Genomic DNA, 40,924 nt, shown 5'->3' on the forward strand with positions numbered 1-40,924 from the left:
AGCGGAAGAGGCAATGCAACAGATAGAGAGCAAGGACTATGCGCTGCCTTTCGAATGTGACGGAAGGAAGCTGGTGAAAGTGGGTGTGAACTTCAGCTATGAGAAGAGGAATGTGGAGAGGTGGATTGTTAAATAAGAGTTGTCAGTTTTTAGTTGTTTGGACAGGGTGACCAGTTACAATTTGACTAATTTTCCTTCATTGTGCGACGAATTTGGTTAGATTGCAAAATAACATTATATTTGCAGGTACAGCATCAAATAGAAATGTATTAGAATATGAGTTACAGGAACATCGGTTTGGGACATTTTGTGAATCCTTTTACGGATCTGGGATTCAAAATCATTTTTGGGCAACCGGCCAGCAAGGAACTTCTCATCACATTGCTGAACGAACTGCTAAAGGGAGAACATCATATAGAAAATCTGACTTTCCTGGACAAGGAAAACAATTCGGACAATATCGATGATGCCGGTATAATCTATGACCTATATTGCCTGACATCGACAGGAGAATATATCATAGTGGAAATGCAAAACAGATCGCACAGTAATTTCATAGACCGTACGCTGTTCTATATGTGCAGGGCTATAGGAAGGCAGGTGGAGAATGTCAGGGAAAAAAGGAAAAAGGAACGGGAACTGAAACCGGTAACAGGAGATGAAGGCATTGGAGTGAAGAATGATGACGAACTGTTCCTAGGTGAACCTAACGCAGAGAGTTATGGGGCCAGGTATAAATTATCGACTGTGTATGGCATTTTCCTGATGAATTTCAAAGAGCCGGGACTTGATGAAAAATTCCGCACGGATACTGTAATTGCTGACCGTGAAAACGGGAAGGTTATCAATACACACTTCAGACAGATTTATCTGCAGTTCCCGTATTTCACTAAGGAACTCGGAGAATGTGAAACTTTATATGACAAACTTATTTATACTCTTAAAAATATGCAACATTGGAACAGAATGCCTGACGCGCTGAAAGAACAGGTGTTTAACAGACTGAATGAACTTGCGGCAGTGGCAAATCTTTCGCTGGAAGACCGTATAGCGTATGACAAAGCTCTGGACAGATATAGAGTGAGCCGGATTGTGGAAGAAGATGCAAGGGAGGCCGGATGGAAAAAAGGAATTGAGGAAGGTAGAGCGAAAGGCATAGCCGAAGGTAGAGCGGAAGGCATAGCTGAAGGTAGAGCTGAAGGTAGAGCGGAAGGTAGAGCGGAAGGTAGAGCGGAAGGTAGAGCTGAAGGCATAACAGAAGGCATAACTAGAGGTATAACTGAAGAAAGAATAAGAAATGCCCGCACTATGAAAGAAATAGGAATTCCTATGGAACAAATAGTAAAGGTGACCGGACTGACTGAAACTGAAATTGAAGAATTATAGATTTCAGTTTAACTTTATCAATCATTGTTCGGTAATATTATATCTTTCAGCGCTTTTCTGACATACCCCATCTGCATATCACGGGGCTTGAGTATTTCTCCATCGTACTGGAGCAAATCTATATCTAAAGGTACAATGCCTGTGGACTTGGAATCTGATCCGCGTCCGCAGGCTTTTTCTATTTCCTTGAAGCGGTGTTTCAACTCGGATATGCCCATGCTGGTGGTGAAGACGGCGGCGCGGTTGTGATAGTCGGGGACAGGGACGGAAACGCCTTCGGCAGGGGTGACAACGGTTTCGCCCCAGAGGATGCCGGGGAAAAGGGTTGAGAGGGTTTCAACGGCCTTTGTGATATTGGAGGAGGGGTTGTGATTTGACCCGATACATATGATACAAGTTTTCATTTTTGACAGCGGTTTTGGAAAGGTATTGTATTCTTTTGCATTATTTTGCATACAAATTTATGAATTTCTTCGTAATTTTGCATATCAATGAATCAATTATAAATTTCGAAAGTGGACAGAAGAACTATGCCGGCTATAGACTGTATAGCCGATTTCAATATAAAAAGACCGGTAAAGAAAATCATGCCTAACGGCGTGGCTCTCAACATCATAGATACCGGAATGGAGGACGTGATAAGACTGGATCTGGTGATTGGCAGCGGACAGCTGGACCAGAGTTTCCCGCTACAGGCCATGATGACAAACAGGATGCTCAGGGAGGGTACAAGGAAGATGACTTCGGCTGAAATAGCCGAGAAACTGGACTTCTACGGGGCATGGCTGGACTTGTCGTCGTCGGTGAACAGCGGATTCATCACTCTTTACTCGCTGGGAAAATTCTTTGAGAAGACTATCGGGGTGCTGGCGCAGATGGTGAAGGAGCCTGTGTTTCCTGAAAGGGAACTGAGGATTGTGACGGAAGCCAACAAGCAGATGTATCTGGTGAACGCTCAGAGGGTGGAGGTGATGGCGAGAAAAAGGCTTAACAAGGAGCTGTTCGGTCCGGAACATCCGCTGGGTAGATTTGCAGAAACCGAGGACTACGAGAGGCTGTCGGCGGAGATGCTGAAGGATTTCTACAGGGAGAACTACTACTCGGACAACTGTACGATGTTCGTGGCCGGAAGGGTTACGGACAGGGTGCTGAAGTGCATTGAGAAGCATTTCGGGGATACTCCATGGGGCGAGAACAGAAAGAAGACCAATCCTGTGATGCCGGAACCGAGGGGGGCCGTGCAGAAGAGGGTGACTGTGGAGAAAAAGGACGGAATGCAGAGCTCGGTGAAGATTGGCTGTTTCCTGCCGGACAGGATGCATGAGGATTTCCTAGACCTGAAGGTGCTGAACACTATTATGGGCGGATACTTCGGAAGCAGGCTGATGAAGAACATCAGGGAGGACAAGGGTTATACCTACGGCATAGGTTCGGGAATAGTGTCGTATCCGGGACTGAGCATGCTGGTGATAAGCACGGAAACGGGCAACGAGTATGTGGAGAGCGTTATAAAAGAGGTGAAGGCGGAGACGGACAGGCTGAAGAGTACGCTTGCCGACAGGGATGAACTGAACATGGTGAAGAACTATATGATGGGGGACATCTGCAGGGCTTACGAGAACGCGCTGTCGATAACGGAGGCGTGGATTTATGTGCATACTGCCGGTACGGACGAGAATTTCTTCGACAGATCAGTGGAGTCGATAAAGAATATAACGGAGAAAAGGATTATGGAGCTGGCGGAAAAGTATCTGGACTGGAACGGAATGGTCGAGATAGTGGCGGGCAATGTTTAATTTTCAAAAGAAAGGAAGGATTATGAATTTGAGAATATACGGGTTGGCTGTGTGTGTGATGATGGCGTGCGGAATGGCGGAAGCACAACTGGCCGTGGGATACTATAAGTTTAAGAACGGGGCGGAATATTCCGGACAGCTGAAAAGGGGAAAACCGAACGGCATGGGAAGGACGGTGTATCCGAACGGCGACATGTACGAGGGTAAATATACCAAAGGCAAAAGGAATGGTGAGGGCACGATGATGCTGAACATCGGCGAAAGGTATATAGGAGAATGGAGCGAGGACATGAAGCAGGGACAGGGCACTTACTACTTTGCGAACAACAACATGTACAAGGGTACGTGGATGGAGGACATGCAGGAGGGTGAAGGTGTGATGGACTACTTCAACGGAGACATATATACGGGAACGTGGAGCAGAAGCAAAAGAAACGGACACGGGAAATATGTATGGGCCGGAGGCGCTGTGTATGAAGGGGAATGGAAAGATGACCTGAAGGACGGAAAAGGAAACATGACATGGGAAGACGGATCGAAATACGAAGGGGAATGGAGAGACGGATTCAGACATGGAAAGGGTACGTTTACTTATACGAACGGCGACAAATATACCGGAGAATGGAAGGATGACATGCAGGACGGAAAAGGTGTGTATTACTTCCACAACGGGGAGAGATATGAGGGTGAATATGCCAACGGAGAGAGAACGGGAAGGGGCGTTTATACGTACCCGAACGGGGATACTTACGAGGGTGAGTTCAGAAACGGGAAGCAGGACGGCAAGGGGACGTTCAAATGGGCGAACGGGGCTGTCTATACCGGAGAATGGAAGAACAACGAAAGGAACGGACACGGAAGGTACGTCTGGGCGAACGGCGACATATACGAAGGCAGCTGGAAGAACAATATGGCCGAAGGAAAAGGCAAGCTGAAGATGACTGACGGCTCGGTATATACGGGTGACTTCGTGAGAGGAAAGGAACACGGAAAGGGCGTGCTGACTGAAAAGGACGGAACGGTGTTCGAAGGTCAATTCAAGAACGGCAAAAAAGACGGGGAATTCATAGAAAAGGATGCCGGAGGAAAAGTCATCAGAAAAGGAACTTTTAAGAATGGAAGGCTCCTGGATGACAAAAAAATGTAAAATCATAACAAAAAGGAGGGCTTTCGGGCTTTTTTTTTAGTTTTTTTTTCTTTCCTTGAAAAATTAATGTATTTTTGTAGGTAGGGAGGTCAGATTTCAACGGACTGACCTAAAAACTCACGAACTTAAAAACTTAAATAATTATGGACAAAGTCTTGAACATTATTAAAAATGACCCGTGGTTGGAACCATATGCAGACGCCATTAACGGAAGACACGAAATGGTGATAAGAAAAGAAAAGGAACTGACTAAAAGATGCTCTCTGGAAGAATTCGCATCAGGACATTTATATTTCGGCTTACATAAGATCAAAGAGGGGAAAGAGACTAAATGGGTACTGAGGGAATGGGCCCCGAATGCCACTGCCATATATCTGGTGGGTGACTTCAACGGATGGAAGGAGACACCGGAATATAAACTGAACAAAATCAAGAAAACCGAAAACTGGGAAATAGAACTGCCGGGAAAGGCCATGAAACATGGCGACCTGTTCAAACTGAAGGTGTATTGGAGCAACGGATGCGGAGAACGTATCCCTGCATGGGCCACAAGAGTGGTGCAGGACGAAAATACAAAGATTTTCAGCGCTCAGGTGTGGGATCCGGCAAAACCATATAAATTCAAGAAGAAAGTATTCATCCCTAATGTGGGACCGCTGATGATTTACGAATGCCATATAGGTATGGCTCAGGATGCGGAAAAGGTGGGTACGTACAACGAATTCAGAGAAAACATATTGCCTAGAATTGCGAAGGACGGATATAACTGCATACAGATTATGGCGATACAGGAACATCCGTACTACGGCAGCTTCGGATATCATGTGTCGAGCTTCTTCGCTCCGTCGTCAAGATTCGGTACGCCGGACGAACTGAAACAGCTTATCGACACTGCTCACCAGATGGGCATTGCGGTGATTATGGATATTGTGCACTCGCATGCGGTGAAGAATGAGGTGGAAGGTCTGGGCAACTTTGCAGGCGATCCGAACCAGTATTTCTATCAGGGGGACAGAAGGGAACACCCGGCGTGGGACTCGCTGTGCTTCGACTACGGAAAGAACCAGGTGATGCACTTCCTGCTTTCAAACTGCAAGTACTGGATGGAGGAATTCAAGTTCGACGGCTTCAGATTCGACGGCGTGACTTCGATGCTGTACTACAGCCACGGACTGGGAGAGGCGTTCTGCAACTATGGTGACTACTACAACGGTCATCAGGATGACAATGCCATCTGCTATCTGACTCTGGCTAACAAGCTTATACATTCCATAAATCCCAGGGCTATCACTATAGCCGAGGAGGTTTCGGGTATGCCGGGACTGGCTGCTCCGTTTGAGGACGGCGGTTACGGATTCGACTACAGAATGGCGATGAACATTCCTGACTACTGGATAAAGATTATCAAGGAGAGAAGGGATGAGGACTGGAAACCGTCGAGCCTGTTCTGGGAGGTGACAAACAGAAGAAAGGACGAGAAGACTATTTCGTACTGCGAAAGTCACGACCAGGCGCTGGTGGGCGACAAGACTATCATCTTCAGACTGTGTGACGCGGATATGTACTGGCACTTCAAGAAGGGTGACGAGAACGGAGTGATACAGAGGGGTATGGCTCTGCACAAGATGATAAGACTGCTGACGGCTTCGACTATCAACGGCGGTTACCTGAACTTCATGGGTAATGAATTCGGTCATCCGGAATGGATTGACTTCCCGAGAGACGGCAACGGATGGTCGTACAAATATGCAAGAAGACAGTGGAACCTGGTGGATAACAAGGAGTTGTGCTATCACTATCTGGGTGATTTCGACCAGAAGATGGTGGAAACTATCAGAAGCGTGAAGAACATACAGAAGACTGACGTGGTGGAAATATGGCACAACGACGGCGATCAGGTACTGGCGTACAGAAGAAAGGATCTGATTTTCGTATTCAACTTCAGCCCGACAAGATCGTTCACCGACTACGGATTCCTGGTGCCTAAGGGCTCGTACAAGGTGGTGCTGAACACTGACAGCAAAGATTTCGGAGGATTCGGTTTCAACGACGACAGCATAACTCACTTTACATGCGCCGATCCGATGTATGCAAAGGAAAAGAAGGAATGGCTGAAACTTTATCTGCCTGCAAGAACTGCAGTGGTGCTGAAAAGAGTTAAGAATTGATTATGGGATACAACAGTAATTACGGTTACAGGAAATATAACAGAACTGCCGCACGCCTGACTAATCTGGTGTGCGGCGGGCTGTTCATTATATTTGCAACTGTTTATCTGGGGTATTTCCAAAAGGACTTGCTGGAGGCTATACATTATTCGATGTCGCACGGCTACAAGGAATTCAATATAGTGCCGGCAACAATAATCATCATTACCATCCTGCTGATAATGAGGTGGGGACTGAACCTGCTAATGAGGCTCAGGGGAAGAGTGAGCGCACTGGCTTATCTGCCGTCGTTTCTGGGACTGGTGACGATGACGGGATTCGGAAGAAATCTGTATATGGAAGGGTTCTCATATGCCTGGTGGTGGGTGATGCCTGTGGCTACGGTTCTGTTCGTGGTGGCGGTGGTGATGATAAGGAAGGTGCTGAGAATACCGAACAGCCAGAATACTGACCTGCAGCAGTCGATGATATGGAACATCGCGCTGATGCTGCTGATGTCGGTGGGAACATTGTGTCTGGGAAACACGGACAGGTTTCTGCACAACGAACTGAGAATGGAGAACCTGATGGCGAAGGACATGAACGAAAAGGCGCTGAAATGTGCCGCAAAGTCGCTGAGGACCACTAGGACGCTCACAGCTCTGAGGATGCTAGCCATGACTAAAGAGGGGAAAACGGGGGAACTGCTGTTCGAATATCCGCAATACTATAAATCTGACGGGATGTTCTTCGACAACGACTCGAGCAAGACCCTGAGATATACGAACGACTCGGTGTATGCTCTGATAGGCGAAAGGCCTGCTCCGGGGGAAAGGAGAATGGAGTATCTGAAAAGGATGGCATACAAGGGGGACAGCTGCTACAATGCGAGGCTGTATTATCTGGCTGGGCTTATGCTGCAGAAGGATATGGACGGATTTGCAAAGGCTGTGGCGGACTTCAGGATTAAGGGGGACTCGCTGACAAGATATTTCAAGGAGGCTGCCATAATGTATAAGGAGAAAAATCCGCAGTGGAGCTTCGAAATTGAAGACAAGGACAGCACCTGCCACAAACTGATGGAGAGATACAGGTACAGGCAGATGGATACCTACAAATCGAAGGACGAGGAAAGAAACAGGATGAGAATGGAATTCGGAAATACATTCAGATGGTATTATGACTATCAGGAATAACTTTTTTGGCGTACTGTGGGATACTGTACGCTTTTTTTATTAATTTTGCACACTCATAAAACAAATTATAAAAATAGCTATGGCTAAAGAACTGAAAGAACTGACCAAAAGAAGTGAAAACTATTCACAATGGTATAATGACCTGGTGGTCAAGGCGGACCTGGCTGAACAGTCGCCTGTGAGAGGATGTATGGTGATAAAACCTTACGGATATGCCATCTGGGAAAAAATGCAGAGACAGCTGGATGACATGTTCAAGGCAACAGGACATGTGAACGCATATTTCCCGCTGCTCATCCCTAAATCATACCTGAGCAGGGAGGCTGAACACGTAGAAGGTTTTGCTAAGGAATGTGCTGTAGTGACACATTACAGACTGAAAAATGCCGAAGACGGATCGGGAGTGATTGTTGACCCGAACGCAAAACTGGAAGAGGAACTTATCATCAGACCGACTTCGGAAACTATCATATGGAGTACTTACAAGAATTGGATCAACTCGTACAGAGACCTGCCTATCCTGTGTAACCAGTGGGCGAACGTAATGAGATGGGAAATGCGTACACGTCTGTTCCTGCGTACTGCGGAATTCCTGTGGCAGGAAGGTCACACTGCTCACGCTACTAGAGAAGAGGCTGAAGCTGAAGCTCAGAAGATGCTGCACGTGTATGGCGACTTTGCCGAGAAATTCATGGCTGTGCCTGTTATCAAGGGTGTGAAATCGGCCAACGAACGTTTTGCGGGTGCGCTTGACACTTACACTATTGAAGGTCTGATGCAGGACGGTAAGGCACTGCAGTGCGGTACTTCTCACTTCCTGGGACAGAACTTCGCGAAGGCATTCAACGTGCAGTTTGTGGATAAGAACAACAAGCTGGATTATGTTTGGGCTACTTCATGGGGTGTATCTACACGTCTGATGGGTGCGCTTATCATGACTCACTCTGATGACAACGGTCTGGTACTTCCTCCGCATCTGGCTCCTATACAGGTGGTTATCGTTCCTATCTACAAGAACGAGGAACAGCTGAACCAGATTAACGAGAAAGTTGACGGCATCGTGAACAAGCTGAGAAGCATGGGTATCTCTGTGAAATATGACAACGCCGACAACAAGCGTCCGGGATTCAAATTCGCTGACTACGAGCTGAAGGGTGTGCCTGTGAGACTGGTAATGGGCGGTCGCGACCTGGAAAACAACACTATGGAGGTTATGCGTCGTGATACTCTGGAGAAAGAAACCCGTTCATGCGACGGCATAGAGGAATATGTAAAGAACCTGCTTGAGGATATCCAGAACAATATCTACCAGAAGGCTCTGAAATTCAGAAACGAACATATCGTGAAGGTGGATACTTACGATGAGTTCAAGGAACAGATTGAAAAGGGTGGATTCATCCTGGCTCACTGGGACGGTACTACAGAAACTGAGGAACGCATCAAGGAAGAGACTAAGGCTACTATCAGATGTCTGCCTTTCGAAGCTGACGAGGAAAGCCTGACTCCGGGTGTGGATATGGTGACAGGAAAGCCTTCGGCAAGAAGAGTGTTGTTCGCGAGAGCGTATTGATTGGAGAAAAATACTACAAATAACGGCGTGTGCACAAAAAGGTGTTCACGCCGTTATTATATATTACATATCATCCATTGACAGTCCCTTGTAAGATATGTCATATCCTTTGAGCTCGCCAGTGGCACGCAAGAAAGCTGATGCCTTCTGTTTCAGCACTTCAATGTCAATGTTTCCAGCCTTACGTTTTACTTCGAAGAAGGTAGCTTGATTGTCCAACTCGTTCTCTGCCACAATATCTATTTCATTCTCACCTTTGCGGTCCCACCATCCGCCGATTCGCGTATAGGCTTGACGGTTGATAAGCACGCGCCTGAAATAACGTTCCAGCATCAGACCGCTGAATGTTTCGTAGTCACGATTTATAATTGTCTTCAAACTCTCGTAGTTCTCTATTTCCAACATATAGCTATATTTATATATAAAACGGAACCAGAATGTGAAGAAATTGTCTTCTATAGTATATCGGACATTCTTCGTGGAGCTCTTTTCAAACAGGGGTTGCTTCTTGGCGATAATTTCGTACTCGTTTTCCAATTTTGTCAGATAGCCACCTATTTCCCTACCAACTACACTTTCTATTTCCGAACGGGAGGTTTTACCTCTTGCTATAGCTGAAAGAATAGAAAAATAAATCCCGTAGTCTTTGCCAAACTCCTCAATAAGTATGGATTTACCTTCTCCAAGAAAAATGGAATCGGCCTTTACGATTTGTTCCAACATTCTTTCCTTGCTCGTTGCTCCGGCATCGACAAGCAACTGTACATACTTTGCTACACCTCCGGTAAAAGAATATAGAGCCAAAAGATCTTCTGACGTGTGTCCAGGATGATATTCAGACAGAATTTCCTTTAAAACAGATGGCGTAAACGGACGTACAGTCATAAAACGTGTCTGTCTGTTATATAACGGTTCTTTTTTGTCCTTGAATATTTTCGTCATCATGGAATAAATTGAACCACAAACAATCAGGTTCATATGAGCTTTCGGACTGTATATGTCCCAAATGCGCTGCATGTCGCTGTACACAGACTTGTTCACACGAAAAAAATCCTGAAATTCATCAATAAACAGCGTGACCGGACGTTCTATTGAAAGTTTCATCAGAAACTCGAACATATCGGCAAAATGTTCGGCACGTCCTATAGTAGGGATTCCCAACTTGTTTTCAATTTCAAGCCGATAGTCTTCGCACAAATCACTTTCCGCTTTGCGAGCGACAAAGAAATATAGAATGGGAGCATCATCATATGCTTTCCATATCAGTGATGTTTTGCCGATACGTCGCCGTCCGGTAACTACCGTAAACTGTGCGTTATTTTTTGCCATCTCTCGAATTTCACGAAGAGACGCAATTTCTTCTGTTCTGTCAAAAAATTTCATAGACTTATTCCTTTTTATTCTGATTTCCGAAACAGCTGTTTCGGAAACAGCCGTTTCGCTACTGCAAATATAGTGTATTTTTCTGTGAAGAGAAATATTCTGCAAAAAAATCTTAATTTTTCTCGTCCCGTAATTTATTCAACGCACTTTGTTTGTATTTTTGCAGTGAATTTATTCGCAAATATGAAAATTAAGGAAATTATTGACGCCCTTGAGATATTCGCGCCTCTGCCCCTGCAAGACGGATTTGACAATGCCGGACTGCAAGTGGGATTGACAGACGTGGAAGCTACAGGGGCTTTATTGTGTCTGGACGTTACTGAAGAGGTGGTGGAAGAAGCTATAAATCAGGGAATTAACCTGATTATATCGCATCATCCGCTGATGTTCAGAGGATATAAGTCGATCACCGGAAAGGACTATACGGAAAGGTGCATCATGACGGCTATAAAAAACGAGATAGCAATCTACTCGATGCACACAAACCTGGACAATGCGCCTAACGGGGTGAACTATAAGATAGCTGAGAAAATAGGACTGAAGAACGTTACGGTGCTGGACCCTAAAGAGTATATGCAGCAGGAAGACGGCTGCAAGAACGATACGGGCGACAGGAAGATGCCGGAATGGCTGACTGCCGGAGCGGGTGCCATTGGCGAGCTGGAGGAACCGATGACGGAAACGGAATTCCTGAAACACGTGAAGAAGACGTTTGAAACGGGATGCGTGAAGCACACGAAACTGACGGGAAGACTGATTACGAAAGTGGCAATCTGCGGAGGTGCAGGTGCGTTCCTGATGGAAAAGGCAGTGAAACAGCATGCCGACGCGTTCGTGACTGGAGAAATAAAGTATCATGACTATTTCTACTACGAAGACAAGATTCTGGCAGCGGAAATAGGACACTACGAAAGCGAACAATATACGAAGGAAATAATTCAGGACTTGCTGAACAGAAAATTCCCGTCGCTGAGAACTGAACTGACAAGAATTAATACGAACCCAATTAAATATTTATAAGACTATGGCTAAAGAAGCAAAAAAAGACCTTTCGGAAGTAAGCGTGGAACAGAAACTTAAAGCTCTGTACAAACTGCAGACTATCCTTTCTGAAATGGATAAAATCAAGACACTGAGAGGAGAATTACCACTTGAGGTAAGAGACCTGGAAGACGAAATAACAGGCTTGAACACACGTATCGAAAAAATCAAGACTGAAATAGAGGAACTGAAGCAGAATGTGGCTACAAGAAAAATTGACATCGAATCTGCAAAGGCTTCTATTGAAAAATACAAGACTCAGCAGGACAACGTGAGAAACAACCGCGAATATGACGTGCTGACTAAGGAAATTGAATTCCAGTCGCTGGAAGTGGAACTGAACGAAAAGAGAATAAAAGAGGCTAACGCTTCGATCAAGGCTAAAGAAGAAGAGATAGTGAAAAGCCAGAACACTCTTGAAGAAAGAACAAAGGATCTGGAAGACAAGAAAAACGAACTGGACGAAATCATAGCCGAAACAAAACAGGAAGAGGAAAAACTGAGAGAAAACGCAAAGGCTATCGAAGCTGGTATCGAACCCAGACTTCTGCAGGCTTTCAAACGCATCAGAGGTAACTCAAGAAACGGACTTGGTATCACTTACGTGCAGAGAGGTGCTTGCGGCGGTTGCTTCAACAAGATTCCGGCTCAGAGACAGCTTGACATCAGAATGAGAAAGAAAATCATTGTATGCGAGTACTGCGGTAGAATCATGGTTGACCAGGAACTTGCAGGTGTGGCTCCGGTGGAAACTGAAGTGAAGGAAACAAAACCGACAAGAAGAACCAGAACTTCGGCAAGCCAGGACGAATAAGAAAACAGGTGAATTTCTAATATAATAAAGGACAGGACCGGAAACGTGGAGGAACAATTTCCATGTGCGGTCCTGTCCGTTTTTTTTACAAATCGGTGTAAAGGGGAACGGATGGAAGGAATGTGCAACGGCCGCTGTTGTAATCGACCTTGCAGCAGTAATGGGTGATGCCATTGGTGAGAATCAGATAATCGACCTTGAGAACTATGTTGTAGCGGGTAATCTGATTGAAAACTTGTTGAGAAATATTTACATCGGGGGCCTTGTACTCGACTATCATGCGGGGAGAAAGCGAAGGGGAATAAAGCACGGTGTCGCAACGGCGCGATGTGGAGTTGAGCTTTATGCTGACTTCGTTGGCAAGGAGTCCGGACGGATAGCCGCGGTGAGTGATGAGGTAGTGGACAAAATGCTGGCGTACCCATTCTTCGGGAGTAAGGGCTACGTATTTCTTCCTTAAAATATCAAACACTTGTTTCTTGCCGCTGACGTCGGCAATTTTAAGAGGCGCGGATGGCAGGTTTAATGATAACATTTCGTATATTTGCATTAATTGTTTTGTCCGATACAATTTTTGTAACGGAAATTTATCAACTACAAAGTTAATAAAACGGGATGAAACCCTAAAACCAACACGGAATAATTTAAATAAATCATGACTTACGAAGATATAGCCAAGGACATAAAGAACGGAAAGTTCGCACCGGTCTATCTGCTGATGGGTGAAGAGGACTACTACATAGACAGAATTTCGGACTACATAGTGGAAAAAGCGCTGGACGAAAACGAGAAGGAATTCAACCTGACGATTATGTATGGTCTGGATACTGACATGGCGAGCGTGGTGAACAACGCGAAACGGTATCCGATGATGTCGGAACATCAGGTGGTGGTGGTGAAGGAAGCGCAGAACCTGAGATCGTGGGAGGAGCTGTCGTTCTACATGCAGAAACCGCTTACATCGACTATCCTCGTGTTCTGCTACAAGCACGGCACTCTGGACAGAAGGAAGAAGATTGTGGCGGAGATAGAAAAGAACGGCGTGGTGTTCGAATCGAAGAAGCTGAAGGAAAATCTGCTGCCGGGGTTCATCACGACGTACATGAAAAGGCGGAAGATGGAGATTGACGACACTGCGGCACAACTGATGGCGGAATTCGTGGGAAACGACCTGAACAGACTGGCGGGGGAACTGGACAAGCTTATCATCACGATGCCTAAGGACAGGAACAGGATTACTCCGGTGGAGATAGAAAGGAATATCGGTATAAGCAAGGACTATAACAACTTCGAGCTGAAAAACGCGCTTATAACGAAGGATACGCTGAAGGCGAACAAGATTGTGAAGTACTTCAGCGATAATCCGAAGAGTAATCCGCTGCAGCCTACACTGGCGCTGCTGTTCAACTACTTCTCGAACCTGATGGTGGCGTATTACGCGCCGGAACGCACTGAAAACGGTGTGGCGGCTTACCTGGGACTGAAGTCGCCATGGCTGGCAAAAGAGTATATCGCGGGCATGAAAGCTTATACGGGTGTGAAGGTGATGAACATCATAACGCAAATAAGGCTCTGTGACGCACGATCGAAAGGAATAGGTAATGTATCACTGTCGCCGGGAGAACTGCTCAGAGAACTCGTCTATTTCATTCTACACTGATGTTTACGGTCAGGCGACGGTAGAATATTACGGAATATAGCAAAAACAGCATAACAGAAGCTCTATCCTTACAGGGATGGGGCTTTTTTTGTGCCTATACACTTACAAATGGCAAATGGCACGAGATTTTAAAATTTACGGGCAATTATACATCTGTACGGAAATTTTCAATTCTCAGCGATTTTGTAAATAAACGGTAGTGAGGTTTACATCTGTAATGAGTAAAGACGCTTATTATTGTAAAATTACATATGTAAATAGGTAACATTTGTATATACAAAAGTAAATTTCATGACAATTATAAGCGGATATACAATTGTAATAGGGTAGGGAATACAACTGTAACTAATTGACTACTAAACACTTCACATGTGTAAATGTATAAGTTTACATAGGATATACACAGATATAATACGCTATATTTCAGATATTTAGACGAAATATGCAAGAATTGGCTTTAAGTGATATACAGAAAAAGGCCATATATGGGCAAAAACGGTCTGAATGTACATTTATACATATATGTAACTGATATATAATCAAGATATTAGCTATAATATACAAAGTTAAGATTAAAGGAATATACACTTGTAAAGTTTTACTCTTGTATATGATTTACATTTGTATTTACATTTGTAATATTTACATTTATTGTTGTAAATTTTGTTTTGTAAAATCTTATGTTTACCTTTGTAACGAAATAAAAAATTATAATTCCATTTGTAAATGAAGGACAGGATCATCCAAATCATGCGTTCGGCAGGTTTAAGCAACGCCGACTTCGCAGATAAAATAGGAATTTCGACATCGTCGCTATCGCATATATTCAGCGGAAGGAACAATCCGAGTCTGGATGTGGTGAAGCGAATCCACAAATCATTCCCTTCGATAAGCCTTAACTGGATTTTGTACGGTGAAGGCAACATGTACACTTCGGACACGGAAAAAGACATGTCCGACAGGAACGACCATGCAACGGCAGACGATAGCCCGGAAAGAACAGGCGGCATGCCTCTGTTTGAAAACGCCGAGAATCCGGAAAACACGGGCAGCGGGCAGTTTTATTTCGATTTTCGCAAGGAGAAGACATCGGAAACACCTGCTTATGCACCTAAAGAATCTGAAAAAGAGGTGGTTAGATATATAGAAAAGCCTACTCCGAAAATCACTGAAATAAGAATTTTCTATGATAACGGCACTTTTGAGGTGTTCAAACCGGAAAACAAGTAAATACGGGACTGAACTTTAACAGATCTGCAGAGGAGTTACACCTTATATATAATAAGACAGGCGGCACCTTGGAATTAAAAGTTGAAAACGGAGTTTTCACTTTGTACTTCACTCGGTTTGCACTATCTTTGTATCCAAAATGATTTTATCCGGTTTTTTATGAAAAAATACATTTTAGATTTGACTGTAACAGAGAACATACGTCTGCACAACAACTATGTTCTCATAAAGCTGACACAGGACAAACCGCTTCCTGAAATGCTTCCCGGACAATTTGCGGAAATACGTATCGACGGTTCGAACACGACTTTCCTGCGACGTCCGATTTCAATAAACTATGTTGACCGCGCGAATAACGAAGTGTGGTTCCTTGTACAACTGGTAGGCGACGGAACAAGAAAACTTGCCACTGTGGAAAAGGGTGATACGGTGAACGTGGTTCTTCCGCTGGGCAACGGATTTACAATGCCTGAAAGTACAGAAAAGAAGCTTCTGCTTGTGGGCGGAGGTGTTGGTACCGCTCCTATGCTGTACATGGGCGAGGCTCTGAAGAAGATGGGTTGCAAGCCTGTATTCCTGTTGGGAGCACGTTCGGCAAACGACCTTCTGCAACTTGACGAGTTCAAGGCTTTGGGTGAGGTTTATACCACTACCGAAGACGGTTCGGCCGGCGAAAAGGGTTATGTGACTATGCACAGTGTATTGAAGAATGTGAAGTTCGACATGATTTATACATGCGGTCCGAAACCTATGATGATGGCTGTGGCTAAATATGCGAAGGAGAACGACATTGAATGTGAGGTGTCATTGGAGAATACAATGGCGTGCGGCGTAGGTGCATGTCTGTGCTGCGTGGAGAACACTCAGGAAGGTCACGTGTGTGTATGTAAAGAGGGTCCGGTATTTAATTATAAGAAATTATTATGGCAGATTTAAGCGTAAACATAGGAAAGCTGAACATGGCTAACCCGGTGATGACTGCATCGGGAACTTTCGGCTACGGTCTGGAATTCGAAGATTTCGTGGACCTGGAAAAGATTGGCGGTATCATAGTGAAAGGTACTACACTGCATCACCGCGAAGGTAACCCTTATCCGCGTATGGCAGAGACTCCGATGGGTATGCTGAACGCTGTGGGACTGCAGAACAAGGGTGTACATTATTTCGTGGAAAACATCTATCCGAAGATCAAGGATATCAAGACTAACATGATAGTGAACGTGTCGGGTTCGCAGATTGAAGACTATGCGGAAACTGCACGTATCATCAACGAACTGGAGAACATTCCGGCTATCGAACTGAACATCTCTTGCCCTAACGTGAAACAGGGAGGTATGGCTTTCGGTGTGACTGCAAAGGGTGCCGAAGAGGTGGTAAAAGCAGTAAGAGATGTTTACAAGAAAACTCTTATCGTGAAGCTCTCGCCTAACGTGACTGACATCACTGAAATAGCTCGTGCGGCTGAAGGTGCAGGTGCGGACAGCGTGTCGCTTATCAATACTCTGCTGGGTATGGCTATCAATGCCGAAAAGCGCAAACCGGTGCTTTCGACTATCACCGGAGGTATGAGCGGTGCTGCAGTGAAACCTATCGCTCTGAGAATGGTCTGGCAGGTGGCTAAGGCTGTGAAGATTCCTGTAATCGGACTGGGAGGTATCATGAACTGGAGAGACGCTGTAGAGTTCATGCTGGCAGGTGCAACTGCCATCCAGATTGGTACGGCGAACTTTATCGATCCTGCCATTACAGTGAAAGTGGCTGAAGGTATCAACGACTATCTGGAACGCCACGGATATTCATCGGTACGCGATATTATCGGGGCACTGGAAGTGTAATAATATATAAAGAAATAAAGAGAAATCCCGTGAAGCAATCACTGAATGTTTCACGGGATTTCTGTTTTTACACCTTATAATATTATTATATCACTCTAATACTATAATACTTTTTCTCAATCCTGAAGCAGGTCCGGACGAAGACGTTTGGTACGTTCGAGCGACTGCTGGAATTCCCATTCGCGTATCTTTGCCTCATGACCTGAAAGAAGGATATCAGGCACTTTCCAGCCTTTGTATTCGGCAGGACGGGTATATACGGGAGGAGCCAGAAGATTGTCCTGGAAAGAATCGGACAAGGCTGACTGTTCGTCGGAAATCACTCCCGGGATGATACGTACGATGGCGTCGGTGATGACAGCAGCGGCAAGCTCGCCACCGGTGAGGACATAGTCGCCTATGCTTATTTCCTTGGTGATGAAATGTTCACGGATACGGTAGTCGATTCCCTTGAAATGTCCGCAAAGAATCATGAGATTTTCCTTCATGGAAAGAGTGTTGGCCATAGGCTGGTCGAACTTCTCGCCGTCGGGACTTGTAAAGATTATTTCATCGTAATGACGCTGTTCCTTAAGGGCTGTGATGCAACGGTCGATAGGCTCTATCTTCATCACCATACCGGCACAACCGCCGAAAGGATAATCGTCAACACGACGGTATTTGTCGAGAGTATAGTCGCGAAGATTGTGGATGTGAATCTCTGCAATACCTTTTTTCTGCGCACGGCTCATTATCGAGCAGTTGAAAAAGCCCTCAATCATCTCAGGCAATACTGTTATAATGTCTATTCTCATATATAGTTTGGGAGTTTTTTGTTTTTAGTTGTTAGTAGTTGCAAAAATACACATTATCCTCCGTACTTATGGCGGCAGGATGAGTTTTTTTGCTAAATTTGCATTGCTAACATCGTAAATATTATGACAAATCCTGAAATTGAAAGAATATATCAGCTGCGTGAAGAGCTTCACACACATAATTATAATTACTATGTACTGAATTCGCCTGTGATAAGCGACATCGAGTTTGACCATATGATGCGCGAACTGCAGGATCTGGAAGCCAAATATCCGGAAACATATGACGAGAACTCACCTACAATGAGGGTGGGAAGCGATATCAACAAGGATTTCGTGCAGGTGGAACACAGGTATCCTATGCTTTCGCTGGGTAACACATACTCTGAGGAGGAGGTTACGGACTTCTATGAGAGGGTGAGAAAATCGCTTAACGAGGACTTCGAAATTTGCTGCGAAATGAAATTCGACGGCACTTCGATATCACTTACTTACGAGAACGGCAAGCTGGTGCGTGCAGTTACACGTGGAGACGGAGTGAAAGGTGACGATGTGACAAACAACGTAAAGACAATACGCACCATTCCTCTGGTTCTGAAAGGTGACAACTATCCGAAGGAATTCGAAATACGAGGTGAGATACTTATGCCGTGGGAGGTGTTCGAGAAGCTGAACAAGGAACGTGAGGCACGTGAGGAGCCTCTGTTTGCCAACCCGAGAAACGCGGCTTCGGGTACGCTGAAACTGCAAAACTCGTCTGTAGTGGCATCGAGAAAGCTTGACGCATATCTTTATTATCTTCTGGGTGACAACCTGCCATGTGACGGACATTACGAAAATCTGCAGGAAGCACGCAAATGGGGATTCAAGATTTCGGACACTACACGCAAGGTGAAGACTCTACAGGAGGTGTTCGACTTCATAAAATACTGGGATACGGAAAGAAAGAACCTGCCTGTGGCTACCGACGGAATTGTACTGAAAGTGAACTCCATCAGACAGCAGAAGAACCTGGGATATACGGCGAAATCGCCTCGATGGGCCATAGCGTATAAGTTTCAGGCGGAAAAGGCTCTGACGAAGCTGCAGAAGGTGACATACCAGGTGGGACGTACGGGAGCCATAACACCGGTGGCAAACCTTGATCCGGTACAGCTGTCGGGTACGATAGTGAAAAGGGCATCGCTGCACAATGCGGACATTATAGAGAGTCTGGATCTGCACGAGGGTGACATGGTTTATGTGGAAAAGGGAGGCGAAATCATCCCGAAAATAACGGGGGTGGATATTGCTTCGAGGACTCCTGACAGCATGCCTGTGAAATTCATCACACACTGTCCGGAATGTGGAGAACCGCTGACCAGATTTGATGACGAAGCGGCACATTATTGCACGAACGAGGATTCATGTCCTCCGCAAATCAAGGGCAAGATAGAGCATTTCATAAGCCGTAAGGCCATGAACATAGAAGGACTGGGACCTGAAACGGTTGACCTGTTCTATCAGGAAGGAATGATAGGCAATGCAGCCGACCTGTATAATCTGCGCGAGCAGGATATTGCACGTCTGGAACGATTCGGAGAGAAATCGGCACAGAACATCATGGCGGGTCTGGAAGCTTCGAGACAGGTAAGTTTCGAAAGAGTATTGTTTGCTCTGGGTATAAGATTCGTGGGTGAAACAGTGGCGAAAAAGCTTGCACGTTCAATAAAAAATATTGACACTCTGATGTCGGCCAGCAAGGAAGAACTTATGGCCATAGACGAAATAGGAGAGAAAATTGCGGAGAGTATAATACATTTCTTCAGCAGCGAAAAGAACCGTGAACTGGTGGCCAGACTGAAAGCTGCGGGACTGAAAATGGAAATGGAAGCCGAAGAAACAGCAGCTGTATCGAACATCCTTGAGGGGCAGTCGATAGTGATAAGCGGAGTATTTGCCGTTCATTCAAGGGACGAATACAAGGACATCATAGAGAAGCACGGCGGAAAGAATGTGGGAAGTATCTCGAAGAAGACAAGTTTCATTCTGGCAGGTGAGAATATGGGGCCAAGCAAACTGGAAAAGGCACAGAAACTGGGAATAAAGATTATGGACGAAAAAGAATTCCTGGAGCTGATAGAAAATGCAGAAAAGACTACTGTGAAGGAAGACAAGCCTGCAGCAACTGTGGTTCCTGAAACGGTGGAAGAAAAGCCGAAAAAAGCAAAAGGGAACATACAGTTGGAATTGTTTTAGTTCAAAATTTTATCAACTTAACCAAAAAAAGTGATAGAAATATAGTTTTAAATGAAAATATTAGTACTTTTGTAATTCACAAACGAGGAATTCATTAATTTATGATACGAAAAAGATTGAAAGGAATGGGAGTGGCACTAATCACACCATTCAAAGAAGACGGAAGCGTTGATTACGATTCACTGCTCAGACTGGTGGAATATCAGGTACAGAACGGTATAGATTTTCTCTGTGTACTGGGTACAACAGCAGAGACTCCTACATTGACTGCTGAAGAAAAAAGAAAGATAAAATCACTTGTAATAGAGAGAGTTAACGGACGTGTTCCTATACTTCTCGGTGTGGGCAGCAACTGCACCCAGACTGTAATCGACACTATCAAGAATGACGACATGACTGGTGTTGACGCATTGCTGATAGCTGTACCATATTACAACAAACCTTCGCAGGAAGGTATATACCAGCACTATAAGGCCATTGCACAGTCAACTAAGCTTCCTATAGTACTTTACAACGTTCCTGGACGTACGGGAGTAAACATGACAGCAGCCACAACATTAAGGCTTGCACATGATTTCGACAATATAGTAGCAATAAAAGAGGCGTCGGGCGATATCTCGCAGATGGATGAAATAATCAAGAAGAAACCTGAAAACTTTGATGTAATATCCGGAGACGACGGAATAACATTCCCGCTGATAACTCTGGGGGCCGTGGGTGTAATCTCTGTAATAGGTAATGCGTTCCCAAGAGAATTCAGCCGTATGACAAGACTTGCATTGGCCGGTGACTACAACAGCGCACTGACAATACATCATCAGTTTACGGAACTCTTCAAACTTCTGTTTGTGGACGGAAATCCTGCAGGAGTGAAAGCTATGCTCAGCATGATGGGCATGATAGAAAACAAACTGAGACTTCCATTGGTTCCTACAAGAATCACTACTTACGAGGAAATGCGTAAAGTGCTGGAAGGATTGAAAGTGAAATGCTAGAACAACAGATAAATTAAGTTATAACGAAAAATGCTTTATCGTATCTTCATAACCGAACGATAAAGCATTTTTCGTTTTCTATAAATTCAAAATTTGCGGATTGGTTATCATTTTCTCCAGAAAATCGAATTCTCAGCGATTTGAAGGAAAACAAATAAATTAAGATGTTGCTTGCAAAATAAAGGGAAAAGGGAATACCCTTTATAATTTCAGAATTTCTAATTAAACATAATACAGATTATATAAAAATCGGAGAAGGAAAAACAAAACCTTAAAGATAGTGATTTCTGATGATGTTTGCAATAAAAGCGATGAATGAATTTTGGGTGTAGAAACATACGTGAAAAAAGAAAAACCATTCCTTGAGTTTGTGGGCTCAAGGAATGGTTTACATTTCAAACAAACAATAAACAAGAAAAGTCCGGAATTACCGGACTTTTTCATTTATATAATCCTATGAACTGTAATTTCAGGAAAATCATGGAGCAGCATCAGCAATACGCCTTCCTCATTCATGTTTTTGGCTTTTACGACCATAGTAACATAATGTATGGGGGTACCACTACCGTCTGTCCGGTCTTCCATCTCATACGAACTGATAATGAAATTACGGGAGCTGAACAATGCGGAAATCTTTTTCAGAGAATCCTGATTGTGTGTAGAGAATTCCACAATCATGCTCCTCAGGCTTATACCTTTGAAGAAATAATTCAGAACTTCCACACCAATAAGGAAAAGTACAGTGGCGGTTATTCCTATAGTGTACATACCGGCACCGATGGCAAGCCCGATTCCAGATGTAGCCCATATTCCTGCGGCAGTAGTCAGACCACGTACAATCTGCTTCTGTAGCAGTATTATAGTACCTGCACCTATAAAACCTATTCCACTCACTACCTGAGCAGCAAGACGGCTCGGGTCGAGTCTCACAAGATCAGCCTCAAGCACATCAGAAAAACCATATTGAGAGACAATCATCAGCAGCGCACTTCCTAAGGCTACAAGAAAATGAGTTCTATATCCAGCCTCCTTTGAACGGTATTCCCTTTCCAGACCTATTATAACTCCCATAAGGCTGGCTACAACCAGCCTTATAATAAATTCTGTGTACATTTCCATAATCCAAAATGCTTATACACAAATATAAACATTGTTTATGAAAAAAACAAGGAACAGATCAGTCAACTCTTCATTTCACCCTATCCATTCTGGCTATCAGTTCATCTCCAAGCTCGCTCTTTATCTTTATATGCTCCAATACAGCTTTTACGAAAGGATTGCTTTCAAAATCGCCTCTCACCTGTTCGAAATCAAGCCTTTGTTCCTCTCTGGTTCCGTCGGCACCGAAGCCTGTCATGGCTGAAAGAGAGAACTCCTTCTTGGCATCTTCATAGACCATTCTGTCAAGACCTATTACTGCCTCTTTCCACTTTTCTACGATGCTTATAATATCTTCTTTTGTTATTTTATCGGCATCCAGACCAAAGAATTCAAGCATCTTTCCATATGCCCAAGTCCACTCGTATGTATAGTAGTTATTATGCATCTCTGTAAGGCGGGCATCAATCTTTTCTACAGAATCAAGCACTCCGTTTTCGATATCAGCCATCAGACGGTCTATTTCGCTACGAGGGGCGATAAGTCCGGAAACGTCAACCCATTCTCCTGTACCTATGGCAGTGTCCGGCTTGAGTCTTTCGCGGATTTCCTCGTCTGTCTTGAATTCGGTTATCTCAAGACGTTTTATCACAGAGTTTCCGAGGAACTTGGTTATACCTGTCTCATAGAACTTTATACCTTTATTAAGAGATGAATTTTTGATCTTGGCACTCTGATATGAATATGTCTCTGATGTCTCTCCCGATACCCTTGCAAGGTCTTTCAGAATCTCACGTCCCTTGAACATCTTCTGTATGGTATATGGACTAAGAAGGTTATAGTTCACCTTATCCATGCGGCAAGGATCTTTTCGATTATCACGCTTAGGCCATTTCTGGGCATCGCGGATAGTACCCACACTGCGGAGGTTTACACCAGGCATGAGGTATGTGGTATTCTTCTCTTCTATAAGATATGAGAAAGGCAGGTTGGTAGTGTCAGGATGAGCCACGTGACGTCCCATAACGAGAGAGAAGGCTCCGATACGTGCAGGCCATAGGATATATGAGTCGGAAGCAGTCTTGGCGCCTCTCTCCATAATGCCCTGGTGGATAGGTCCCAACTTATACATGTGGTTGCTCTGGTTTGAACCGGAACCGGCATTCATGAACGAGAACATTCCGGCTATAAGAAGTGTTGACTTATGATGGGTAACAGTAAAAGGACCAGCAAAGATGGCACAAGCCTCGCCGTTTTCTTCCTGACAGTTGCAGAAGAACAGAGAATCGGACGCAGAATAGTTATGTCCCATATGGCATGACTGACCTACAAAACATCTTGTCAGCATGGTACCGTCTTCAATATGCGAACCGCTGGAAATGATGAAATCATCACAGATTACTCCGAAACCGATATGGATAGGAGCACTCTCGTTACTGTTAAGGCTACCGTTCTTCAATCTTCCCGCACTCTCTATCTTGCAGAAACTTCCGATACGCACATTCTTGATATATCCGGTATCTACAATCATTGCGTCATTGCCTACATAGCCGTATTCCGAAGCTATCTCGTCAGCATATTTCATGACCAGTGACTTCATCTTTGCAGCCAGGTCAGGACGATGTCTGTACATGGCCGCTATATAAGCCTCGTGAGCTGATAATTTGTCATGGATTATAACCTCACGACCACCGGTTTCACTCAGCACGGATACTTCGGTACCGTTTCCGAAAGTGGAACGTTTGTCCACAATCATGCAATCAACATTCTCGATGAAAACTCTGTCCGAAATGACATAATTCGCGATATAGTTCTTTACATTCTCTATACAACAGCCGTTGCCTATGGTTACATTATGCAGAGTAGCATTTCTTATTCCAGATGACTTCTTTACTCCACCGGCAAGGGTAAACTCGCCGTTCAACTCCCCTATCCTTATCTTGCCGGACATCCTTACATGCCAGACTTTTGAAGCGTCAAAGCCTTCGGCTACAGTTACATCCGACCAGTTCTCAGCACAACACCCTTGTGCAATGAGTGTATCAATCTCAGCCTCCGTGAGATTTCTAAAAGTATGTTCCATAATAATCATTTCACTTGTTTTTTTATCATTCTAACGACAAAGATAGTAACATTTTGATATATATCTTGCTTTTATCATAAATTTCATCTATCTTAGAAGAGATAAAATCCGTTACCAGATGAAAACTACAACCACATTACTCTTTGCTCTCATAATGCTACTGACAGGTTGCAACAATGCAGGGAAAAGACAAACAGAATCCTGCCATGCAGATTCCGTCACACTGCAAGCGGATACCGTTATGCCGCAGAAAGAAACTGCAGCGGACACTGTCCTTGCCGATACCATGAGACATGACAGTGCGGAAGTTTTCATACCCGTCATCGTGCCTTACTGCAACAGCATACCCACAGGAAAGGAAATCAGCCCTGCCCTTTTAAGTTTGCGCACAGAATTCGACTACTACCCTCTCCCGACAAATGAAATAACAGTGTTCATAACCAACAAATCAGGCAGGAAGTACACCTGCGGAGACGAGTACAGCATAGCCTATTATAACGAGAAAGACAAAACATGGGAGCCACTACCTGTAAATCCTATAAGTGAGGATATGCTCTGGATAATATCGCCGCACCATAACGTCAGAATGCAGACCATACACATCTATACCGACATCACTCCCAACCGTCCCGGAAAATATCGCATATACAAGCCGTTCAACGACGATACGGAAGTCGCATTTGCGGAGTTTGAAATGGTTGACAACAAGGGTGTCCGCAAGCTGATGGACAGTATGTGGAAGAAAGTTACGAGCCTTCCACGCACAGATACCATACGTGAAAACATCTCAACCGCATGTCAGCTCCACGACGGCGATACGATATCGGTTGGTCTGGTAAACAACGCCATGCCGTATCAGGAAATGTTCAGAAAAAGAATACTGAACTACTCCGCCCTTGATTTCGGAAAGATAACCCCAACCGAACCTCTCCCTTTCACTACTACATCGGACACTATGGACATCAGCATGAGAACGGAAAAGCCTGTTTACCCTGTTGGCACAGAAGAAATTCCGGTAAAAATATCCAACAACAACGACCGGATGCTGTTTTTCGGCCTTGACTATGGAATTGCCCGAAAGGAAGGGGACGAATGGCTTGTCCTGAATACTTCCACCGTGTGGAATTCCGTTGGTATCCTTATAGAAAAAGGTCGTGAATACAATTTCAAAGCTCATATGTACAACTTGGTTAACGATAACAAGCCAGGGACATATAAGGTCTATAAGAGAATAGGTTTTGACGGCAGCAGGAAGGAATGGTATATGTCGGCAGAATTCAAGTTAGAATAATCAAATAATATTTTTATATGAAAAACTGTAATTTATTTTTTCTGTTCATAATAACTTTGATTACCTTTTTATCCATTGGATGTAAAGATAATAAATACCAGGAAGCAACTGAATATCAGGGCACAACGGGCGACGCTACAGTCCTGACAAGCGACAGCATAGGACAGGAAGTAAGAATGGAAACAATTCAAGGGAATTATTATTCATCGACTAAAGAGGTCTATGCCATAGTCTTTAACCCTCAAAAGCGGCAACTAAGTTTCGGACGCGACTGGGAGCTGGAGTATATGAAAGACAGCGTATGGATTAAAGCCAGAAATAAAAAACCTGTATTGAGATTCGACGATGAGTTTCTGCCAATCAATATCCCTGAATATATGGTATTCAGCTTTCCAATACATATTTATGAGATTACTTCAGGTAGATATAGAATAAAAAAGACTTTCTATGATAATTATGGTAACGGTAATTATAAGGAGATAGAGCTATACTCTGAATTTTATGTGAAATAATACAACAGAAAAAGTGTTACGACACAAAAAGTAATACATCTGCATCGTAACACCATTTTATCTTTTATCAGCACTTACCTCCGCAAGAACATTTTGGAAGTTCCTGTTTCTTTATCTCTGTAATATAGAAACGGGCGAAACCGTTCTTTATCTCATCGCGTACTCTGCGGAATTCTGAGTTGATGAACTCCTCAGTGCCTGTGGCATGCGACGGATCATCGAAACCTATATGAAGGCGTTTTCCTACCTTTCCTGTAAATGCCGGACAACTCTCGTTTGCTCCTCCGCATACGGTTATCACATAGTCCCATTCACTGTCAAGATATGTATTTACATGGGTAGGAACATGATTACTTATGTCTATTCCTACTTCTTTCATCACTTCTACAGCCTTAGGGTTGACCTGAGCGGCAGGTTCTGTTCCTCCTGAATAGACCTCCAAAGAATCATCGAACGACTGGAGGAAACCGTGAGCCATCTGGCTACGGCAGCTGTTTCCTGTACAAAGTATAAGTATTCTCATATTATATTCTATAGTAAATAGTTAAACAGATAGCCTGACAAAATTATAAAAAAGGCTACAGTTCCGAAAAATATACCTATCAATCGCCATGTCATAACTTTCTTTAGAAGTGTAGCTTCAGGTAATGACAGACCTACTACGGCCATCATAAATGCTATGGCTGTTCCCATAGGCACTCCCTTGGCCACAAACACCTCTATCACCGGAACTATATCTGCGGCATTTGCATACATAGGCACTGCCAGAATCACTGAAAGCGGAACTGCATACCAGTTGTCTTTCGACATGTACTGCTCGAAGAAACCTTCGGGTACGAAACCGTGCATGAAGGCCCCTATTCCGATACCTATGATGATATAGATTAGTACACCGCTAACTATTTTCCAGGCATCACGTACGATTGAAGGCAAGCGTTTGAGGAACGTAGTATGTTCTTTCTCCCACTCCTCAGCCTGTGCGGACGAGTTGGCCTGTATCTGCCTTACCCAATCACTGAGGTATGGAGAAAGGTTCATCTTTCCCAATGCGAAACCGCCTATCACACCCAGCAATATACCGCTGATGACATAAATCAAAGTAACTTTCAGACCGAATGAGCCGAGGAACATAGCTACCGCCACCTCATTGACTAACGGTGAAGTTATCAGAAAGGCAAATGTCACTCCCAAAGGTATTCCTCCTTTGACGAAACCGATAAAAAGTGGTATCGACGAGCAGGAACAGAAAGGAGTTATAGCTCCAAATACTGAGGCTAGCAGATACTGAAATCCGTACATCTTGTGTGTGACAAGATAGTTTCTCAAACGTTCAATAGGGAAATAAGCGTTTATTATCCCCATCAGAACACTGATAAAGAACAGTAGTATCAGAATCTTTATCGTATCGTAAAAGAAGAAGTTTACGGCAACCCCAAGAGATGTTCCGGCATCAAGACCGAATATGCCGTAAACCAGCCATTCGGCAAAATCCTGTATCATATTTTTTAAGTTGACGAGTTGACAAGGTATCAGTTGACAAGGCTTCCATCCGAATGGAGAACCTTGTTAACTTGTAACTGAAACCTTGTATACTGATATTTAAATGCCTAAAATTTCTTTTACTTCACTTTCTGTAGGAACCTTACCCTTTATCTTTACTACTTCATCCACTACTATGGCAGGAGTGGTCATGATGTTGTAGTTCATCATTTCCATGATGTCATCCACCTTGGTAAGTTTCACATCCAGATTGTTTTCCTTGATTACTTTCTCTACTACCTGATAGGTTGTCTTACACTTGCTGCAACCCGGTCCTAATACTTTAATTTCCATAATTCTATAAATTTATTGATTAAAAAACATTACAAAACAATAATATATACCTATTACGATGAATAGTATCCCAACTATTAAGTTCAGCCATTTCTGCACTGTCTTTATACGGCCGTAGAAGCTGCTCATCTGCTGTACACTGAAGGCCAGTATCCATGCCACAATGAGTACAGGTATTGCTGTTGCTATAGCAAATACAGCTGGTAACAGATAGCCTGCGGTGGCTGTGGCAGACATAGGGATGAGCATCCCGAAATAGAACACACCGCTCGTAGGGCAAAAAGCCAGTGCAAACAGCACTCCAATGAGCAATGCCCCTGCTCCACCCTTCCTGGCAAGCCCTTCGGCATTACCGTTGAAACCGAACTTAGGCAGATTGAGTTTATCACCAAAAAGCATGAACATTCCTATGATGAGAAGCATCGGTCCGATAAGTAGCTCACCCCATGTACCGATAGTCTTCTGTATGCCGAACATGCTGGAACCTTCTTTGAGAATCATTATCAGTACAACTCCGAGGAGAGTATATGAAAGTACTCGCCCTAAGGTATATAGCAGTCCGTTGATGAATACCCGCCTCCTGTTTTCGATATTTCTGCCTATAAAACCAACAGCCGCTATATTTGTAGCAAGCGGACAAGGAGAAATGGCAGTCAGCAGTCCGAGAAGGAAAGCTGTTAGAACGGGAGTGGAACTATTATCAAGCAAATTCTGTAGCCAATCCATAACGACAGGTTATTTAAGCATTTCCCTTACTTTAGCTACAACTCCGCTCTTGAACTCTTCAGGCGACTGTCTGGCGTTCTTGAATGCGAAATCTGTCATATTCTCCACATTTTCATTACCATTCTTATGTCCTACCACGAAGAGTGATGACCATGTCACCTCATACTTCTCGGCTATAGCCTCATTCTCTTCTTTTGTGATATCTATCACTCTGAATACCACATCGCCTTTCTTAATCTCTTCGGCAAACTCTTTTGATACTGCTTCTGAGGCATTCTTTTCAATTGCCATACAGGTGGCACATCTCTGTTTGCCATGAAAATACAACACTTCTACACAATCGAGGACAGGAACTCCCATTTCCACTCCTTGTACAGACGACTCATTCTTTGTGCCTGTTCCGCACGATACCAACGCCAGACAGGCAACGGCCATTAATACAATTTTCTTCATATATCTTTTAGTTTATTGATATTATTAGTATTTCGTCAAACTACGAACAAAGAAATCAAAAAAAGATGCTGCTCATCCGCAGCAACTCTCTTTCTTACAAACAGACTGACCGAAGAACGCAGAAAACATCTTTCCGGCAAGTTCCCAGTTCTCTCTGTTTATGCAATATTTTACCTTCGGAGTTTCTATCTCTCCCTGTATCAGACCAGCCTCCTTAAGTTCTTTCAGATGCTGTGACACTGTAGCCTTGGCTATAGGCAGTTCTTCGTGGATATCGCCAAAGAAACATGTTTCCTGACGCAAAAGAAACTCCAGTATAGCCATACGTGCAGGATGCCCCATGGCCTTGGCAAAACGTGCCATTCTCTCCTGCTCTTCTGTATAGTTTTTGTTCGCCATTAATAGTATGTTTGAATATTGTTCGCAAAATTACGAATAATATTCAAACATACAAATAAAATTGCAATTTTTCATTACATTACATTACAACACACTATATATGCTCCAGAAACCATTATTTATCCATGCTTTTTTCTCCTTATAACGAAGCCTGTATAAATACACCACAGTGCTGCCAGTCCTGCAAAGAAGATATAGATAAGAGTTCCTTTTCCGAGGATGGTGTATATACGTCCCGTATGTATCTCCTGCGCAAAGTTCCATAGCGACATAGGCAGAAAAGAAAGATTTTCGGACATATGTAAAGCTGTCGTTCCCTTATAATACTCCACGGCAAAAGGTCTCTCTCCAATATTATCGCAATAGCCCGATACAGCATATTTACCGAACGGAGGACCTGCAACATCTTCTGCCTTTTCTCCGGTGAAATAATCAGTAGAAATCTGTCTGCTTCTGTCCCACACATACATTCCGCTAAAAGAACCCGTAAGCCAGTTGCCACAGGAGTCTTTCTGCCACACATTAAGCCCCATAACACTGACAGGAGGTGTCTTCTCCAATTTCACAGGAACAGACCGGAGTGTAGCCAAAGAGAAAATACCTTCAGATGAAGACAGTAGCCAATCACCATATTCGGCATCATAGCGAAGCATACGCAGTCTATCGTTCCAGGCATTATCGCTGTCTGCAACGGTATATGGGATAGCCGGAGTACGGAAAGAAACAAGTGCTATAAGCACAGGCGGACGGAGACACCATCCTGTGAATGCTACAAACATAAGTATTATGAAACTATATCTGCCAAGTTTGTCGTGCCAGTTAAGTGACGACTTCATTAGCTGAATGCTTCCTGTGGCTGTTTTACCGCTCATGCGGATTCTCTTTATATATTTGGGTAAAAGCCAGTATGTAATTCCGGTAAGACACAGCACTATCAGTATAACTGCAACAGCATCCATAATCAGTTTCCCAACTGTACCGAACATTTCTCCGCTATGCATAAGCCATACGGTTCGGAAGAGTGAAACCTTGCCGTCATAACCTTCAGGAGCTTTTAATTCTAATCTGCTGAATTCATTATAAGGACTGACGGAAGTATAGAGATACGAACGTCCCACTACTACCATGGTATCCCCTTTCAATACGAGGTCGGAGATACGTTCATGAGCCGAAAGTACAAGAGGTGTACTCTCCCATCCTTTTCCATCGTTCCTGTACAGGCCAAACTGTCCTGCAGCAAAAAGAGAGCCGCCCGGAGTCTGAGTCATAGCCTTGATGTTACGGAAATCAGCACCTTCCGGTAAACCTGCATTGAAATCAGACACATACAGTCCCGTTGAATCAGTCATCCAGATTCCACTGTTCCCATAGATAAATACTTTATCTTTATCCTTTATAGAACCTCGCAGAAGCCCCATATTCCATTTATTATATCTATAATCTGCCGGAAGAAAACTTCTGTCAATATTTATATCCGCCACCAGTTCACGATGATTTAGCACTATCCCGCTCAGGCAGAACATAAGCATAAAGAATGCGAATATTAGGCCAAACCATTTATGATGTTTTTTCCACGTTATACGTTTCATTATTTGTATCAATATTCAAATCTGGTACAAAAATAAATATTATCAATATTTCACACAACAGGTAGCATATACAGCGAACGCCCGACAAACGTCAATACTACGTTCATCGGGCGTTGCTTATTCAGATTATTAAAAGACTGATTACATCTTAGTCTTTTCAAACTTGTTCTTTTCTGCCATCAGGATTTTTTCAAGTTCCTGTGTCTTTTCAGGATTTTCCTTAGCTACATTTTTCTTTTCAGAAGGATCATCAACTACATTATAGAGTTGTACTTCCTTACTGTTGCCAAGCTCTGTCTTGGTCCAGAATTCCAATGCAGGCTTATCGCTTGTTTCGATATATTTCCATCCGTCTTTAACGATAGAAAGCGTATTGTTCAGGTTCTGCTGGATTACATAGTCACATCCCTTAGTATCTGTTCCGATAAGAGTATTCAGATAGTTACGGCTGTCAGGAGCCTGTCCTTGAGGAATTTCATATCCCAACAAACCTGCGAATGACGCAAAGAAATCGACAGTAGAATAAAGTCCTTCCTGTACGGCTGGTTTAATCTTCTCCGGCCATCTTACAAGCAATGGAGTACGTGTACCGGCCTCGTATGCACTGTATTTGCCACCGCGATAATTCAGCATAGGAGTATGTCCGTTCAGCAGTTCACGAGCCTGATCCTGATAACCGTCGTCTATAACGGCACCATTATCACTCAAGAATACAAAGATAGTATTATCAGCGATATTCAGGCTGTCAAGAGTATTCATAATCTCGCCCACTGTCCAGTCCAACTGAAGGATAACATCTCCACGAGTACCCAAACCACTCTTTCCTGCAAATCTCGGATGTGGAACACGAGGTACGTGTACATCCTGAGTTCCCATATAAAGGAAGAATGTAGTGTCCTTGTTGCTTACTATGAAGTCCTTAGCCTTCTGAGTAATGATATCAGCAATCTTTTCATCATCCCACAGTGCAGACTTACCGCCTGTCATCCATCCTATGCGAGGAATACCGTTGATGATGGTATTATTGTGTCCCTGACTTGGTTTAAGCTTGACAAGTTCAGGATTTTCCTTACCTGTAGGCCAGTCTCCCACCTTATGGTCATAGCTGACAGTTATCGGATCATTAGGATCAAGTCCATCTACACGACCATTTTCTACGAACACGCATGGCACACGGTCAACCGTAGCCGGAATAATGTATTCATAATCGAAACCTATATCCTGAGTATTAGGCTTGATAAGCCCGTTGAAATCAGTACCTCCCTTAGGGCCAAGTCCGAGATGCCATTTACCTACGGCTGCAGTAGCATAACCTTCTGCCTTGAACATGTCGGCCATAGTTGTACATTCTGTATTGATAATCAATTCAGAGTTACCCGGTGCGATACCTGTATTTTCCTGACGCCACGGATACATACCGGTAAGAATACCGAAACGAGTAGGTGTACTTGTAGAAGATGTTGTATAAGCATTTGCAAACTGAAGTCCCTGACTTGCCAGACGGTCGATGTTTGGAGTATGGATTTTTGTTGCACCGTAGCAACTCAAATCGCCTATACCGAGGTCGTCAGCTATAAGGAATACTACGTTAGGATTCTTCTGTTTGTTTTCCGATTGATTTTTAGAACCGCCACCTGAACATGCACTGAGCAATGCCGCAGCTGAAATCAATCCCAAGTGAAAAGTGGTTTTTTCCATAAGGTAAGATTTAGTTTAAAATGATATATGTGGACAAATATACGAAATATTATGAAAAATACATTAATCATACCAAGGAAAATAATATATTTTATTTATATACAGCTATTAAATAAGAATATTTCGATTAAAGCATACTCTATATACTTTCATTGTCTTTTAAAGTACAAACTTCTTCATGGCATTGTAAACCCCATCTTCATCTACAGATGACGTAACATAATCCGCCACTTCTTTGAGAGCCTGATTAGCATTTCCCATAGCAACGCCCAATCCTGCCTTTTCTATTATCGACAAGTCATTACCTCCATCTCCGAAGGCCATTGTTTCATCTATACTGATACCTTCGTGCGATATAATATCCAGAAGACCGTTACCCTTATTGGCATTTGTGGCAGTAATATCAGCGAAGTCCGGATACCAACGTGATGAAACACATCCGGAGAGGTACGGCATAATCTGCTTTTCCTCGGCTACAGAAATGACAGGCGTAAGCTGCAATATTCTTTGTTGCAGAATCTGTTCCACATTATTGTCTTCCCTCATATTGTGTACATTCAGCATCTGGCGGAATATCCGGTCTGTCCTCTCGTCGCTATTGTACATGGTAAGGTCCTTCTCGCCTACCACCATACACGGGAATTTCATATCGTCTGAAAACCTCAACACCGTCAATACATCTTCTTTCGGGATAGGTGTACATGATATTATCTTGCCGTCTGAAAAGCACAATGCTCCATTGGCTGTGATATATCCGTCTATCAGATGCTTTATTTCGTCAAGGTTGTTTATAAGAGATAAAGGACGTCCGGTGGAGATATAAATTCTGACACCTTTTGCCTTTGCCATTGAAATAGCATCTATGGCAGACTGTGGAATACGGTGGGTGTTAAAACTCACCAGTGTTCCGTCAATATCGAAGAATATAGCTTTTATCATATGTTATATCAAAATTAATTACGCAATGCACGCATGGCATTGAATACGGCAAGAACCGTAACACCCACATCAGCGAATACAGCCATCCACATGGTGCTGAGACCTACAGAGGCTAGTACAAGGACTGCTATCTTCACTCCTATCGCAAACCAGACATTCTCGCGGGCTATCCTTATCGTACGCCTTGAGATACTTATCGCCTCGGCTATTTTTGAAGGTTTGTCGTCCATCAGAACAACATCGGACGCCTCTATGGCAGCATCGCTTCCCAGTCCGCCCATAGCTATACCCACATCGGCACGTTTAAGCACAGGAGCGTCGTTTATTCCGTCGCCCACGAAGGCCAGAGTCTTTCCTTTATCTACAGACGAGAGAAGAGCCTCCACATGCTCCACCTTGTCTGCCGGAAGGAGTTCCGCATGGCAGATATCTATTCCAAGCTTGCCAGCCACATCCATAGCCACTTCTTTACGGTCACCGGTAAGCATCACAGTTTTACTTATTCCCAGCCTTTTCAGTGAAGCTATCGCCTCAGGGCTATCTTCCTTTATACGGTCGTTTATTACGATATGGCCGGCATATTCTCCATCTACAGCCACATGTATTATAGTACCTATCCTATGACAATCATGCCATTTCACACCGATGCTGTCCATCATCTTCTGATTGCCCACACACACCGTACGTCCTGCCACATTTGCCTTTATTCCATGTCCGGCTATTTCTTCCACGTCAGTTACCGGGCAACCGTCGTGCGTCTCGTTTGGAAAAGCCGAACGAAGGGCTTCACCTATGGGATGTGTGGAGAAATGTTCCACATGTGCGGCAAGATGCAGCAACTCCTGTTCGTTGAACCTGTCCGAATGAACAGCCTCAACGGCAAATTCTCCTCGTGTGAGTGTTCCGGTCTTGTCGAATACCACAGTACCAATCTTTGAAAGTGTATCCATATAATTGCTTCCTTTTATAAGGATACCACGGCGTGAAGCTCCGCCAAGTCCACCGAAAAATGTAAGAGGGACACTGATTACCAACGCACAAGGACAGGACACAACCAGAAATATCAGGGCACGATGGAGCCATAATGGGAACGATTCCATAAAGGCCGACGGTGAAAACAGCGGCGGAATAACGGCAAGAAACAGTGCGGCTATAACCACTATAGGAGTATATACACGTGCAAAACGTGTTATAAACGATTCGCTGCGCGACTTGCTGGCATCGGCATTTTCCATGAGACTGATGATTTTCGACACAGTGCTTTCTCCGAAACTCTTTGTGGTCTTAACACGGATAACTCCCGTAAGGTTTATGCAACCGGACATAACCTCATCGTTAACCGACAATTCGCGCGGCATACTCTCGCCTGTCAACGCTATGGTGTTAAGTGACGATGTACCCTCCACAACTACTCCGTCCAAAGGAACTTTCTCTCCTGGTCTGATAACAATTGTTTCGCCTACATTGACTTCCTGAGGAGAAACTGTAACGATTTTTCCATTTCTCTCCACATTTGCCACATCCGGACGTATGTCCATAAGATGCGAAATGCTGTCGCGGCTCTTTCCTTCGGCATAACTCTCAAACAACTCGCCAACCTGAAAGAAAAGCATAACGAATACAGCCTCCGGATACTCTGTCTCAGCACCGGGGAGGAAACCTATACATAGGGCTCCTATGGTAGCGACAGCCATAAGAAAATGTTCATTAAACACATCTCCTCCGGCTATACCTTCGCATGCCTCTTTTAATGTCCCGTATCCGACAATAAGATAAGGCACAAGATAAACAAACAGTAACTGCAAGGTTGACAAGTTACCGTATTTCTCAATTATTGCCGCCACTATGAGCAACAACGAGGTGATTACAATAAGGGTAATCCTTCCTCTCAGACCGCTATGCGCATGATTGTGCTTATGGTCGTGTACATGTTCATTATTCTCTGTCATAATTCAAATCTTTCTGTTTCGTGACGCAAATATAAAATGGATTTTATACAACCTGGTTGCATAAACACTTTGCGGGAGTATATGCAACCGGGTTGCATAAAAACGGACAGGCGTACAAATGTACTTATTTTTTTATATCTTTGCCGCGATGCAAACAAACAATCAGAAAAGACGATGGAACCTAATGATTTAGCTGAAAGCCTGGAGCTTAAGGGAGTAAAACCAACAGCAAACAGAATACTTGTTCTGAAAGCCCTGAAAGAGCAGGCCTGCCCCGTGAGCCTTACCGACCTGGAGGACATACTTGCCACTATGGATAAATCGAGCATATTCCGTGTACTGACACTGTTTCTGGAACACGACATAGTACATTCGTTCGAGGACGGACGCGGAATACTAAACTATGAGCTGTGTACAAGCAAAACGGTTTGCAATCTGTCCGACGCTCATATACATTTCTACTGCGAGTCATGCAGAAAATCATTCTGCATGGATGATATTCCTTTACCCGAATTCGAGCTGAAACCTGGATTTACAATGCGCTCCGTATCGTTTGTAATCAAGGGCGAATGTCCTGAATGCGGCAGGAAGCACAAGAACATCATATAAATTTCTTTACTAATAAAAGATTAAACCAAGTATTATGAAGTATAAAGAATCGTATGGCATTTATCCGGCAGAAACGGCTGAGCACATTTCTCTGCTGAAATACTCCAAAAGCTCATGTGGGGTAGATTTCCTTCTTAATACGGCCGAAAGTTCAGAAAAGCCGGGATGGTTCAATCTTGAAAAACGGTATAAAACTGATTTCTTTGAGTTTTATTTCTTTCGTAAAGCAGAAGGCTATATGCTTTTGTCGGGCAGAAAGATAGAGTTGCACCCTAATATGGTACTTGTAGTATCCCCTTTCCAGATTCAGGAATGGCATGTCTGTCTGGAGAAGCTTGACTATACTTTTCTAATCTTTCAGGAGGAGTTCATAAACAACTTCCTGTCCGACAAATATTTCATGTACAGACTTCTGTATTGCTATCAGCATGACTACCCTACTTTTTTCGATATGCCGAAGGAAGATATGGCTACATACCTGACTATCCTGCAACAGATGAAAAGAGAGCTGCATAATCCTGTTGCCGACAGCTACCACATGATTGTGGCATGTCTGTATCAGTTTCTGCTGTTACTGAACAGATTCTATGCCAGGCATTTCAACCTTCCTTTCGCACCTCCACAGAACAATTACGCATACCAATACAAAGAACTGCTGGAAAAACATATTTCAGAGAAGACACATGTATCGGATTATGCGGAGATGATGAACGTCAGCAGGGTGACACTGAATAAGGCCGTAGTGCGTGAGTTCGGTCTGTCGGCTGTACATCTGCTGAAACAGCGGTTGCTGCAGGAAGTGAAGAACGATATTCTTTTCTCAGGCATGTCTGTAAAAGAGATAGCCTACCGCCTGCATTTCTCTGAACCTAACCATCTGATGCGTTTCTTCAAGCAGATGACAGGACAGACCATCAGTGAATTTGTGGCATCAATCAAGTCAATATAATCAGTGTTACTGATTCAACCTTATTTTCTCATGGTAAAAATAATTCACTATGACAGGTTTCCCTTTCTCGGAACGTCCGTATGGGAGGTCGTTAACCATGTATGGGAAACCGTTTTGTTTTGCGAACATTGAAATCTCTTTTTCGAGGGACTCCCAGTAGTCCATCCGTTTCTTATTGTAGATTTCATCATATAAGGCATGGACATCCGGATGATTGTCTTTAATGTAACTCATGATGGTACCCTTGAATTGTCCCCTAAGATTGAGGTTTTCAAGCCATATCAAATCGGCAAAATCCCTGACACGCTCAATAATAGCTTTCACATCGGTAATACCCGGGAATATAGGCGACACGAAACACACGGTACGTATTCCTGCTTCATACACTTTTCTCATAGCCGCAATTCTCCGCTCGATACTTACGGCACGGTCCATATCCTTGCGGAACTGTTCGTCCAAGGTATTTATAGACCATGATACTGTAACCTTCGGGAACTTCTTCAGCAACTCGAGGTCACGCAAAACCAAATCGGACTTGGTACATATCATTATCTCGGCATTTGTACCTTCCAGCTCTTGCAGAAGTCTGCGAGTCATGCAAAACTCCTCTTCGTATGGATTATATCCGTCTGTAACGGAACCGATAACAATCCTCTGGCCATCGTATTTATGCGGATTGGCTATAGGTTTCCAGTGCTTCACATCAAGAAAGGTTCCCCACGGCTCCGTATGGCCGGTAAAACGCTTCATGAACGATGCATAACAATACTTACACGCGTGAGGACATCCCACGTACGGATTGACAGAGAATCCTCCAACCGGCAAAGACGATTTGGTCATCACGCTTTGCACCTCTATTTCACTGATGATTTCTTTTTCCATGCTTTTTTAATAAATTGTTCCGGTAATTCTTGAATCATGTTATCTTCACCCATAATAGGCAAAAGATCTTCTTTCATAAAAACAGGAATATTACATTTTTTTGCTTGTTCAGCTATATGTAATACCCACTCTGGCCTGGCATCAACTTTCCCTTTTCTTTTTCCGGTTTCTGTTCCTATAACGACCCAGTCAAACCCTCTAAAATCAATTTCGCCTATATCCTCAAAAAGAGGTTCAAATGTGGCATGATAATGTTTAGCCTTAACATGTTTCTTTAAATCTGTAAGACGTTTTTTCTCTGACGCCCTGGTTACAGTCACACCCATCCACACATTTTCATCGTCTGTTCTGAAATCAATAAGTTCAGGTCGCTTGGTCAATAATATGTAAGAATGCTGAGGATTAATAGATATACGATTGAATATTTCATTATTCCATTCTGTTTTCCAATCAGAGAAATCGCTCATTCCGGTGAGAAACCATACATGTGATTTCGGATTATCCATAAGATATAACTTCCTGCCCATATATTCCGGTTTTGAGAAATCATCAGTCATATGAAACCTGTTGCAGTTACACCTGGCATAACAGTAGTTACACCCTATAGTACAACCTATAACAATATTCATATTCTGAATCAGAGATTTAATACACACAGTCATATTACTTATATTTTCCTGCAAAATTAATCCATAATAAACACTGAAAATGTACCATAACAGCAATGAAATATACCAATTTGATAAGGACAGGCGGAAATATTGCAGATACGATGAAGAAACAGAGAAATCAATTAAAAACAAAAACGGAAGAACAGGCAGACAGCCTAATGCTTGCCTATTCTTCCGTTATCAAATGGTCCGTAAATGGAAACCGATATCTTATTTCACTCTAACCTTTACAATAACTTTCTTCAGTTCCACTTCAGTCACGCCAGGAGCATGAGCATCTTCAGGGAAGAAGATAGCGAACATACCTGGTTTAACAGTCAGATAGTCAGTAGCATGACAGGGATAGAAAGTTACATCCTTTTCAGTATTGTATTCAGCCTCAGCAAGGTCTGTTCTTGGCATATATCCCATAAGTTCAGTACCTGTGAGAGGAATCTGGATGTCGATGAAATTATTGTGTGTTTCGATTTTTGCATCATCCTTAGTCTTTGGTCTGGCAGCTGCAAAATTAACGAACAGTTCGCCTTCTTTCAGCACTACCTTACCAAGTTCGTGAGCATTAAGGTCTGTTGATTTCAAAAATTCAATAGCCTGAGCAAACAGCGGATTAACAGAGGCATACATTCCAATGTTTTCAAGTTTGTCGATAATCATAATCGTAATGTTTTTAATTCAGATAATGCAAAGGTATGAAAAATAGATAAAAAACGTCTATATTTAATATGGAAATTCCCAACTTCTCTAGAAAAAAGATTAAATCTAAAGGAACTCCACAAATTGTAATTTTTATATTTAAAATAATTAAATACAAACTCTATTTTTCGTAGTTTTATTAAATTTGTAATAATAATTTTTGTTTAGTGTAGTATTATTTCTGTGTAGCCGAAAAACGTAAAGGTTTTAATTCTAATAAAGATACCAATGTATTGGAAATACACCTTCTGAAAGAACAAGAGGGAAACTGTATTTCTGGACAAAAACAAGTTATAGATATAACAAAACCTAAAATTTTTATTACTGAATAGCAGAATATTATTTTTATAGGGAATAACTTAATAAATAGAATTTGCATAAAATAAGATATGGATACAAAATTGATTCGTAAAGCTTTAGCAGATGCCTATGATTTGCTTTACCAAGAAAGAGAAAGTGTTTGCTTAGATTGGTTGAGTGAAGAATACGATCAGGTATTAAATACTCTGATGCGTGCAATGGAAGAAGTAGATAATGAAGAAAATAAACAATAATTAGATGGACAAGAAGGAAAAACATTTTTTGAACATCCAATCGGATTTTTATCATTACATGGTTACGGAAGGAGGTTTAACTCCAAAAACTAGTAGTGATTATATTTCTAGATTAAAGTTTCTTTCAACGACTTACCGTATAGATAATACTCTAAATGAAGAAAGTGTTGAAGATATTTTACGAAAAGAGGAAATACGCTGCACTGAAAGGGAAAAATATTGTACTAGAAAATCTATCTCTGATTTTCGTTCCGGTTTACGTAAATTCTTAGATTTCCTAAAATCAGATTATCGTAAGCGATACGATAACAGTATTTTATCAGAGATTGAGAAAATTAAAGAGAATCAACATCTGTCTGTTACTGAAAAAGAATCTATTATCTTGTCTAGAAGAGGTCAAGGGGTATTTCGTAACAATTTGATTAAGTATTGGGATGGATGTGCTATAAGCAAATGTTCATTAACAGATATGCTAGTAGCTTCTCACATAAAACCTTGGAAAGATTCAACAAATGATGAACGGCTGGATGTATTCAACGGATTATTACTTTTACCAAATTATGATAAGTTATTTGATTTGGGTTACTTAACATTCACCTCTGAGGGGAAAGCAATTTACTCAAAATTGCTTTCCAAAAATGACAAGTATTTATTGGGATTGACTTCAACTTTATCTCTTTGTCGTATTGAAGAGGCACACAAGACTTATTTAAAATATCACAATAAATATTGTTTTATTGGATAAATGTTTTTTAAAAGATATG

General features: G+C 43.1%; 41 protein-coding genes. 22 read left to right on the forward strand and 19 right to left on the reverse strand.

What is annotated here, in order from left to right:
- Both NW213_RS15215 and NW213_RS15220 read left to right on the forward strand, forming a co-directional pair.
- Positions 1–136 (forward strand): PD-(D/E)XK nuclease domain-containing protein (locus NW213_RS15215; protein ID WP_258323335.1); only part of this gene is annotated, 136 nt, incomplete at its 5' end.
- Between the two features lie 140 nt (positions 137–276).
- Positions 277–1,386: a PD-(D/E)XK nuclease family transposase gene (locus NW213_RS15220; RefSeq protein ID WP_258323313.1), complete on the forward strand. Its 1,110-nt coding sequence runs from the start codon at positions 277–279 to the stop codon at positions 1,384–1,386.
- Positions 1,387–1,403: 17 nt separating this feature from the next.
- Here the strand turns inward: NW213_RS15220 and NW213_RS15225 are convergent, their stop codons facing one another.
- Complete coding sequence (locus NW213_RS15225; protein ID WP_258323314.1) at positions 1,404–1,790, reverse strand: 2-amino-4-hydroxy-6-hydroxymethyldihydropteridine diphosphokinase; 387 nt, start codon at positions 1,788–1,790, stop codon at positions 1,404–1,406.
- Between the two features lie 126 nt (positions 1,791–1,916).
- On the opposite strand from NW213_RS15225, the gene NW213_RS15230 reads away from it, so the two are divergent.
- The 5 genes from NW213_RS15230 to proS all read left to right on the forward strand — a co-directional run bounded on the left by NW213_RS15230 (position 1,917) and on the right by proS (position 9,242).
- Positions 1,917–3,182 carry a pitrilysin family protein gene (locus NW213_RS15230; protein ID WP_258323315.1) on the forward strand — a complete coding sequence of 422 codons (1,266 nt, stop codon included), beginning with the start codon at positions 1,917–1,919 and terminating at the stop codon, positions 3,180–3,182.
- A gap of 22 nt (positions 3,183–3,204) precedes the next feature.
- Positions 3,205–4,329 (forward strand): phosphatidylinositol-4-phosphate 5-kinase, encoded by a 1,125-nt coding sequence (locus NW213_RS15235; protein ID WP_258323316.1) that lies wholly within the window; start codon positions 3,205–3,207, stop codon positions 4,327–4,329.
- Positions 4,330–4,472: 143 nt separating this feature from the next.
- Entirely contained in the window at positions 4,473–6,497 is a 2,025-nt protein-coding gene (locus NW213_RS15240) for an alpha amylase C-terminal domain-containing protein (RefSeq protein WP_258323317.1), read from the forward strand.
- Positions 6,498–6,499: 2 nt separating this feature from the next.
- Positions 6,500–7,672 carry a DUF6057 family protein gene (locus tag NW213_RS15245; protein WP_258323318.1) on the forward strand — a complete coding sequence of 391 codons (1,173 nt, stop codon included), beginning with the start codon at positions 6,500–6,502 and terminating at the stop codon, positions 7,670–7,672.
- A 79-nt stretch (positions 7,673–7,751) separates the two neighbouring features.
- Positions 7,752–9,242: a proline--tRNA ligase gene (gene proS / locus NW213_RS15250; protein ID WP_154042723.1), complete on the forward strand. Its 1,491-nt coding sequence runs from the start codon at positions 7,752–7,754 to the stop codon at positions 9,240–9,242.
- 63 nt (positions 9,243–9,305) lie between these two features.
- On the opposite strand, the gene NW213_RS15255 is transcribed toward proS, so the two are convergent.
- Positions 9,306–10,625, reverse strand: coding sequence for an ATP-binding protein (locus NW213_RS15255; protein ID WP_154042724.1), 1,320 nt, complete (start codon positions 10,623–10,625; stop codon positions 9,306–9,308).
- A 183-nt stretch (positions 10,626–10,808) separates the two neighbouring features.
- On the opposite strand from NW213_RS15255, the gene NW213_RS15260 reads away from it, so the two are divergent.
- Positions 10,809–11,645 (forward strand): Nif3-like dinuclear metal center hexameric protein, encoded by an 837-nt coding sequence (locus tag NW213_RS15260; protein ID WP_235340339.1) that lies wholly within the window; start codon positions 10,809–10,811, stop codon positions 11,643–11,645.
- Between the two features lie 4 nt (positions 11,646–11,649).
- A complete protein-coding gene (locus tag NW213_RS15265) occupies positions 11,650–12,480 on the forward strand; it encodes a zinc ribbon domain-containing protein (protein ID WP_204393590.1) in 831 nt (276 codons plus the stop codon).
- 85 nt (positions 12,481–12,565) lie between these two features.
- Here the strand turns inward: NW213_RS15265 and NW213_RS15270 are convergent, their stop codons facing one another.
- Complete coding sequence (locus NW213_RS15270; RefSeq protein ID WP_258323319.1) at positions 12,566–13,015, reverse strand: type I restriction enzyme HsdR N-terminal domain-containing protein; 450 nt, start codon at positions 13,013–13,015, stop codon at positions 12,566–12,568.
- Between the two features lie 120 nt (positions 13,016–13,135).
- Here NW213_RS15270 and holA point away from each other — a divergent pair, with 120 nt between their 5' ends.
- The 4 genes from holA to NW213_RS15290 all read left to right on the forward strand — a co-directional run bounded on the left by holA (position 13,136) and on the right by NW213_RS15290 (position 17,205).
- Positions 13,136–14,140 (forward strand): DNA polymerase III subunit delta, encoded by a 1,005-nt coding sequence (holA, locus tag NW213_RS15275; RefSeq protein ID WP_258323320.1) that lies wholly within the window; start codon positions 13,136–13,138, stop codon positions 14,138–14,140.
- A gap of 726 nt (positions 14,141–14,866) precedes the next feature.
- Positions 14,867–15,370: a helix-turn-helix domain-containing protein gene (locus NW213_RS15280; RefSeq protein ID WP_258323321.1), complete on the forward strand. Its 504-nt coding sequence runs from the start codon at positions 14,867–14,869 to the stop codon at positions 15,368–15,370.
- Positions 15,371–15,529: 159 nt separating this feature from the next.
- Positions 15,530–16,306, forward strand: a complete 777-nt coding sequence (locus NW213_RS15285) for a dihydroorotate dehydrogenase electron transfer subunit (RefSeq protein ID WP_154042730.1) — start codon at positions 15,530–15,532, stop codon at positions 16,304–16,306.
- Positions 16,294–17,205 carry a dihydroorotate dehydrogenase gene (locus NW213_RS15290; RefSeq protein WP_204393594.1) on the forward strand — a complete coding sequence of 304 codons (912 nt, stop codon included), beginning with the start codon at positions 16,294–16,296 and terminating at the stop codon, positions 17,203–17,205. The genes NW213_RS15285 and NW213_RS15290 overlap by 13 nt, the downstream gene beginning before the upstream one ends.
- 116 nt (positions 17,206–17,321) lie before the next feature.
- Here the strand turns inward: NW213_RS15290 and trmD are convergent, their stop codons facing one another.
- Positions 17,322–17,999: a tRNA (guanosine(37)-N1)-methyltransferase TrmD gene (gene trmD, locus NW213_RS15295; RefSeq protein WP_235340343.1), complete on the reverse strand. Its 678-nt coding sequence runs from the start codon at positions 17,997–17,999 to the stop codon at positions 17,322–17,324.
- A 123-nt stretch (positions 18,000–18,122) separates the two neighbouring features.
- Between trmD and ligA the strand changes: the two genes are divergently transcribed.
- Both ligA and dapA read left to right on the forward strand, forming a co-directional pair.
- Positions 18,123–20,237 carry an NAD-dependent DNA ligase LigA gene (gene ligA / locus NW213_RS15300; protein WP_258323322.1) on the forward strand — a complete coding sequence of 705 codons (2,115 nt, stop codon included), beginning with the start codon at positions 18,123–18,125 and terminating at the stop codon, positions 20,235–20,237.
- Between the two features lie 101 nt (positions 20,238–20,338).
- On the forward strand, positions 20,339–21,232 hold the full coding sequence (gene dapA / locus NW213_RS15305) for a 4-hydroxy-tetrahydrodipicolinate synthase (protein ID WP_258323323.1): 894 nt from the start codon (positions 20,339–20,341) through the stop codon (positions 21,230–21,232).
- 444 nt (positions 21,233–21,676) lie between these two features.
- Here dapA and NW213_RS15310 read toward each other — a convergent pair whose 3' ends face one another.
- Both NW213_RS15310 and NW213_RS15315 read right to left on the reverse strand, forming a co-directional pair.
- On the reverse strand, positions 21,677–22,351 hold the full coding sequence (locus tag NW213_RS15310; RefSeq protein WP_258323324.1) for an MgtC/SapB family protein: 675 nt from the start codon (positions 22,349–22,351) through the stop codon (positions 21,677–21,679).
- Positions 22,352–22,421: 70 nt separating this feature from the next.
- Positions 22,422–24,413: a DUF4954 family protein gene (locus tag NW213_RS15315; RefSeq protein ID WP_258323325.1), complete on the reverse strand. Its 1,992-nt coding sequence runs from the start codon at positions 24,411–24,413 to the stop codon at positions 22,422–22,424.
- Positions 24,414–24,531: 118 nt separating this feature from the next.
- On the opposite strand from NW213_RS15315, the gene NW213_RS15320 reads away from it, so the two are divergent.
- Positions 24,532–25,704, forward strand: a complete 1,173-nt coding sequence (locus NW213_RS15320; protein WP_258323326.1) for an immunoglobulin-like domain-containing protein — start codon at positions 24,532–24,534, stop codon at positions 25,702–25,704.
- Positions 25,705–25,721: 17 nt separating this feature from the next.
- Positions 25,722–26,216: an immunoglobulin-like domain-containing protein gene (locus NW213_RS15325; protein WP_258323327.1), complete on the forward strand. Its 495-nt coding sequence runs from the start codon at positions 25,722–25,724 to the stop codon at positions 26,214–26,216.
- Positions 26,217–26,283: 67 nt separating this feature from the next.
- Here NW213_RS15325 and NW213_RS15330 read toward each other — a convergent pair whose 3' ends face one another.
- From NW213_RS15330 to NW213_RS15375, 10 genes are all read right to left on the reverse strand, one after another.
- Positions 26,284–26,739: an arsenate reductase ArsC gene (locus tag NW213_RS15330; protein WP_204393606.1), complete on the reverse strand. Its 456-nt coding sequence runs from the start codon at positions 26,737–26,739 to the stop codon at positions 26,284–26,286.
- Positions 26,740–26,747: 8 nt separating this feature from the next.
- Positions 26,748–27,716: a permease gene (locus NW213_RS15335; protein ID WP_258323328.1), complete on the reverse strand. Its 969-nt coding sequence runs from the start codon at positions 27,714–27,716 to the stop codon at positions 26,748–26,750.
- A gap of 99 nt (positions 27,717–27,815) precedes the next feature.
- On the reverse strand, positions 27,816–28,049 hold the full coding sequence (locus NW213_RS15340) for a thioredoxin family protein (protein ID WP_154042740.1): 234 nt from the start codon (positions 28,047–28,049) through the stop codon (positions 27,816–27,818).
- Between the two features lie 12 nt (positions 28,050–28,061).
- Complete coding sequence (locus NW213_RS15345; protein ID WP_154042741.1) at positions 28,062–28,775, reverse strand: aromatic aminobenezylarsenical efflux permease ArsG family transporter; 714 nt, start codon at positions 28,773–28,775, stop codon at positions 28,062–28,064.
- 9 nt (positions 28,776–28,784) lie between these two features.
- Positions 28,785–29,228, reverse strand: a complete 444-nt coding sequence (locus tag NW213_RS15350; protein ID WP_258323329.1) for a nitrophenyl compound nitroreductase subunit ArsF family protein — start codon at positions 29,226–29,228, stop codon at positions 28,785–28,787.
- Positions 29,229–29,300: 72 nt separating this feature from the next.
- Positions 29,301–29,627, reverse strand: a complete 327-nt coding sequence (locus NW213_RS15355) for a helix-turn-helix transcriptional regulator (RefSeq protein WP_154042743.1) — start codon at positions 29,625–29,627, stop codon at positions 29,301–29,303.
- A gap of 119 nt (positions 29,628–29,746) precedes the next feature.
- A complete protein-coding gene (locus NW213_RS15360; protein WP_258323330.1) occupies positions 29,747–31,216 on the reverse strand; it encodes a PepSY domain-containing protein in 1,470 nt (489 codons plus the stop codon).
- A gap of 141 nt (positions 31,217–31,357) precedes the next feature.
- Positions 31,358–32,914, reverse strand: coding sequence for a sulfatase-like hydrolase/transferase (locus tag NW213_RS15365; protein WP_258323331.1), 1,557 nt, complete (start codon positions 32,912–32,914; stop codon positions 31,358–31,360).
- A gap of 159 nt (positions 32,915–33,073) precedes the next feature.
- The gene (locus NW213_RS15370) at positions 33,074–33,853 is read right to left on the reverse strand and encodes a Cof-type HAD-IIB family hydrolase (RefSeq protein WP_154042746.1); all 780 of its coding nucleotides are present in this window, start codon (positions 33,851–33,853) and stop codon (positions 33,074–33,076) included.
- A 14-nt stretch (positions 33,854–33,867) separates the two neighbouring features.
- Complete coding sequence (locus tag NW213_RS15375; RefSeq protein WP_375338163.1) at positions 33,868–35,802, reverse strand: heavy metal translocating P-type ATPase; 1,935 nt, start codon at positions 35,800–35,802, stop codon at positions 33,868–33,870.
- Between the two features lie 174 nt (positions 35,803–35,976).
- On the opposite strand from NW213_RS15375, the gene NW213_RS15380 reads away from it, so the two are divergent.
- On the forward strand, positions 35,977–36,411 hold the full coding sequence (locus NW213_RS15380) for a Fur family transcriptional regulator (protein WP_204393621.1): 435 nt from the start codon (positions 35,977–35,979) through the stop codon (positions 36,409–36,411).
- A 34-nt stretch (positions 36,412–36,445) separates the two neighbouring features.
- Positions 36,446–37,360 (forward strand): AraC family transcriptional regulator, encoded by a 915-nt coding sequence (locus tag NW213_RS15385; protein WP_258323332.1) that lies wholly within the window; start codon positions 36,446–36,448, stop codon positions 37,358–37,360.
- Positions 37,361–37,366: 6 nt separating this feature from the next.
- Here NW213_RS15385 and NW213_RS15390 read toward each other — a convergent pair whose 3' ends face one another.
- A complete protein-coding gene (locus tag NW213_RS15390) occupies positions 37,367–38,242 on the reverse strand; it encodes a radical SAM mobile pair protein B (RefSeq protein ID WP_258323333.1) in 876 nt (291 codons plus the stop codon).
- A complete protein-coding gene (locus tag NW213_RS15395; RefSeq protein WP_154042753.1) occupies positions 38,215–38,904 on the reverse strand; it encodes a radical SAM mobile pair protein A in 690 nt (229 codons plus the stop codon). The genes NW213_RS15390 and NW213_RS15395 overlap by 28 nt, the downstream gene beginning before the upstream one ends.
- A gap of 62 nt (positions 38,905–38,966) precedes the next feature.
- On the opposite strand from NW213_RS15395, the gene NW213_RS15400 reads away from it, so the two are divergent.
- Positions 38,967–39,137 (forward strand): hypothetical protein, encoded by a 171-nt coding sequence (locus NW213_RS15400; protein WP_258323334.1) that lies wholly within the window; start codon positions 38,967–38,969, stop codon positions 39,135–39,137.
- Here NW213_RS15400 and NW213_RS15405 read toward each other — a convergent pair.
- The gene (locus NW213_RS15405) at positions 39,124–39,567 is read right to left on the reverse strand and encodes a YhcH/YjgK/YiaL family protein (protein WP_154042754.1); all 444 of its coding nucleotides are present in this window, start codon (positions 39,565–39,567) and stop codon (positions 39,124–39,126) included. The genes NW213_RS15400 and NW213_RS15405 overlap by 14 nt on opposite strands.
- Positions 39,568–39,995: 428 nt before the next feature.
- On the opposite strand from NW213_RS15405, the gene NW213_RS15410 reads away from it, so the two are divergent.
- Positions 39,996–40,160 (forward strand): hypothetical protein, encoded by a 165-nt coding sequence (locus tag NW213_RS15410; RefSeq protein WP_204393751.1) that lies wholly within the window; start codon positions 39,996–39,998, stop codon positions 40,158–40,160.
- Between the two features lie 4 nt (positions 40,161–40,164).
- Positions 40,165–40,905 (forward strand): HNH endonuclease, encoded by a 741-nt coding sequence (locus tag NW213_RS15415; protein ID WP_154042755.1) that lies wholly within the window; start codon positions 40,165–40,167, stop codon positions 40,903–40,905.
- Positions 40,906–40,924: the final 19 nt, after the last annotated feature.

Source organism: Bacteroides sp. ET336 (genome assembly GCF_024733815.1).
GTDB lineage: Bacteria > Bacteroidota > Bacteroidia > Bacteroidales > Bacteroidaceae > Phocaeicola > Phocaeicola cellulolyticus.

Coding starts and splice junctions, on each gene's coding strand:
- NW213_RS15415 (WP_154042755.1), top strand. CDS start 40,165: ATGGACAAGAAGGAAAAACATTTTTTGAACATCCAATCGGATTTTTAT.
- proS (WP_154042723.1), top strand. CDS start 7,752: ATGGCTAAAGAACTGAAAGAACTGACCAAAAGAAGTGAAAACTATTCA.
- NW213_RS15245 (WP_258323318.1), top strand. CDS start 6,500: ATGGGATACAACAGTAATTACGGTTACAGGAAATATAACAGAACTGCC.
- NW213_RS15345 (WP_154042741.1), bottom strand. CDS start 28,775: ATGGATTGGCTACAGAATTTGCTTGATAATAGTTCCACTCCCGTTCTA.
- dapA (WP_258323323.1), top strand. CDS start 20,339: ATGATACGAAAAAGATTGAAAGGAATGGGAGTGGCACTAATCACACCA.
- NW213_RS15405 (WP_154042754.1), bottom strand. CDS start 39,567: ATGATTATCGACAAACTTGAAAACATTGGAATGTATGCCTCTGTTAAT.
- ligA (WP_258323322.1), top strand. CDS start 18,123: ATGACAAATCCTGAAATTGAAAGAATATATCAGCTGCGTGAAGAGCTT.
- NW213_RS15350 (WP_258323329.1), bottom strand. CDS start 29,228: ATGAAGAAAATTGTATTAATGGCCGTTGCCTGTCTGGCGTTGGTATCG.
- NW213_RS15265 (WP_204393590.1), top strand. CDS start 11,650: ATGGCTAAAGAAGCAAAAAAAGACCTTTCGGAAGTAAGCGTGGAACAG.
- NW213_RS15400 (WP_258323334.1), top strand. CDS start 38,967: ATGAAATATACCAATTTGATAAGGACAGGCGGAAATATTGCAGATACG.
- NW213_RS15365 (WP_258323331.1), bottom strand. CDS start 32,914: ATGGAAAAAACCACTTTTCACTTGGGATTGATTTCAGCTGCGGCATTG.
- trmD (WP_235340343.1), bottom strand. CDS start 17,999: ATGAGAATAGACATTATAACAGTATTGCCTGAGATGATTGAGGGCTTT.
- NW213_RS15370 (WP_154042746.1), bottom strand. CDS start 33,853: ATGATAAAAGCTATATTCTTCGATATTGACGGAACACTGGTGAGTTTT.
- NW213_RS15280 (WP_258323321.1), top strand. CDS start 14,867: ATGAAGGACAGGATCATCCAAATCATGCGTTCGGCAGGTTTAAGCAAC.
- NW213_RS15410 (WP_204393751.1), top strand. CDS start 39,996: ATGGATACAAAATTGATTCGTAAAGCTTTAGCAGATGCCTATGATTTG.
- NW213_RS15255 (WP_154042724.1), bottom strand. CDS start 10,625: ATGAAATTTTTTGACAGAACAGAAGAAATTGCGTCTCTTCGTGAAATT.
- NW213_RS15315 (WP_258323325.1), bottom strand. CDS start 24,413: ATGGAACATACTTTTAGAAATCTCACGGAGGCTGAGATTGATACACTC.
- NW213_RS15225 (WP_258323314.1), bottom strand. CDS start 1,790: ATGAAAACTTGTATCATATGTATCGGGTCAAATCACAACCCCTCCTCC.
- NW213_RS15340 (WP_154042740.1), bottom strand. CDS start 28,049: ATGGAAATTAAAGTATTAGGACCGGGTTGCAGCAAGTGTAAGACAACC.
- NW213_RS15335 (WP_258323328.1), bottom strand. CDS start 27,716: ATGATACAGGATTTTGCCGAATGGCTGGTTTACGGCATATTCGGTCTT.
- NW213_RS15325 (WP_258323327.1), top strand. CDS start 25,722: ATGAAAAACTGTAATTTATTTTTTCTGTTCATAATAACTTTGATTACC.
- NW213_RS15395 (WP_154042753.1), bottom strand. CDS start 38,904: ATGACTGTGTGTATTAAATCTCTGATTCAGAATATGAATATTGTTATA.
- NW213_RS15270 (WP_258323319.1), bottom strand. CDS start 13,015: ATGTTATCATTAAACCTGCCATCCGCGCCTCTTAAAATTGCCGACGTC.
- NW213_RS15375 (WP_375338163.1), bottom strand. CDS start 35,802: ATGACAGAGAATAATGAACATGTACACGACCATAAGCACAATCATGCG.
- NW213_RS15230 (WP_258323315.1), top strand. CDS start 1,917: ATGCCGGCTATAGACTGTATAGCCGATTTCAATATAAAAAGACCGGTA.
- NW213_RS15360 (WP_258323330.1), bottom strand. CDS start 31,216: ATGAAACGTATAACGTGGAAAAAACATCATAAATGGTTTGGCCTAATA.
- NW213_RS15330 (WP_204393606.1), bottom strand. CDS start 26,739: ATGAGAATACTTATACTTTGTACAGGAAACAGCTGCCGTAGCCAGATG.
- NW213_RS15310 (WP_258323324.1), bottom strand. CDS start 22,351: ATGGAAATGTACACAGAATTTATTATAAGGCTGGTTGTAGCCAGCCTT.
- NW213_RS15260 (WP_235340339.1), top strand. CDS start 10,809: ATGAAAATTAAGGAAATTATTGACGCCCTTGAGATATTCGCGCCTCTG.
- NW213_RS15355 (WP_154042743.1), bottom strand. CDS start 29,627: ATGGCGAACAAAAACTATACAGAAGAGCAGGAGAGAATGGCACGTTTT.
- NW213_RS15290 (WP_204393594.1), top strand. CDS start 16,294: ATGGCAGATTTAAGCGTAAACATAGGAAAGCTGAACATGGCTAACCCG.
- NW213_RS15235 (WP_258323316.1), top strand. CDS start 3,205: ATGAATTTGAGAATATACGGGTTGGCTGTGTGTGTGATGATGGCGTGC.
- NW213_RS15320 (WP_258323326.1), top strand. CDS start 24,532: ATGAAAACTACAACCACATTACTCTTTGCTCTCATAATGCTACTGACA.
- NW213_RS15390 (WP_258323333.1), bottom strand. CDS start 38,242: ATGGAAAAAGAAATCATCAGTGAAATAGAGGTGCAAAGCGTGATGACC.
- NW213_RS15385 (WP_258323332.1), top strand. CDS start 36,446: ATGAAGTATAAAGAATCGTATGGCATTTATCCGGCAGAAACGGCTGAG.
- NW213_RS15285 (WP_154042730.1), top strand. CDS start 15,530: ATGAAAAAATACATTTTAGATTTGACTGTAACAGAGAACATACGTCTG.
- NW213_RS15220 (WP_258323313.1), top strand. CDS start 277: ATGAGTTACAGGAACATCGGTTTGGGACATTTTGTGAATCCTTTTACG.
- NW213_RS15240 (WP_258323317.1), top strand. CDS start 4,473: ATGGACAAAGTCTTGAACATTATTAAAAATGACCCGTGGTTGGAACCA.
- holA (WP_258323320.1), top strand. CDS start 13,136: ATGACTTACGAAGATATAGCCAAGGACATAAAGAACGGAAAGTTCGCA.
- NW213_RS15380 (WP_204393621.1), top strand. CDS start 35,977: ATGGAACCTAATGATTTAGCTGAAAGCCTGGAGCTTAAGGGAGTAAAA.